Source organism: Alicyclobacillus sacchari, assembly GCF_004366795.1.
Classification (GTDB): Bacteria; Bacillota; Bacilli; order Alicyclobacillales; family Alicyclobacillaceae; genus Alicyclobacillus; species Alicyclobacillus sacchari.
This window is the reverse complement of record NZ_SORF01000004.1, coordinates 114125-171795: the sequence shown is the minus strand read 5'-3', so window position 1 is coordinate 171795 and position 57671 is coordinate 114125. Positions and strand designations below refer to the sequence as shown.

The following is a 57671-nucleotide window of genomic DNA, read 5'->3' as shown; positions in this document are numbered from 1 at the left end:
TTTTGGCGGTCAAGAGCGCACGCACGCCAGTCGGCCATGACGTCGCCAATTCGCGCACGGTTTCCGTAGCAGCCGAAGATGCGACGGTGGAGGCGATGTTCCAGCAAGCAGGGGTCATCCGCGTCGATACGTTGCAAGAGCTATTCGACGTGGCGGTGCTTCTGCGCGCGGGTCCGATCCGCGCCGGCCGACGAGTGGCGGTCGTGACGAATACTGCCGGCGGTGCCGTGATGACTGTGGATAGGTTGGTGCGCGAGGGACTTGAGTTTGTCGGGCCGGTGATTAACATCGGCTTCGAAACGTTAGCGGAGAGCTACCGAATTGTGTTGCCGCAAGTTTTACGCGATCCGGCGATCGACGCGGTCATCGTTTTGTTTACGCCGGTTGGACCATCGAACGAAGAGGCTGTGCGAGTTGCGATCTCGGCGGCACTCTGTGAAGTCGCGAACGATCCACCGACGCCAGGTGTGCGCCACCCGTATGAAAAACCTGTCGTTGCGAACTTCTTGACCACGGGCGACTACCGAGTACGCTGTCTCGAAGTCGATCCTGAGCGCGAAATTCCGATTTACCCATTTCCGGAGCAAGCGGTACGGGCGTTGGCGAAGGTCATTGCGTATCACGAATACCGGGACAAGGACCCCGGTGTGGTGCCAGAACTTGACCGTATTCATACCGAAAAGTCACGAGATGTCATTTTGGCAAGCACACCTATGGGTATGGGAGACGAGCCGTCATTCGCGCTGGCATGGCCCGCATTGTCTGATGCCCTGGCGGCGATTGGGCTGCAGGCTGCGTCGGAGCCGGACGAGCGGGCAGAAGAATATGCCGCGTTTCATGTGACGATAGAGACCGATCCGCTTTTTGGTCCGCTCCTGCGTTTACACTTGTCTTCCGAGGAACGGGGTGTCGCCGTGTTGCGTCGAACAGTGACGCAGACCTTGCCCGCCGTGCGTCTGATCCCGCTCACAGATGCGGATGCGCGTGGGATCTGGAGCGAGGCCGAGGTCAACAGTGGTTCAGCAAGCATGGAGCCACATCGCGACACGGTTCTTGATGCGGTGCTTCGCATGTCGCAGTGGGGCGAGGAAGTACCCGAAGTCATACGAGCGGATTTGTACTTCGCGGTCGACCGCGGCAAAGCGATCTGTGTCGCTGGTCATGTGGAAGTTGCCCGTCCGAACGGGTAACATAGGATGACAGAAAACGAGTGGAGGCGTGGTATATGGAACATCGCAAACTGATCATCCTGGGCACGGGCCCGGCTGGGTATACTGCGGCGATTTATACCGCACGAGCGAACTTGGAGCCGCTCGTTTTTGAAGGTGAAGAGCCGGGTGGCCAGTTGACGTTGACGACAGAAGTGGAAAATTTCCCGGGGTTCGCCGATGGCGTCATGGGACCTGAATTGATGGAGTCAATGAAGAAACAGGCTGAAAAGTTCGGTGCTGTCTTTGCGCGCGGTAAAGCGACCTCCGTCGATTTGTCGAAGCGGCCTTTTACCATCACCGTTGATAAGGAGCGCGTCTATACGGCTGACGCGTTGATTATCGCCACGGGTGCGTCGGCGAAGATGCTGGGTATCGAGGGAGAGAGCGAGCTGATTGGCCGTGGCGTGTCAACTTGCGCGACGTGCGATGGATTCTTCTTCCGAAACAAACGCGTGATCGTCGTGGGCGGCGGCGATTCAGCGATGGAAGAGGCGACGTTCCTGACGAAATTCGCTTCGGAGGTTACCATTGTCCACAGGCGCAATGAGTTGCGGGCATCCAAAGTGATGCAGGAACGCGCTCGGGCGAACAAAAAAATTCGTTTTGTGATGAACGCGACGTCAGACAAGGTTCTCTCCGACGGCAACAAAGTAACCGGCTTAGAAGTCGTGGACAACGAGACGGGAGAGCGTAAACAACTTGAAGCCGACGGCGTTTTTGTCGCCATTGGGCACAGGCCGAATACCGAGTTTCTCGGTGGTCAGTTGGAACTGGATGCGGTGGGTTACGTTGTGACGAAGGGGAATACATCGGAAACGTCTGTCGCCGGCGTGTTCGCGTGCGGGGATGTGATGGATTCTCGTTATCGGCAAGCCATTACGGCGGCTGGATCCGGCTGTAAAGCAGCGATGGACGCTGAAAAATTCTTGGAAGGCCAGGCTGTGGAAGACTGGTCGGTTACACTGAATGTATAACACATACGACCTGTGAGCTCGCCCTCGGGCGAGCTTTTTGTTTTTCTGCGATCTGTGAGGTTTGCATGGTTGTAATGGCACTCGCGCATACTTTACCCGAAGCACCCATCAACCAAAAAGGGAGTTGACGTTTGGCATGCACATGAACCAATCGTTTGGCGCAGGCCAGAACAACGTTATGGGGCAAGGGTTTAACACACTGCGCCAATTCGGCACGCATCCGCAAGAGGTGCAAAGCCACATTCAACAAGATTTGCATCCGGGCTATTCCTACGCGTCTTCGCCTATGCATGCCGGGGCTACCAATCCGCAGATCGTGCAACAACATATCGCGCAGGATCTCGGGTACGCACAACCGTCTTACGGATATGCTCCGCAAGCGCCGACGGGCAGCACACTGAGCCAATTTGGCAGCAACCCGCAGATGGTCCGCCAGCACATCCAACAAGATTTGCACGGTTATGGTTACGGCACCATGAATCAAGCGCAACCTATGGGCGTGACGCATCAGGTGATGCAAAGTGTTCCCGCACAGATCCATAGCCAATCGTTTGGCTACGGTTATGCTCAGCATCCGGCTGCGCATAGCACACTTGGCCAGTTTGGCTCCAACCCACAGATGGTTCAACAGCACATCCAACAAGATTTGCACAATCAAGTCGGTGTCATGACAAGTCAACAAGCAGGCGCCTTCCACGGTGCCAACTATCCGGCTGCGCAGGGGGCTGTGGGCACTTTCGGACAATTCGGCACGAATCCGCAAGTCGTCCGTCAGCACATCGCGCAAGATCTTGGCTACTATCAATAATTCAAGCCCCACATCGGTTACAAGAGTGTGAACAGTGGCCGTTCCATCTTTTCAGGTGGAGCGGCCAGTTTTTTTACGCGACGCGGTTATGGCACAATAGCGCAGAGACGTACTGATTGCCATTGCTCAGCATGGGTCAGCCGGATGGAGGAGCGCATATGCCAAGCGTATTGACATGGACCATCACCGAACTGATGGGCAAGTTGCGATCTCGCGCATTGTCTGCGGCTGAGATCGTCACGGCTCATCTGGAGCAAATTGCGGCACACAACGTGGAAGGAAAGGGCATTCGCGCCGTGATCGAAGTCAACGCGGAAGCCCTGCTGCTGGCCGAGGCGCTCGATCGCGAGGCCGCCAAGGGATATTGGCGCGGACCGTTGCATGGAATCCCGATTCTCGTCAAGGACAACCTCGACACGGCAGACACCATGCAAACGACCGCGGGGTCAATTGCACTTTCTGGCCATCGCGCCAAGGAGGATGCAACGGTTGTGCGCAGATTGCGTGAGCAAGGGGCCATCATCATCGGCAAGGCAAATCTGACGGAGTGGGCGAACTTCCTGAGTGATCGCATGCCCAATGGTTATTCCTCGCGCGGGGGTCAGACGCAAAATCCGTACGGACCTGGAGTGTTCGATGTCGGCGGCTCGAGTGCGGGATCAGGTGCTGGGGTGGCGGCAGGGTTTGCCCCAGCCGCGATTGGGACGGAAACCAGTGGCTCGATTCTCAGTCCGGCAAGCAGTAACAGCCTTGTCGGTGTTAAGCCGACGGTTGGACTGGTTAGCCGCCGTGGCATCATTCCCATTGCCATGAGTCAAGACACAGCCGGGCCGATGACGCGCAGCGTGGCGGACGCGGCGCTTTTGCTCGCTGTCATGGCCGGAGCGGACGCGAGGGATGTTGCAACACTAGGCGTCCATATCCCTTCGCACGCCCAATGGTCGAACCTCAGTCAGGGGGCGCTTCGGGGCGCGCGCATTGGCGTGCCGCGCGATTACGACAACGAGTTAGAAGACGATGAACAGATCGTGTATCGTAAGGCCTTGGCCGATCTCGAACGGCTGGGTGGAACCCTTGTCGAATGTGCGTTGCCGACTGCGTTTGCAGGCGGGATCGACGTGCTGATCGAGGAATTCCCGGTCGCGCTCAACGCGTATCTAGCCTCCGTGGAGCCGTGGCTGCCGGTTCATTCGCTGGCCGATGTGATGGCCTTCAACTCCCGCCACGCGGACAAGGCGTTGCGCTATGGCCAAGCCATCTTTGAAATGGCAGCCGCCCGTGCCGGGGACAGGCTCGCCGATGGTTCGTACATTCGCGCGCGCTTGGCCGATCTCCACACGGCAAGGACAAACGGCATCGACAAGGCATGCGCCGATCATGGGCTCGATGCCATTGCGTTTGCGAACAACCTCGGTGCTGCAATTGCTGCCAAAGCAGGCTATCCGTCCATCACGATACCTGCAGGTTATACGAATGCCGGAAAACCTGTCGGCCTCACGCTGACGTCAGGGGCATTCTCGGAGCGGAAACTTTTCGAGCTTGCCTACGATTTTGAGCAGGCCACGTCCCATCGGCGGCCGCCCGTCTTTACGGAATAAGGAGGAGTTTGCATGGGTTTCGCGATCGCGGGAGCTGTATTCGCATTTCTGTCTGTCGCCATCGGGGCCTTCGGCGCCCATGTGATGGCGGATCGGATGTCGGCGGAGATGCTGAACGTGTATCATACGGGAGATCAGTATCAAATGTATCACGCCTTGGCATTGCTTGCCGTTGGCGTGTTGTTGCACCTTGGTATCGGTGGCCGCGCCATGCACTGGGCCGGCTGGCTGTTCGCCATCGGCATCATTCTATTCTCCGGCAGCCTGTACGTATTAAGTATCAGCGGCGTCAAGGCTTTCGGCGCGATCACGCCGATTGGCGGGCTCTGTTTTCTTGCCGGTTGGATTTGCATGATCGTTGGATTTGTGCGCTGATCGCCAAAGGTGCCAGGCGACTCCCGTCAGGCAAATGGCACCGCCAAGTCCTGTTGTTAAGCCGACAGGTTGGCCAAGCAGACTGGCTGCAAGCAGCGTGGCGACAATCGGTTCACCGACGACAGTCATGGCGATGGTGGTTGGTGGCAGGCGGTTGAGCAACAGGTTGAACAGGCCATGGCCAAGAACGGTGGAGACGCATGCCAAAAGCGCAAACATGATCCAGTTATGCAGGGAGTAGGGCGCAAAACGAACGCCCGTGACCGTGTTGACCAAGGCCAGAACGCCGCCTGCGATGGCAAAGACGATGCTGTTATACAGCCACGGCGACAGGGTTTTGCGCGCGCGGCTGCCGACAAGCACATAGGCCGACACGGCTATGGTGCCGAGCAGGGACAAGCTATCGCCGGCTATGTTGTTCCCTTGATGCCCGGCGTCCGCGACTGCGACTATGCATGCGCCGACTATCGCGATCGCCATCGCAAGGACATCGGCTCGTTCGATCCGGGAGCGCAAGCATATCCATTCGCCCACCATGACAAACAGTGGCTCGAGGGCAAGCATGATGAGTGACGAGGCGACGCTCGTCTCCTTGAGCGATTGAATCCAGAATAAAAAGTGCAGGCCCAAGCAGAGGCCGCTTACGGCGAGCCAAGCTGCTGATTGCCACGATAGATGGACGACTTGTGAGCGTTCGCGCCAAGCAAGTGGCAGGATGACCACCGTCGCCATCAGCAGCCGGTACATGCCGATGACGCTCGCTGGCGCGTCGGACCACTCGATGAAGATGGCGGAGAGGGAAATGGCGATGAGGCCACAGGCGAGTATAGACAACGTCCAGAACTTCACTATCGATTCGATCCCCTCTCATGGAGTGTGACGGCTGTGGGCATCTAATACAACGGCCTTGATCAAGAATTCTTGACGTCCGTCCGTGCACTCTGTACATTTTGTCTATCGTTTGTTCTCGTTGGGCGAGAAGGGAGTGCTTCCATATTGAAAATTGAATCAAAGCTCGCGCAAATCGGCAATCGCAAGGATCCGGTAACAGGCGCGATTTCACCGCCCATTCACCAATCGACGACGTACGCTCACCCGGCGCTCGGCCAAAGCACCGGTTTCGACTATACACGTACCCTGAACCCTACGCGTAAAATTGTCGAGGATGCGATTGCGGAACTGGAGTCGGGCGTCCGAGGGTTTGCGTTCGCTTCCGGAATGGCGGCTGTTCATGCCGTGTTTTCCCTGCTGACTCCGTCGGATCACGTCATTGTCTCCAGTGATCTCTACGGCGGCACGTACCGCGTGCTTGAACAGATTCTCAAGCCCATCGGCATTACGGCTACGTATGTGCACACGGGCGATCTCGCTGCTGTCGAGGCGGCTGCAACGCCGAACACGAAAGCGATTTTTATCGAGACGCCGACCAATCCAACGATGCAAATCACGGATCTTGCGGCTTGTAGCAGCCTTGCGAAGGCCCGTGGCTGGCTGTGCATTGTCGACAATACATTTATGACGCCGTATTTTCAACGGCCGATTGAATGGGGAGCCGACATCGTCGTCCACTCGGCGACGAAGTTTCTGGGAGGGCATAACGACGTCTTGGCTGGTCTCGTCGTGGCAAAGTCCGAAGACGTGGCGGAGCGGCTATATTTTATCCAAAATTCTATCGGAGCTGTACTGTCGCCACACGATTCCTGGCTGCTTGTGCGCGGCATGAAGACCTTGGCCTTGCGAATGGAGCGTTCCGCCATGAATGCGAACGCGATCGCGGCCTGGCTGGACGCGCGCGACGATATTGCGAGGGTGTATTTCCCAGGCCTCGATCATCACCCAGGTAAGGCCACCTGCGCGAAACAGGCGAGCGGTTTTGGGGGAATGGTTTCATTCGAAGTCGTTGATGCGCGCATGGTTCCTTACGTGTTAGAACATCTGAAAGTCATCACATTTGCCGAAAGCCTCGGCGGGGTCGAGTCGCTCATGACCTACCCGACGCGGCAGACACATGCGGATATACCGGAAGCGATTCGCAACGCTGTGGGCGTTACCGATAAATTGCTGCGGCTGTCTGTGGGCATTGAACACATCGGGGATTTGATCGACGACTTGAGCGGTGCGCTCGAGTGGGCGACGGAACAAGTATTTGCGCGTGGCAGGCGGGGATAACCTCGTCTGCTTTTTCATGTACTCTCATGCGGACAGACATAAAGGCTCTACAAAACACGTATAGGACTCCATATCGGTCATTTCGCCTACGGATTGAAGTGCAACGCCGTATGTTACGGATCGCAATGGCGAACATGCGGGATACCCCTATCTTATCTGCACTTGTAGAGGGGATGAATTGAATGAGCACCGGAACGACGAAGAATGGCTTCGAGAAACCACCTGAAGCTGCCCAAACCGAGCAAAACGGTGCTGCACAACATCGGATGGATCTCGGCCAAACTCGCCTTGGCCCTTCGTTCCGCTATGACCTGCGTTCACCCGACATGGCCAAGTTGGATCGATTTATTGTCGAGAATCCCATTCGCGACTGGTCGGTGGTCACGTGGAAGGACGTTGGTCGGCCTTTTCGCGTAGAGAATTATGCGAGCGGAAAGCGGGTGTGGGAGGAGCAGAATGGGGATCGAATGCCGATTCAGACATCTTGGGAAATGTTTAACCGTTCTTTTCACAGTTGGTTCGTCAAAGATGTGCCGCATGAACAAAGGCGAATGGTTGGACAATTTGCTCGTGCCATCTTAGGCTTTCGGGGCGCAGAGATAGGAAGTCTCCTGGGGGATCTGCAACAAATCGCTTTGTGGAACACAGCCCATCGCCTAACGGATACGATTTGGGATCCACGCGGCAAGCGTGCGCTGTTTCGGGGACTTGATGTGAATCGACCGCGGATTCTGTTCTTGGGCGCTGCCGAAGGTTATGAAGCCATGCAGCTATTCGCCATGTACCCCGGCGGCGAAGCTGTACTCGTCGACTACGATGCGTTCTGCCAAACTCATCGGTTTGGGGAGTTTCCCGAGGATTATCCGTTTCTCGGCGTCAATCCGAAGACCGGCAGTCCATGTGCATGGTATAAGGGAGACATGAACCTCGCGTATCTGGTGTCGGATATTCGGCAATTACCGTTTCGCCATGAGTTTGACATCGTCATCAGTGTGGGTTTGCTTGAACACTTTCCAGACGAATACAAACCCGAATGTCTCGAATGGCATCGCAAGTTTCTCAAACCGGGTGGTTACGCGATTCTCACGACGCCGCACCATAGTTGGAAGACGAGGCTGTTTTATCACATCATGGGCGAGGCCATGAACTACACGTATCGCGAGTTAATGTCTGTCCAACAGATGGGTTTGTACATGTATGAAAACGGATTCAACATTCTTCGCCACGGCTATATCAAGACACATAACGGCGTGATTGCGCGGGCGAGATAGCACGTGTGACTTGCTTTAGGATTGCCCTTGGTTCGCAGGCATAAAGGTTCGAAGCGGATGCCCGATGTTGGTCATCAATTCGTCGAGCAATCCCAAGGGCAGTCCCACCACGTTGTAGTAGTCACCTGTTATCGCCTGCACCAACAGGCTTCCGTACCCCTGAATCGCGTACGATCCGGCCTTATCCAACGGTTCGCCGGTCGCAACGTACCACTGCATCCAGTTTTCATCGCGCGATCGCATGGTGACAGTGGTATGTGCAAACTCGACCATCGACCGTTCACCGGCACGAACACAGACGCCTGTATACACGTCGTGTGTCTTGCCGGCGAGGGAGAGGAGCGTTTGCAGGGCTTCCTGTCTGGATGCAGGCTTGCCGACGATGCGGCCATCCATTACAACGACTGTATCTGCCGCAACGATGACTTCGTCGGCCTTCTGTCTCTGCAGCCAAACCGCGTTTGCCTTGCGCCGGGCCAACTGTTTCACCGCATCCGGTGCCGCTGTGCCTGGTGCGATTGCCTCGTCGACTCGACTGACCACCACGTCGAACTCCACGCCGAGCATGGCGAGCAATTGACGGCGGCGGGGCGATCCAGACGCCAGGATCAGGGTCGGGTGAGTGTCTGCCATCAGATGATGCCTCCGTTTCGAAAACCTTCCGTGTTTTATGGTCGCGAGTTCGGGAAACCTGAGAACGCGATCGACTTGCAAAGGAGGCGTTACTCATGCCATCGCGACGAAAGTCGATTGGGCGCGGCGATGAAGCGTCTGGGCCAGTCATGAGCGCCGAGGCGAGCGCGGCCATGCGCCGTGGCGCCCGGTTGGACGAGGAGCACCGATACGGAAACCCGGCGAACGGCAAGTACGCGCGCAAGCTCGGCGGTGAATATGGAGCATCCGTGCAGGACGAGCAAATCTAGTGGTTTTGACTCGCACAACGCCCCATTGTGTCTTGGGCTATGAGTCGGCGCCGGCGGTCGTGTCGGCGCTGACTGGTGCCTGCGCGGAACGCACCTGAAAGGCGGCTGATTTTCCCGCCAGACGCCCGGTTGAAAACGCCACGGTAATGTTGTATCCCCCTGTATGTGCGTGTACATCCATCACTTCTCCGGCAAAAAACAAGCCACGACACAATTTTGACTGCATGGTCTTTGGATCGATCTCTTTTACACTTACGCCGCCACCCGTGACGGTGGCCTTCTCGAGTGGCAAGGTCCCTGTCACGTGAACCGGACATCGTTTGATAGTCTGCCCAAGTTTGTTCATCTGCACGCGTGTCAGGTGAGCCAACTGCAGGTCGCGTGGCACGCGCGCAACGTCGGCGATATAAGCAGCCAATCGTTCCGGAAAGGCGAGCTCGAGCTCTGTTCCCATGGCTCGCCGCGGATGTCGGGCGCGATCGTCCTGCAAGCTTTGCAACCATTCATCTTGCGTTGTAGTGGGCAACAGGTCGATGGTTGCCTGCAGGTCGATGTTCGGATCGCGCCTTTTGGCGGTTGAAACGTAGTGACTGCAACGGAGTGCCGCGGGACCGCTCAGGCCGAAGTGGGTGAACAACAAATCCCCACTCTCGGTTGTCAGGCGCTTGCCCTTGCCCGTCCAGATGCTGATTTCAATTCCATACAGGGACAGCCCCTGCAGCTTTCGCGAGACAATCCATGGCTCATCTGAGCGGAGGGGCACTTCCGTAGGATAGGGATCGACGATGTGATGTCCAACGGATTTTGCCCATGCGTAGGCGTCACCGGTGCTTCCCGTTTGGGGCACGCTGCACCCGCCAGTAGCGATCACGGCAGCCGACGCAGTGAGGGTTTGCCCTCGAGCCAAACGAATGCCTGAGAATTGCCCGTCCTTGGCCAGTATGCGGGAAACGGGAGTATCCAAAAGCACTTCGACCCCTAGGGAATACATACGATCCACCACCGCCTTCACGACAGTTTTTGCGTCGTTTGAGACGGGAAAGACACGGCCTCGATCTTCTTCTTTCAACCCAATTCCAAGTTGTTCAAAAAAGTGCATAATGTCCTGATTGGAAAACTGACTTAGTGCCGAGTATAGAAACTTCGCGTTGCCTGGTATGTTTTCCATCAATTCGGGCAATGGTTTGGCATTGGTGACGTTGCAGCGGCCGCCGCCAGAGATGGCGAGCTTGCGGCCGAGCCGATTCCCCTTTTCGATGAGCATGACACGGGCACCATATTCGCGCGCTGAAATGGCGGCCATCAGTCCTGCCGGGCCGCCGCCAATCACGATGACGTCGTACATGCGAAATCCTCCGGTATCATGAGTCATTCCAGTGTAGGGAATGATGATGCCGACCGCAAGCCCTAGTGTCATTTGCAGGTGGATGATTTAACCCATCACGAGCATCATCGCACTGAAGCCAATGAGCAGCGCGGCGGCGCCACTCCACCAGGATAAACGTTCCAGTCGGGCGAGAAAGGCAGCGGAGAATAAAGCGACAAAGACAGGTTCGGATGCGGCAAGGATAGCAACGGTCGATACGGAGGCGTGATCGGCGGCCAAAAAGAACAAAAAGACACCTGTGGCGGAACACCAACCGGCGACAGCGAGCCAGATGTTCAGGTGTTGGCCGTACCATTGTAAAAGTGGCCACAAAGTACCACGGCAAAGCAGCCATATGGCGTACATCGAGGTGGCTGCACACAGATCGATGGCAGCCGCGGGAAGCGGTGACAGACCCGTCTGCACGCTCAATTGCCGAAAGACGTGGCCGACACCTTGAATACATGCCGCTGCCACGCCAATGGCGGCAGCACTGTGAAACGCAAACCGGGATGTGCGCTGTTTGCGCATTCGGCTTTCGATGACGAGCAATAGAATGGAACCAAAGACACCGCAAAGTCCAAGACCATCGTCGAATGACGGATCTTCGCCAAGCGCGAGTGCCGCAACGGACATGGTTGCCACAGGACTGATGCCCTTGAGCACAACGCCGCGTACGGCGCCAAGTTGGTGGACAGCGCGATAAAGCAGCATGCGCCCTGTAAACGTGCCAAGGATGCCGGAACAAGTTGCCCACAGCACGGACACAAGCTGGTTGGATTTCGGTTCAAACAGGCTGCCGCCGAGCATGGCTTCCACGGCTGTGACACCGGTGAGCGATACAGAGCTCATGATGAGAATCGGAAGCAGCCCATAGTCAGGAGGAGATGATTCAGCCTGACCTTTGCGCAAAAAGCAGTAAGATAACGCGTAGCAGATTGCGCTGCCAAGAGCGGCCAAGAAGCCCATGCGCGCTCACCTCCGTCGTTCTGGACAAACCATGTGTATTCGAAACTTGCGTGAAGTAGAAGATCAGTCACATTTGGCGATTCTTCGCCTCCTTGTTACAATGTGAGAGCGGCTATCAAGTGTTTAGTGAAGCTGCAGGAGTCCTGACTTGGGAAAGGAGTCATACAAGTGGACGCATTTCGTTTTTACAATCCGACCACGCTGTACTACGGCAAGGGTCAAATAGAGAAGCACCTGGCGGATGAAGTTACAAAAATCGGTAAACGAGTGCTTTTGCTTTACGGCGGTGGAAGCATTAAGCGCAATGGTCTTTACGATAAGGTCGTCAGTATCCTTCAAAACGCGGGTGTACGTCTTTTTGAATTGTCAGGGGTTGAGCCCAATCCGCGCTTATCCACTGTACATAAAGGCATAGACATTTGTCGTGAGAACAACGTCGACCTGATTTTGGCGGTTGGCGGAGGATCCGTTCTCGACTGTGGCAAAGCCATCGCGATGGGCGTCAAGTATGATGGCGATGTGTGGGACATTTATCAGCGCAAGGGGAAAGCCACCGGCGCACTGCCGCTCGGCACCATTTTGACGCTTGCCGCAACTGGTTCAGAAATGAACTCTGGCGGTGTCATTACCAACTGGGAAACGAAAGAAAAACTGGGCGGCGGTTCGCCGTACACGTTCCCGGTCTTTTCCTTCTGCGATCCGGAGAACACATACACGGTTCCTCGGGATCAGACGGTCTATGGTATCTGCGACATGCTCGCCCATTGCTTTGAACATTACTTCCACCCAACGCGTCATACGCCGTTACAGCAGCACTTGATTGAAGCCGTTATGCGAACCATTGTCGAACATGCAAAAACGGCCGTGGAAAATCCGAATGACTACGATGCTCGTGAGACGATGATGTATTGCAGCACAATGGCCCTGAACGGAATGATCTCCATGGGTATCAGAGGAGACTGGGCATGTCACGCAATTGAACACGAGATCAGCGCCATTTATGACATCCCGCACGGCGGTGGGTTGGCGATTGTCTTCCCGCATTGGATGGAGCACGTGAAAAGCGCGAATCCAAGCCGTTTTGCATCGCTGGCCAAACATGTCTTTGGCGTTGATGGCGGTGGCAAGACGGACGCGGAGCTAGCCGATATCGCGATCGCGCAGGTCCGCGCGTTCTATCAGTCGATCGGCGCCCCGCAGCGCTTGGCCGACTACGAAATTGGCGATGAGCAGTTGGAGCGGATGGCAAGCCAGGCGGTTCGCTTTGGCGAGATCGGAAACTTCAAGAAGCTTGGCAAGGATGACGTGTATCAAATCTTGAAGTCGGCCCTGTAAGCTGGAATCAACATGTGGGCGCCTTCTTTTTGGGGGCGCCCGTCTTTGTTCAATGGGCACCAGTGTGGTCTGTAGGATGTAAGCGTTGGACGTGGCACTTGCGATCCGAAACGTTTTCGGGTACGATATGGGCAATCGCAAGGGATATTGAGAGAACTTCATCCTGAACTATTTCGTGGAATCATTGAAAACGTTTCAGTTGATTGGGGAAAGGGGAATCCGCCATGACCGTCACCATTCGCGACGTGGCAAGGGCTGCCGGTGTTTCGATTACGACAGTTTCCCGAGCATTGAACGGTGGCGATGACGTGGGGGAGGAGACTCGTCGGCGTGTGCTTGAGGTCGCAAAAAAACTGAACTATCGTCCAAGTCATGTCGCACGCAGCCTGGTCTTGCAAAAAAGTCGTAACATCGGGTTGCTCGTGTCAGATTTTAATCGCGGTGGTCACCACTTTATGTACGATGTGCTGGTGGGTGTCCACGACAAACTCGCTGAGTACGGTTATGACGTGACATTGGTGAGTACCAACACCGCTCGCCAACAACTCATCAGTTATGTTGATTTTTGCCGCGAGCGCAGCTTGGAAGGTGTTGTCGTTATGGGCATCCGTTTGGATGACCCGTACGTCGAAGAGGTTGTCGAATCAACACTGCCGAGCGTCGTGATCGATCTGCCGCTCTTAAGCCGGCATTGTGGCTATGTGATGACGGACAACGTCAACGGTGTGCGCTACGCGATTCGGCATTTGGCGAATACGGGGCGTCAGCACATTGGGTTTATCAATGGGTATTCCCAGGCGGCGGTCAGCATTGAGCGGTTACGGGGATTTGAAACCGCCATGCGGGGCTGTGGCATGCCGTATAGCCGTGATTCCATCCTTCATGCCGATTTCACGATAGAAGGTGGCGCCAAGGCGCTTGCTGAGCTTTTGGAGAGATGTCCTGAAACGGATGCGGTGTTTTTTGCCAGCGATTTGATGGCCATAGGTGGCATTCAGCACTGCAAGGCATGCGGAATTCGCATTCCAGATGACCTTGCGATTATTGGTTTCGACAATATTGAATTGGGCAAATTCGTAACTCCAGCATTGACGACTGTGGCTCAGCCGCGCTATGCGATGGGCGCTGATGCTGCTGACATGCTGGTGCGCATGCTTCAGGACGATGAGCAGCCTTCCGGAATCTTGTTGCCACCGGAACTGGTTGTTCGGGAGAGCGCATAGCCAAGCCCAAGGCTGGCTGACTGGGAGAGGAGAAAAAAGAGCATGAATTTTCATGTCATTAAGGAAGACGATCTATTTTACCTATCAGATGTACAAGGTATGTCTGCGCGTGAGTCCGAAAACGTTTCGGGAAGCGGTTTGTTTACGCGTGACACGCGTCTATTGTCACGCTTGAACTGGGTGACCAAACCGGATTCCCTCGTGATGCTCGAGAGCGAGTCGAAGGAAGGGTATGAATACCATTATTTGTATACCAATCGACCTCCAGTCCAGGCTGGCGACATACCGCGAGAGAGTATCCTGGTTACGCGCTCACAAACTGTGGACGGTCATGTCTTCAAGGAAAGCGGTATCATCCACAATTACTCGGGTTCACCCATCGAAATGGCGATATCGTATGAGATCGACGCCGATTTTGCCGACATGTTTGAAGTCAGGGGCTTCGCAGCTCCGTTTGAACGGGAAGTGCATGTCGATGTGCAAGGGAACGTTTGCAGCTACAGTTATACTGCACGGGATGGCAGAAAGATGAAGACGGATGTAGAGATCCTCGCAGGGGATTTTGTATGTTCATGGACACCTCTTCGCGATACAGCCATGCAGTGCGAGTTTACGCTATGCGTACCCGCTCATGGGCACGTGGTATGGGCGCTTGTGGCTCGGCCATCCATAGACGATACAAGTCGGGCGAATAGTCAGTCCTTTAGCTCCGAAAACGTTTCCGGGAGTAAAGGAGTGCATCTCGATGTGCACCGTTCGTACGAAGAATGGTTCTCGCGAATGCCACGCGTAGCGGGTGATGATAGGTTCGCGGCCTGGTATACACAGGGACTTAAGGACATTCGCATGCTCTTGACCGACTTCGGATATGGGCGATTCCTCGTGGCAGGCGTCCCTTGGTATGCGGTGCCGTTCGGGCGTGACAGTTTGATTGCGGCCCGCCAGATGATGATGGCAGCTCCGGATATCGCGCGTGGAACGCTTGCTACTCTGGCTCATTTTCAGGGCAAGGAGGTTAATCCTAGGCGCGATGAACAACCCGGGAAAATCCTGCACGAATTGCGCGACGGAGAATTGAGTCGCACGGATGTGCTTCCCTTCAGCCCTTACTTCGGGAGCATTGACTCGACACCACTTTTTCTCGTGGTGCTCGCCGATTATTTCCAGTGGTCGGGCGATCGCGCGTTTGTCCGTGAGATGCTTCCTGCTGTGAAGCGCGCCTTCGAGTGGATCGAGCACTATGGCGATCGCGATGGTGACGGCTTTGTTGAATATTGGTGTGAATCTGACGGAGGAATTGCCAATCAGGGTTGGAAGGACTCGGGAGACTCTGTGATGGACGTGCATGGTCAGCTTGCCACCGGACCCATTGCGCTCGCCGAGGTCCAAGCCTACGTTCATAAGGCGTATACCAACTGGGCCCGGATTTTTGACTTATTTGGCGACGACGCGGAGTCGATCCGCTGTTTCAACCGTGCTCACGAATTGCAACAGGCGTTTCTCCACCACTTCTATGACCCTGGGAAGAATTTGCTAGCGCTTGCGCTGGATGGCGGCAAGAAACCTTTGCTCGTTGCTTCATCCAATATGGGGCAGGTGCTTTGGAGCGATATCCTACCGCTTGAGATCGGCATGTCCATTGCAAAGCGCATGTTGGAGCCTGATTTATTCAGCGGGTATGGGATAAGAACACTTTCTGCCGAGGAAGTCAGCTACAACCCGCTGAGTTACCACAATGGTTCTGTTTGGCCGCATGATACGAGTCTGATCCTTGCTGGTATGCAAAAGTATGGTGGTTGGGCACTCGCGGAACCGATCGTCAGCGGCCTTCTCATGGCGCAGGATGGTTTTGCACAGCGTCGCTTGCCGGAACTATTCTGTGGGTTTGCCATCGACGAGGTCGAGAAACCGGTGCCGTACCCCGTGTCGTGCTCGCCGCAAGCCTGGGCTGCAGCGGTTCCGGTGTTCGTGTTGGAGCAAATGTTAGGGATGGAGCCGGATGCACCATCGGGGCGGATGACCCTTCATCCGCATCTGCCAAGGGAAATCGATCGTTTGACGATTGAAGACATCTGCGTGGGTCAGGGCAAGTTCAGTGTCACCCTGTATCGAGCAGATGATGAGGTGCAAGCGTCGGTCCTGGCGAATACCACAGGTCTGACCATTGATGTACTCACTTCCATGAAGGGAGTGATGTCAAAAGCCTGAATCAATGGGCAGCCAAGAAACGGATGTTTGATTGGTTTGATGCTAAACGCAAGGGCGATTTCAATCGGTGGGGTCAAAACCAAGTTTAGGAGGAATGGGAGTATGAAGACAAAAGTGGCTGGCTTGGCCTGCATGGCACTGGTCGGCATCGGCGCTGTCACCGGCTGTGGTGCTCCATCGCAATCCAGTAATATCGGCAACCCCTCAACTTCGGCACCTGTCCATCTTACTCTCGGCATGTGGGCATCGAGCCCAGCGGAAAAGACGCTGGTACAGAACCAGGTTGCAGCATTTGAGAAACAGAATCCAAATATCAAGGTGAGTATTCAGGTTATAACCGGAAATTATCTACAGGCCTTGCAGCCGATGCTCGCCGCACACAACGCACCGGACATTTTCTATGTCGATTCGTCGTATGCGCCAACGCTCGAAGCGTCGGGGGCTATCATGCCGTTGGACAGTTACGTGAAACAGAACCATGTTGACTTATCTGATTTTCGATCCAACCTGTTGAAGGCATTTACGTGGAAGGGTCACATTTACGGTATCCCAAAAGATATGAACACAATGGCCCTTGAGTATAATCCGGCGTTACTTGCAAAGGCAGGTATCAAGTCTCCTCCAAAAACATGGAGTGAATTTGACCAAGACGCTATCAAATTGAAGGCCAAGGGCATTGTCCCGTTGGATATGCCGATCGACGTCGCTCGCTACTATCCATTCATCGCTGATATGGGTGGCAGCTACTACAATGAAGCCAAAGATCAAGCTACGTTCACGAATAAGGCCAATGATGCTGGACTGACATGGTTCATGAAGGAGATGGAAGAGAAAAACTTCGTGACTCCGCAGGATCAAGGCGGTTCGTGGGCCGGGATTCCGTTTGCACAAGGAAAGGCCGCGATGGCTTTGGAAGGGGCATGGTTGGTGCCCTCCATGCAACAGACCGCTCCGAATTTGAAGTACGGGATTGCAGATTTCCCGTCTCTGAATGGGAAGGACGCCAACATGCTCTTTACGGTAGCGTACGAAATGTCGCGCACAACACAACATCCGGCCGAAGCAGCCAAGCTCTTGTTCTTTATGACCGGCAAACAAGCGCTGAAGATGACAGCCGACTCCGGACTAGCCATCCCATCGCGAACGAGCGAGCAGGGCGAATTCCTGAAAAAATATCCTTCATACAAGGGATTCGTCGATGGACTCAAAGGTGCTATTCCTTACCAGTTTGGCACCCTTGGACAGAACTTCCTAGACGCAATTAACAATGCAACACAACAAGGCATTCTCCAAAAGGAGTCAGCGGCGCAGGTCCTGAGCCAAGCCCAGCAAACGCTCAACTCGCAGATGAACGATTGATCCACCGCTGTATTTCCACCCGGGTGCGCGCTCCTTGGCGCACCCTTGGTGGCTTGGCAGATGAACTTAAGCAAAGGAGGAAGTGCATTTGGCCGTTTCGGTACAGCCAAGTCGCGTATGGCGTTATCGCTGGCGAAGGAGCGATGTCGATCAGGCTTTGGCGGGATATCTATTCATTCTACCTGCACTTGTCGAACTGTTTGTTTTTTTACTTGGGCCCATCGTGTATGCATTTGTCGTGAGTTTCAAGCATTTTTCCTACCTTGATCCGCTGGATGCACATTTCATCGGATTGACAAATTACATTCACTTGTTTCAAGACCCTGTCTTCCTAAGGGCGCTCTGGAACACAACCGTATACGCGTTGGTTGTAGTTCCGGTGCAGACGGCTTTAGCCCTGTTCCTTGCGGTCGTAGTCAATCGCATTCGCGGCAAGACCGTGTTTCGGGTGATCTACTACCTGCCATCCATTACGTCGACTGTCGGGGTCGCCGTTATCTTCGGTTTTCTCTTTCAACCCAATGGATTGCTCAATCGTCTGTTGTTTCTCACGTTGCATATTCAAGGGCCGGATTACTTTAACAGCCCGGTGTTCGCCCTTCCGGCCATCATGGTCGTAGCCATTTGGACGACAGCAGGACAGTTCATGATCATCTATCTAGCAGCATTGCAAGATATACCGACTGAGCTGTACGAAGCGGCCGCAATCGACGGCGCACAAGGCTGGCAAACACTGCTGAGTGTAACCGTGCCCATGCTCAAGCGGACTACATTTCTCGTCATGGTTCTTGGGATGATTGGGGCATTTCAGGTCTTCGACCTAGTGTATGTCATCTCAGGCAATAGTTCACTGCCGCAGCAGGATACAATGACAGTGGTTCTCGACTTGTTTGAAAAGGGATTCCGCACGATGCAAATGGGCTATGCATCGGCGATGGGATTCGTGTTGTTCGCCATCATCTTGTTGCTGACACTCATTCAACAGCTGTTCTTAGGACGGGAGGATTCCTAACGATGGCCATCCATGAGCGCGGTACAAAGTGGAGACGGGCGCGTATTGGACTGTACGTGGTGGCCACTGCCTATGCGCTAGTTTCCCTATTGCCGTTTATCTGGTCCCTGTATACATCTCTCAAACCAACCTCGGAAGTATTTCAGTTGCTTGTCCCGTGGCATACCCTTACCGTATCGAGCTATGCTTCGATCCTGCACGACTTTCCGTTTGCAAGATGGTTCGTGAACAGCCTGGTTGTCGCGGTCATCGTGACGGTGGGCAATCTCGTGGTCAACACCTTTGCCGGATACGCCTTTGCGCGGTTGAAGTTTCCATTACGTGGTTTTCTGTTTTACCTGTTTCTTGGGATTATGATGATTCCCGGCCAAGTTGTACTCGTTCCCATCTACATCATCCTGGTGAACTTGGGGTGGATCAACTCCTATGCTGGATTGACCATTCCGTTTCTACTCAGTTCAACAATGGTATTTCTCTCGCGTCAATTTTTCCTCGGAATACCTAAGGAATTGGAAGAAGCTGCACGGATCGACGGCGTAGGTCACTGGGGGATGTTCTTTCGCATCATGCTGCCTTTGTCAAAACCACTATTAGCGGCCCAAACCATCTTGACATTCCAGGGCAACTGGAACTCATTTTTGTGGCCTTTGCTGATTGGACAAACGACTTCCATGTATACACTTCCGGTAGGATTAAATTCGTTCTATGGGCAGTATAACGCGTACTGGAACAGTGTGATGGCGGGGATGCTATTGCTTACAGTGCCCATGATGATCATCTTTGTCATCTTCCAGCGGCAGTTCGTTCAAGGGGTCGCGAGCGCTGGGTTGAAGGGATGAGCCTGTCTCGATCGCACATGACGAAACGGCATACTCGGAGGACAGCATGAAACGTGAATGGTGGAAAGAAGTCGTTGTATATCAGGTCTATTGGCGCAGTTTCAAGGACACGAACGGCGACGGCATTGGAGATTTGGGCGGCGTGATCGAAAAACTCGATTATTTGGCCGATCTTGGCGTTGGTGTCATCTGGCTAAACCCAGTGTATGATTCGCCGGATCGTGATAATGGATACGACATATCCGATTACTACAAAATCATGCCAAAGGCAGGGAGCATGGAACAATGGGAAAGGCTGCTTCATGAAGTTCACTCTCGCGGGATGAAGCTCATCATGGATTTGGTCGTCAATCATACATCCAATCTTCACCCGTGGTTTCTGGAGTCCCGTTCTTCGCGCCACAATCCCAAGCGCGACTGGTATATTTGGCGCGATGGGAAGGATGGAGCGCCTCCAAATAACTGGCGTTCATACTTTACCCCATCGGCCTGGGAATGGGACGAAGTGACCGGTCAATATTATTTTCACTCGTTTGCAACAGAGCAACCCGATTTAAACTGGGCAAACACGGACGTGCGCAACGCGATATATGACATGATGAAGTTTTGGTTAGACAAAGGGATTGACGGTTTTCGGATGGATGCCATTAATCTTCTTGCCAAACCTGCGCTGTTCTCAGATGCAGACAACCCGTCCGATATCAGTTATCTCGCCAACAATCCGGGTATCCACGAATATTTGCGGGAGATGCATGATCGCGTTCTGAAGCATTATGACGTCATGACGGTGGGTGAAATCCCGTTCGTCACGCCTGAGGAGGGGCTGAAGTACGTCGGGCAGGATCGGGGCGAACTGCATACGTTGTTCCATTTTCAAGTCTGTGACGAGATGCCAGGGTGGGACATGCTGCGCTTCAAGTCCATTCAAAAACGCTGGCATGAGGTGTTTTACGGGCGGGGTTGGAACTCTCAATTTTTAAACAATCATGATCATACACGCCAGGTTACACGATATGGTGATGATGACGAATACCGAGTGGAATCCGCCAAGTTGTTGGCAACCATGATCCACACCTTACCGGGCATTCCGTATGTGTATCAAGGCGAAGAAATCGGGATGACGGGTGTCCACTTTCCGTCCATCGAGGATTATCGGGACATCGCGCTGATGAATCGATACGGCGAGGAAGTGAAAAAAGGGCGTAGCCCAGAGGCAGTTCTCGCTGAGCTTGCACCGCTTGCACGCGATAACTCGCGCACGCCCATGCAATGGGACGATTCGCCGAATGCAGGTTTTACGAAAGGCGAGCCATGGATTAAGGTCAATCCGAATTACGTGGAAATCAATACGAAACGCGATCGAGAACGACCGGATTCCATTTTTGCTTATTATCAGAAGTTAATCTCACTGAGACGCCAAAATCCAATCATGATTTACGGCGATTATGTGGACTTGTCCGATGGGGACGAAGCGCTTTACGTATATACGAGGAAATGGGAGGATGAAGTGTGGCTCATCATCCTGAATCATGCGCAGACGCGGACATCGTTTCACGTGCCGGAGTTATTCGCGGGACAAACAGCTCGGCTCATCATCGCAAACTATTCGGACGTTGCACGCGACGGGCTGTCCGACACATGCTTGCGGCCATATGAGGCCCGCGTGTATGCTTTGTGTGACGTGCAGAGTTAAGCTGTTCATGCAATATATCAACGGGGGACCCTTGTATGGGTCCCCCGTCTGGTTATACGTAGTACGTATGGTTTTACGCCTGTTGTTCTTCGCGAACGAAGTTGCGCAGAACCGTCTGCAAAATACCGCCGTTGCGGTAGTATTCGACTTCGATATCGCTGTCGAGACGGACGTTCGCCTTAAATGTGAAGGAAGAACCGTCTTCGCGCTCTACTTTGACGTCGACCGTCGAACGTGGTTGCAGGTCGTTGCTGAGACCAAGGATGCTAAACGTTTCGCGGCCCGTTAGACCTAGGCTCTCCGCGCTCTCACCGGCTTGGAACTCGAGCGGCAGAACACCCATGCCGACCAAGTTACTGCGGTGAATACGTTCAAAGCTCTCCGCGATCACGGCGCGTACGCCAAGCAGATACGTACCTTTTGCCGCCCAGTCACGAGACGAACCCGTACCGTACTCTTTGCCTGCGATCACGACGAGCGACTGGCCATTCTGCTGATACTGCATGGCGGCATCGTAAATCGGCATCACTTCGTTGGTTGGGAAGTACGTCGTATAACCGCCTTCCGTGCCCGGTGCCACACGGTTGCGGATACGGATGTTGGCAAACGTACCCCGCATCATAACCTCATGGTTGCCGCGGCGAGACCCATACGAGTTGAAGTCGTACGGCTCGACGCCGTGACTCTTCAGATATTGTCCAGCAGGGCTGCTTTGCGCGATGCTGCCAGCCGGCGAGATGTGGTCGGTTGTGACCGAATCGCCAAGGTAGGCGAGTACACGCGCTCCGCGAATCTCTTCGATGTCTGGAACATCCGGCGTGAGCCCGACAAAGAACGGCGGTTCTTGGATGTAGGTCGATTGCTCATCCCACACATAGAGGTCTCCGTCCGGTGTGTCCAAAGCATTCCAGCGATCATTGTTCGTGAATACACTCTCGTATTCCTTGCGGAACAGCTCGGGGCTGATGACCTTGCGAATGGTCTCCTGTACCTCTTCGTTGGTCGGCCAGATGTCCTTCAGATATACATCGTTGCCATCTTTGTCCTTGCCAAGCGGCTCTTTGGTCAAGTCGATATCGACTGTACCAGCGAGCGCATATGCGACAACCAACGGCGGCGAGGCCAAGTAGTTCGCACGCACCAACGAGTGAATGCGCCCTTCAAAGTTGCGGTTGCCCGAAAGCACGGCCGAGACCAGCAAGTCGTTCTCCTGAATTGCCTTACTGACTTCATCGGGCAGCGGACCGCTGTTTCCGATACAGGTCGTGCATCCATAACCGACGACATCAAACCCGAGTTCAGCAAGCGGTTTGAGCAATCCGGCCTTCTCAAGATAGTCCGTGACGACGCGTGAACCAGGTGCGAGCGACGTCTTGACATAGCGAGGGGTCGTCAAGCCTTTCTCTGCGGCCTTCTTAGCGACCAAGCCAGCGCCAATCATGACAGATGGGTTCGAGGTGTTGGTACAGCTGGTGATGGCTGCAATGACGAGTGCGCCTTGGTGCAATTCTGCGCTGGCGCCGTCTTCATACTGAACCGTGGCGGTCTTATCGATCGCGTCGGCAACACCAAAGCCGCCCTCAGTCACGGGCTTAACCAGACCGTTTTCGAATGTTTTCTTCATGTCGGCCAAGAGGATTTTATCCTGCGGACGCTTCGGACCTGCCAAAGAAGGCTGAACGTCGCCCAAGTCGAGCTGCAGGGTATCCGTGAAAACGGGGTCCACCATATCGTCCGTGCGGAACATGCCTTGCGCCTTGGCGTATGCCTCGACAAGGGCGATGAGGGACTCGTCGCGGCCTGTGCTGCGCATATACTCGAGCGTTTCCTGATCAATGGGGAAGAAGCCCATCGTCGCGCCGTATTCTGGGCCCATGTTGGCAATGGTCGCGCGATCCGCCAAGCTGATATTCGACAGTCCAGCTCCGTAGAACTCGACGAATTTACCGACGACGCCCTTCTTGCGCAGCATGTTGACGACTGTGAGGGCGAGATCGGTCGCTGTTGCGCCTTCTGGCAACTTACCGGTGAGCTTGAAGCCGATGACTTCCGGCTGCAACAGATACAGCGGCTGGCCGAGCATGCAAGCTTCCGCTTCGATGCCACCAACACCCCAGCCAAGCACGCCAATGCCGTTGATCATCGTCGTGTGCGAATCGGTGCCAACCAAGCTGTCTGGGAAGACAACTTGCTCGCCGTCGACCGTACGCTCCTGTACGACGCGGGCCAGGTATTCGAGGTTGACCTGGTGCACAATGCCCATTCCCGGCGGGACGGCGCGGAAGTTGTCAAACGCCTTTTGCGCCCAACGAAGGAATTTGTAGCGCTCTTCGTTGCGCTCAAACTCGCGGCTGATGTTGAATTCGAGAGCTTCGCGCGAGCCGAATGCATCGACTTGCACCGAGTGGTCGATCACGAGATCGACCGGGATCAACGGATTGATACGGTCCGGATTGCCGCCGAGCCGATGCATAGCAGAACGCAGGGCAGCGAGGTCGACGACGACAGGGACACCGGTGAAGTCCTGCAACAAAATGCGCGCAGGTTTAAATGGAACGTCTGTTTTCTCAGGGCTTTCGGCGTTCCAATTGGCCAACTGGCGAACGTGATCTTCCGTGATCACGCGGCCGTCGTATTGACGCAGTACGGCTTCTAGCAAAATTTTAATAGAGATAGGTAGGCGGGAAATATCTGCAACGCCCTGGTCCGCAAGTGCGCCCAGGCGGTAATAGGTGTACGACTTTCCGCCGACCTGCAGGGTTTGCTTCGAATCGAAAAGATTCTTCGCTCCCATTTGACTCACTCCTTTTCAACCTTGCTTCTGTCTCCATTGTGCGGCGCGCGCGTGCAGATGTCGAACCTTCATCCAAATTGCCGATAGGGATATCGAGATCATTCCGGCAAGGTCGGATCGCTGCAAGCGTTCGCATGAGACGAACCTTCTGTCACTCTACTACCAATTGGAATGTCATGCAAGACAGTGGGAACCAGTCGTGGAAACGTTACGGCTTCGGTCACTGCTGCAAGGCATGATATTCCATATGGCGCGGCGGCAATGGGCCAAAGTATTGATACAGGTGTGTCTCGATCCGCCCGTTATACAGTTTGCGCCGTTTGTCCGCCTGCTTGCCGTACAACCGTTCAAATTGCGGATGCGATGTCAGCAAAAAGATCGACCAGGTGTCCAGCTTGCGAAATGCTTTACCGAGATCGCGATAGAGCGATTCGGCCTCCTGCACCTCCATGAGCCGCTCACCATAGGGAGGATTGCTGACGATCACGCCGTAATCGCGATCGACCTTGAAGCGCCGGGCATCTGCTTGCTCGACGCGGACGACGTCGTCCACTTCTGCATAACGAAGATGGCGTCGGCACAGTTCAAGGACTTCGGGGTCGTTGTCGGATGCGACGATATCGAGATCGACGTTGCGGCGGGCAGCCTCTGCCTCGGCGCGGGCTTTCGCGAAGACCTCTTCGCCGACGAACGTCCAATCTTCGGCATCAAATGAACGCAACAGCCCTGGCGCAATCCGCCGCCCGTACAGCGCTGCCTCGATGGCAATCGTACCCGATCCGCACAGCGGATCGCGAAACGGGCGATGTGCATCCCAGCGGCTCAGGAGAACCATTGCGGCCGCCAGTGTTTCGCGCAGCGGCGCGATCGCGTTGAGCAGTCTGTAGCCCCGCCGATGCAGGCCGCTGCCACTGGTGTCGAGGCGGATCGTTGCCACGTCCTTGAGTAGCGAGACTTCGACCCGGACCGGCACGCCCGTTTCGGGTAAGGTTGCCTGCCCGTACTTGTTCTGCAAGCTGTCCACGATAGCCCGTTTGACGATACTTTGACACGCGGGCACGCTGTGTAATGCGCTTTTGACGGATCGCCCGACGACAGGTATGTTGGCGTCAACCGGGAGTAACTCAGGCCAATCGATGGCGCGGGTGCCCTGGTACAGATCTTCAAAGGTGTCTGCCTGAAACGATGCAAGCTCGATAAACACGCGTTCGGCCGTACGCAGCCAGAGATTGGCCCGCGCCACGGCCATCGCGTCACCGCGAAAGCGAATTAGGCCGTTTTCACTTCGCGTTTCGTATCCCAAGTTTTGAAGTTCGCGTGCCGTTAAGGCCTCCAGTCCAAATGCGCAGGTTGCGACGAGTTCAAATTCCATCCGCCAATCGACTCCCTATCCCTATGTCAAATCGAGGCATGCATGAAGCGCACGAAAAAGGCCTTTTCCCCGATTGCGCTGGCAGGTCCAGTGCCTGTCCAGCAGAGCGCCGGGAAAAAGGCCTCCTGTGAAGGCTGCCAAGGGATCTTCAAATATCTTTGGCAGTAACCTTCATTGACATTCTACATTGGTTCGTCTTCACCGGTTGAGCAGCAGAACAATCATCGACGCCAGCGAAAAACACGCGCTGATGAGGTAGACGACGGTGACCGTCTGCACCTGTGAGAGACCTGATCGGAGAAGCCAGTGGTGCACGTGATTTTGATCCGGCTTGTATACAGGCTTGCCAGCGCGTGCCCGAACCAATACGACGCGCACAGCATCGAAGATGGGAACGCCGAGCGCGAGAATCGGCACGCCGATAGAAATGACGGTCGCCGACTTAAACGCGCCAACCGATGCAATGGCTGCGAGCAGGTATCCGAGCACGGTCGATCCGGCGTCACCCATGATGATTCGTGCAGGGTAGAAGTTATGGCGCAAGAAGCCGACCGCTGCACCTGCCACCGCGATCGCAAACCAAGCCGATGCGTGATCGCCCTTGATGAGCGCGATGAAAAACAGCGTCGTCGCCGAAATCGCCGCAATGCCTGCGGCAAGTCCATCGACGCCGTCGAGAAAGTTGAACACATTGGTCACACCGACAATCCACAGCACCGTCAACAATACCGACAGCACAGTGGGGATGCCGACAAAATGGTGTCCGCCAAACGGCGATGTAAAACCTTGAATGCCACCGCCAAACAGTGGAACCAGCAGTGCGGCTAAAATCTGAATGACGAATCGGATGGAGACTGAAAAATCTTTGCCTCGGGTTTTGAAATAGTCGTCCAACAGGCCGATTCCAAATAGCATCGCCGCACCGATGACCACGCCGACGTAAGGTGTTTGCAGCCAGTCTTTCCAGGCGAAGCCTAAGAAGAACGCGGCGAGAACGCCGGCAAAAAGGGCGGCGCCGCCAAGCAGTGGCAGCGGATCGCGGTGAATCTTGCGCTCGTTGGGCAAATCGACAAATTTCAACCGAATGGCAACTTTTCGCATGTGTGGCGCCAACGCAAACGCGATGAGAAACGCAGTGACGCCTGAAAGCCAAAGCGGCATACTGTCCTCTCCTTCGAGTGACATTCACGGCAATTATACTAAACCATCGCCCATCCGGCTATACTGCTGTCAGTGTGTGTCTGTGCTAGAAGTATGTCGGTTGCATGACAATTCGCCCATCGCCGTTGTATTTCTGCCCGACCTCTGCAAACATAATCGTTGTGTGAACTAGGCGGACATTCGATCCGCTTCGACAAGGAAGTGAAGTGGATGCAAGCCAACGGGGTCGTGTACGAGGATCCGTCAAACGGTCTGGAATCGGCGAAAGCGACGTTGCGCGATTACATTTCCATTATGAAGTGGGGCATCACCATTGCGAACTTGATGGCAACATTCGCTGGTATGTGGGTCGCATCCGGCGGCCACCCAGGCCTCGCACCGTTGCTTTTAACACTTGTGGGCACCGCGCTCGTCGTCGCTGGCGGCGCCGCGCTAAACAACTTTTACGATCGCGACATCGACCAACACATGATGCGCACCAAGAATCGCGCCGTGGCACAAGGCAAGGTCTCTCCAGGCGCCGCGTTGGCCATTGGCTTGTCGATGAGCATCGTCGGTCTCGCCATCCTGCTCTTATTCGTCAATTGGCAATCGGCTGCTTGTGCGTTTGTGGGACTCTTTGTGTATTCGTATCTTTACACCGTTTGGTTCAAGCGCCATACCACGTTGAATACGGTGCTAGGCGGCGTGTCGGGCGCCATGCCTCCACTGATTGGCTGGGCTGCAGGCAGCGGCGGATCGATCTCCTTGGCAGGTTGGTGTTTGTTCTTCACGTTCTTTCTCTGGCAGCCGCCGCACTTTTTGCCGTTGGCCATGAAGAAGACAGAGGACTATCGCGCTGCAGGTATTCCGATGCTGCCGGTCGTTCGGGGGTTTCGCGAAACAAAGCGGCAGATTGTACTGTACACCGCGGCTATGGTTCCAGTATCGCTGATGATGACACCACTCGGTGCAGAAGGCTGGATTTATTTTGTCGTCATGGCCGTACTCGGAATCTGGTTCTTGTACCTTGGGGTAAAGGGTTTGTATATCAAACCGGAACGCGATCTCGATTGGGCAAACCATGTGTTTCGCTTCTCACTTATCTATTTGACCGCCTTGTGTGTCGTATGTGTACTATCGGTCTCCATTTTGTAAAATAGACAAGCTTGTGCGAAGGCTGCTCCCAATGTCGCGGGGTAGCCTTTTTTTTGATGAGGCAGAGGTGCATGATGGTAGCGTAAGGGTGCGTCAAAAGCAGGTGGCGTGAGACCGCGCCGCAATGGAGGTCATGTATAGTGAAAACGCATGCAGCTGTACTGTACGAGATGGGATTGCCGACACCTTATGCGACAAGCCAGCCGCTGCGCATCGAAACGCTCGATCTCGATGCCCCAGGCCCTGGTGAAGTGCTTGTACGTGTGCGCGCGGCCGGACTATGCCATTCGGATCTGTCCGTAATCAACGGTTCTCGCCCGCGTCCATTGCCGATGGCGCTTGGGCATGAGGCCGCTGGTGAGATTGTCGAGGTAGGGCCAGGGGTCCACGATGTGGTTCCTGGAGATCATGTCGTGTGTGCTTTTGTTCCAAGTTGTGGCCACTGCCTTCCGTGCCAGGAAGGACGCCCGGCCTTATGTGAACCGGGTGCAGCCGCGAATGCAGCGGGTACGCTGCTGTCCGGGGCACGGCGTCTACATCTTGGAGATCGCGATATCCACCATCATCTCGGTGTTTCCGGATTTAGTGAATACGCCGTGATCGCCCGCAATTCGCTTGTAAAGGTCGATCCGGATATACCGTTTGAACAAGTGGCTATTTTCGGATGTGCAGTCATGACGGGGGTGGGAGCCGTCGTCAACACGGCACGCGTTGCGGTTGGTTCCAGCGTGGCCGTGGTTGGACTCGGCGGCGTTGGATTGAGTGCGCTACTAGGCGCGGTTGTCGCGGGGGCACGACGGGTTGTCGCAGTCGATGTCAATCCGAGTAAATTGGAGTTTGCTTCCAAGCTTGGGGCCACCGACATCTTCGACGCGCGCGATCCCGACGTTGTATCTCTTGTCAAAGCTGCGACGGATGGTGGGGTGGACTTTGCATTTGAGACGGCTGGGGCAGTGCCTGCTATGCAGACAGCGTACGCCGTGACTCGCCGGGGCGGTACGACGGTGACCACAGGACTTCCGGATCCGAGTCACCTTTTTGCCTTTCCGCAAGTCACGCTCACCGCTGAAGAGCGCACCATTAAGGGATCCTACGTGGGGAGTTGCATTCCGGCTCGCGACATACCACGGTTCCTGGAGCTTTTTAAGCAAGGCAAGCTGCCGGTGGATCAGTTGTTGACAGACCGTATGAAGCTCCATCAAATCAATGAGGGTTTTGATCGACTCAGCCGCGGCGATGCCGCAAGGTTGGTCATCTTACTGTAAACGGTCTTGACATGCGTCACACCCGGTAAGCCATGGTTTTTGGGTCTGCTGATCCCCTGCGCGCGGTTGAACGATGTTCGGAATTTCGTTAAGATCGCTAGTGGGAGTTTAGATAATGACAGGGAGACGAGAGACATGTATCGTCGCGAAGAGACGAAACCGGTGCGCGTCGGCGACGTAGTCATCGGCGGGAATCATCAAGTCATCATTCAAAGCATGACGACGACGAAAACTGCCGACGTCAAAGCGACGGTGGAGCAAATTCATCGGTTGGAGGACGCCGGCTGCCAGGTTGTCAGGGTCACTGTCAACACGCGCGATGCTGCGGAAGCCATTCAAGAGATTAAGCGGCAGATTCACATTCCGCTCGTCGCCGATATCCATTTTGATCACCGTCTCGCCCTTGAAGCTATTCGCAACGGCATCGACAAGGTGCGGATCAATCCGGGGAACATCGGTAAGCGCGAGAAGGTCGAAGAAGTCGTCAAAGCTTGCAAAGAGCGAGGGATTCCGATTCGGATCGGTGTAAACGCCGGATCGCTCGAAAAGCACATCCTCGAAAAGTACGGTTATCCGACGCCGCAGGGGATGTTGGAAAGTGCAGAGCATCATGTGAAAATCCTCGAGGATCTGGACTTTGACGACATCATCATCTCGATGAAAGCCTCTGATGTTCCCATGGCGATTGAGGCTTATCGGCTGGCCGCCGAGCGCTTCCATTACCCCTTGCACCTGGGCATTACGGAATCGGGTACGCTGTTTGGCGGTACGATTAAGAGTGCGGCGGGGCTTGGGACGTTGTTGAGTATGGGCATTGGCAACACGATGCGCGTATCGCTCTCGGCCGATCCAGTCGAAGAGATCAAGGTGGCGCGCGAGTTGCTCAAGACGTTCCACATCGTGTCAGACGCGGTGACCATCGTGTCGTGCCCAACCTGTGGACGGATTGACATCGATCTCATCAGCATTGCAAACGAGATTGAGGATTACGTGCAAAATATTCGCGCACCCATAAAGGTTTCGGTGCTCGGCTGTGCTGTCAATGGACCGGGCGAGGCGCGCGAAGCGGACATTGGCATCGCCGGTGCACGCGGAGAAGGGTTGTTGTTCCGCAAAGGAGAAGTGGTGCGCAAAATTCCTGAAGCCGAACTGGTGGCGGAATTGAAGAAGGAAATTGACATCATGGCCAAGCGGTACGCCGAGACGGGTTCGATTGATTGATTCGGCTTGAGTCGCGAACATGTTCATCCATTGCCCTCCCAACGCATTCGGAACTGGGAGGGCAATTGCTATATTTTTTGAAGAAAGAAGGTTTGTCCACAGCTTCTGATTCGGAGAATCAGTTTTTTACGGTTCAAAGGGAATCGATTGCTGTGACCCATTGCATTGATTGCTGAAGCCCATTGTCCGGACTCAACTGACATGGGTGTTCCGGAGGCGGCCGTTTGTAGCTGAAGCGGCCGCCTCATTCCTAAGCTCGATGGCCGGCAACCATTCTCTTCTCCACCATTACCAGTACTTCGACTTATCTGTGTGATGATGCATCATGTGCTTATGCTCGTTGGCATCCTCGTAATGCTTCGATGGAATGCGCAGCACCTGACCCGGATAAATCATGTTTGGGTTCTTGATGCCGTTGGCCCGGATGATGGCGGAAACCGTTGTGTCGTATTTCACGGCGATGTTGCCAAGCGTGTCTCCGCGCTGCACGATGTATTTGACCACTGATCCAATCCCTCCTTGTACCGTCCGGTGAGATACCTTATGCGGCTTGTGACACGTCTGCAGCGGATGCTTGCCCAAGCTGATGGCTTGCAAATCGCAACCGTCTCCTATATGCTTTCTTTAGCACATTAGCGAAGTAAAGCATCAGCCGTGGCATGCGAGTGACGATGCATGCGTGGCTGTGCAGCAGGACAGATGGAGATGGCGTGGTGAGTCAGAGTGGCAAATGATTGGTTCATCAGTGGGACAGGTTCAGCAACCTTGTCGGCAGTGCAAGGTTTTGCTGAGCGGCCACCGGGAATGCAGGATGGTTATCCCGACTTTGCAAAGAGAAGGCGGGATGTCGAGTCCCGACTCCTGTCTTTTTTTGAGGAAGCAGGCTGCGAGCCGGTCACAAGCGGCTTATTTGAATATGTCGATACACTTTTGCGAGCGAGATCGAGTGAAGCTGCGCGCGACTGGATTCAATTGTTTGACGGCGGAGGCAATGCCATCGCCTTGCGTCCCGAAATGACACCTTCCATCGCGCGCATGGCGGCACCACGGGTGGCAGGCGGTCGCGTCCCCATTCGCTGGTGCTACTGCGAGCGCGTATACCGCCGCACGAGCGATCCCGCTTCACTGTCGTGGGCGAGTGGCAAAGCAGCCGAATCGACACAGGTCGGCGTCGAATGGATTGGCGAGCCTGCGAGTGTGGCGATCGACGCGGCATTGCTGAAATGGTTGCACGAGGCCGCCATTCGCACGGGCATCGGCGAGCACAAAATTGTCGTAAGCCATGCGCATTTTGTGCCAAAGCTGTTGCAGGCACTCGGTTTCCCATACGACATCAGCCTACAGCTCTTACAGTGTTTGACGACAGGGGACTATGTCTTGTTTCGACAAACGGTCGATCGCGCTGGTTCAGGTTGCGATGATATTCTGTCACGACTGTTGCGTTGGTCGCCAGAACGCGCAGGCGTGCGCAATGGTGTGTTGGATCGCGATAAGTCGGCGGCAGAGCTAAACGACTTGCTCAATGCGGCGCCGAATCGTCAAGCGGCGGATGAAGTTGTGAAGGCGTGGCAGGACCTGTGTGACCTCGCGGACGCGCTTGCCGCCGCTGGCTTGGCGCAACACTGTACAACATTCGACCTCACGTTGCACCGCGATATGGATTATTACACGGGCATTGTCTTTGAGGCGTTTGCACACGGCGTTGGTGCACCGATTGCCCTTGGAGGGCGCTATGATGAACTGCTTGCCCAGTTTGGTGCACCAGCGGCGGCCATTGGCTTCACGTTCGAGGTTGAACGCGTGTTGGCTGTGCTCGAGGCAACAGCCAAAAGTGGGAGGGGTGCGTGATGCTCACCGTTGCATTGGCCAAAGGAAGAACGGCGGAAGATGCTCTGCCATTGTGGCGTGAAGCTGGCGTTCCACTCCCGGAAGATATGGACGAAAGCCGTGCCCTCGTCTTCGAAGTGCCCTGGGACGGACATCCGCCCTTGCGCTATCTGCTCGCGAAGCCGGCCGATGTGCCGACATACGTGGCGTACGGCGTCGCCGACATCGGGATCGTCGGCAAAGACGTCTTGCTTGAGCAGGATAAGGAAATGTACGAATTGCTCGATCTCGGCGTTGCCCGCTGCCGGCTGTGCGTCGCGGGGCTTGAGCGCGATCGCGCGAGCCAACCGCGCCGGGTGGCGACCAAGTATCCCAAACTTGCGGATCGATATTTCCGTATGCTTGGGCATTCGGTCGAGATCGTACCGCTTTCCGGTTCCATCGAACTGGCAAGCGTGATTGGCTTGACAGATCGCATCTTCGATCTCGTGCAGACGGGCGCGACGCTCGCCGCCAACGGCTTGGTGGTGTTTGATGAAGTCTCGGACATTTCGGCGCGGTTGGTGGCGAATCGCTCCAGTTACCGTATGAAGCACGACGATATGTTGGCGATGGTGAATCGTCTGCAGGTGGCGATTGAACAGCGAGGGGGACGGGCGAATGCGGTTGGGCGTGATTGAACGTAACGAATTTTCCTGGCAGCGGCGGGCTTCAGAAAACGAAGAGGCCTTGCGACAGGTGGCGATCATCGTCCATGACGTGCGCGATCGCGGCGATGCTGCCGTGGCCGAGTGGACGGCCAAGTTGGACAAGCAGACGGGGGTATCGTTGCGCGTACCGCGCGAAGCGCTGCAGGCTGCGTTCGATGCGTTGACGCCAGGTCTGCAGGAGGCGCTGGCGTTGGCGGCGGATCGGATTCGACGGTATCACGAGGCGCAGTGGCCGGAGGACTTCACGTTGTACGGTGACGATGGCGAGCAGTTGGGCCTCGTTTGGCGACCGCTTCGACGTGTCGGCGTGTACGCGCCGGGCGGCCGTGGGGCGTATCCATCCACCGTGCTGATGGACGTCATTCCGGCACAAGTTGCAGGCGTCTCCGAAATTGCCCTTGTATCGCCGCCTGGACCGTCTGGTCTGCCACATCCACAGGTGTTGGCAGCGGCACATCTGCTTGGTGTCGACGAAGTTTACGCAGTAGGTGGCGCACAAGCGGTGGCGGCTTTGGCGTACGGGACTCAGACCATTTCACGCGTAGACAAAATTGTGGGTCCTGGCAATCTTTATGTTGCGTTGGCCAAGCGTTTGGTCATGGGCGACGTCGGGATCGATTCCATCGCCGGTCCCAGCGAGGTGCTTATTATCGCCGACGACGGCGCGAATCCCCGCTACATTGCGGCTGACATGTTGGCCCAAGCGGAACATGATCCGGAGGCCGGAGCGCTGTGCTTAAGCCCGTCGATCGCGCTGCTTGAACGCGTGGCAGACGAGCTTGAACGACAGCTGGTCGACCTGCCGCGCGCCGAGATCGCAACAGAAGCCTTACGACGTTGGGGAGCGTTAGTGCACGTCGAATCCCTGCGTGAGGCGACAGATCTTTGCAACCAATTGGCGCCCGAGCACGTGGAACTGTTGGTGGAGCAGCCTGAGGAACTGCTGCCTTCCATTCATTTCGCGGGGGCTGTCTTTCTTGGGGAAGCGACACCGGAGCCTGTTGGCGACTATTTTGCTGGCAGCAATCACGTCTTGCCGACCCACGGCAGCGCACGCTATGCCAGTGGATTGGGCACGCATGATTTTCTGAGGCGCATGAGCGTGGTCGCCTATAGCAGGCAAACGCTCGCCAAACACGCAGGTCACATCGTCGCGCTGGCCGAAGCAGAAGGCTTAACGGCTCATGCGCGCTCCATTCTCATCCGACAGGAGGCTGAATCGCATGGCCGCTGAAGCCGCCCGCACATACAGCGCGCAAGTCGAGCGCGAGACAGGCGAGACCAAGATCGATCTTGCGCTCAATCTGCATGGTACAGGTCGCGTGGCGCTCGCTTTTCCAGTGCCCTTTTTGCGCCATATGCTGCACTTGTTCGCCGCCCACGGCTCGTTCGATCTCGCCATCACGGCCGATGGCGATGTCGACGTCGACGACCATCATCTCGTCGAGGACATCGGCCTTTGTCTCGGCCGCGCGATCGCGATGGCACTCGGTGATAAGCGCGGCATTCGCCGCTACGGAGAGCGGCATACACCCATGGATGAAACGTTGGCGCGGGCCGTGATCGATCTGTCGGGACGACCGGCGTTCGTCTTGCAGGCCGCATTCACCGACACGCGCATCGGCACATTTCCTACCGAATTGGTGGCCGAGTTTTTCAAATCGGTCGCCAACGAGGGCCGCATGGCCCTGCATCTGGCGGTTCTGTATGGCGAAAACAATCATCACATGGTGGAAGCATTGTTTAAGGCATTTGGTGCAGCGCTGCGCGAAGCTGTCTCGCTGACAGGCGGAGGCGTGAATAGCACCAAGGGGGTGCTCGAATGATCGTTGTGCTCGATCCGGGCATTGGCAATTTGCACAGTGTCCTTGGCGGGCTTCGGAGAGTAGGACGAGAGGGTGTCGTGATCTCCGATGACAAGGCGTGGGATCATGTGTGTGGAAACGCGGACTCGCCGGTGCAGGGCGTCATTCTGCCGGGAGTCGGTGCGTTCGGCGATGCCATGGCACAGTTGCGCGCGTCCGGATTGGTCTCTGTTGTCGAGCAGGTTGTGGCTTTGCGCATTCCTTTGCTTGGCATTTGTGTCGGCATGCAACTCTTGTTCACGGTGTCGTCGGAACACGGCGAACATCGAGGTTTGGACCTGCTGCCTGGTCGGGTTGTCCGGTTTCCTGAAACGGCCAAAGTGCCGCATATGGGTTGGAACGACTTGACGAGTGTGCGCAGCGCTGACCCGCTGATGCAAGACGTTGCGGTTGGGGATTTCGTCTATTTTGTCCACTCGTATTACGTCCAGGTTGACGAGGCAAAGGACGTGATTGCAGCCGCCTCCTACGGTGGGGTTCAGGTGCCTGCTGTGGTCGGACGAGAACTCATCTACGGTACACAGTTTCACCCGGAAAAGAGTGGCGAGGTCGGCGAAACCATCCTGCGCAATTTTGTCCGTATGACCGAAGCCAAGAAGACGGGGGTGTCATCGTGATGCAAAGCCACGAGTTTGTCCTCTTGCCGGCCATTGACATACTTGGGGGCCGCTGTGTCCGATTGTATCAAGGCGACTATGCCCAGCGCACGGAGTACAGCGACCATCCTGCTGCCATGGCACAGCGGTGGTGTGAAGCGGGAGCCCGCTGTTTGCACGTTGTCGATCTCGATGGTGCCAAAGATGGCGAGAGTATCAATGCGGCGACGGTCGAAGAGGTCGTGCGGACGGCGCGATCGTATGGTGCGTCGGTTCAGGTTGGCGGTGGCATCCGGAATCGCGACGCCATTGCCCGTTGGCTGGACATGGGGGTCGAGCGCGTGGTGCTCGGCACTGTGTCGCGGGACATTGAGCAGATGGCCCAGTTCGCCTCCGAGTTTGGTGGTCGGCGGATTGTCGCCGGTCTTGACGGTCGGGGAGGCAAATTGGCCGTGACCGGTTGGCTTGAGCAAACCAATACTTCGGTTGTCGAGCTCGCGCACAATCTCGCCAAAGTCGGTGTTGTATACGCCTTGGTCACCGATGTTGAACGGGACGGAACGGGAATGGGCGCCAATCTTCAACTGGCACAGTCGGTTCAAGAAGCTGGGCTCTGGACTTTTGCCAGCGGCGGCATCAGCGGCCATGATGACATCTTGGCGGCCAAGTCGGCTGGGCTTGCTGGCGCCGTCGTCGGCAAGGCGCTATATGACGGCAAGGTCGACTTGCGTCTTGCTCTTGTGCAAGTCGCGGCGAAAGGAGATGGGGTTTGATGTTGACCAAACGCATCATCCCGTGCTTTGACGTGCTTGATGGGCGTGTGGTCAAACACGTCGGTTTCCTCAACAATCGCCGTGACGCGGGCGATCCGGTGGAGCTTGCGCAGATTTACTGTGCCGCCGGGGCGGACGAGCTCGTGTTGCTCGACATCTCGGCGTCGAGCGAAGGCCGGTTGGCGACGCGCAAGGTCGTGGAAGAAGTCGCTGCGAAAGTCAACATCCCATTGACGGTCGGCGGTGGCGTTTCTTCCGTCGACGATGTGCGATCGCTGCTTTTATCGGGTGCAGACAAGGTATCGATGAACACAGGCGCGTTTCGCAACCCTGATCTGATTGAAGAGTCGGCGCATCGCTTCGGCGAACAGTGTGTCGTCGTCGCGATCGACGCCAACCTGAATGCACAGACCGGACGCTATGAGGTGATGTTGCAAGGCGGCAAAGTTGGCACCGGCACCGACGCCGTCGAGTGGGCCAAACGTGCAGCCAGCCTTGGCGCGGGGGAGGTCTTATTGACAAGCTTTCGCCAGGACGGTACACGGGCAGGGTATGACCTGGAGTTGACGCGCGCCATTGCGGGCTCTATCCATATTCCGGTCATCGCCAGTGGTGGCGCGGGGGCAAAGGAACACTTCTACGACGTGTTGACCGAGGGTCTGGCCGATGCGGCATTGGCGGCGAGCGTGTTCCACTTTGCCGAGACGAGCGTTCGCGATGTGAAGTCCTATCTGCGCGAGAGAGGGGTGCCTATACGATGGGTGGAATAAAGTCCGAGATCGATTTAGCTGCGGTTCGCTATGACACAGCGACAGGGCTAGTTCCAGTCGTGGTGCAGGACACCGAGACGCGCGACGTGCTCATGCTGGCATACGCGAATCGTGAGGCGCTCAAACGAACCATTGCCACGGGCTACGCGTGGTTTTGGAGCCGATCCCGCCAAGAATATTGGCGAAAGGGAGCGTCCTCTGGAAATCTCCAAGAAGTTGTGGAACTCCGCCTTGATTGCGATGGTGACACCGTGTTGTATCTCGTTCATCCACTTGGGCCAGCTTGCCACACGGGCGAAGAGACGTGTTTTTATCGGCGATTGACGCATGGTGGTGCCCAGATGGCGGATCGTGAGGCTAGACAGCGGGATACGGGGCGGGATCGCCATGCAGCTTCCGTTGTGAAGGATGGGGCAGATCCTGTGACGGCGCAGCCTCCGTTGAATCCGGGCATGGAAGGGAGCATCGGGCGGAGCGACTGGACGGCACTCGATGCCCTTTGGCGGACGATTGACGCACGCTACCAGGAGCGTCCGCAGGGAAGTTATACGACCTATCTGTTCGAGCACGGTGCGATGCGCATCGGAAAAAAAGTGGGCGAAGAGGCGACGGAGGCAGCGCTTGCGGCTCTCGCGCACGAAAGCGGCCGCGGTGATCGGGCAGAGTTAGCGGCTGAATCGGCTGACTTGTTGTATCATCTGATGGTGCTCTGGCGCCATGCAGGACTCTCACCAGCTGATGTGTTGGCCGTCTTGTCCGCTCGGGCTTAGAGCCCGAGCGTTTTCATGTTGACTTCCGGATAGCGAGTCCCTGCAGCTGCCCCTTTCGGCGCGATCTCGTCGATGCTAGCGAGATCGGCGGCGGTCAGATCCACGCGCAGTGCTCCGATATTGTCCTCCAGGTATTTACGGCGCTTGGTTCCGGGAATCGGAATGATGTCCTCTCCCTGTGCCAGTAACCACGCAATGGCCAACTGGGCAGGCGTGCAGCCCTTTTCTTTGGCCATATCGCGGATTTTCGCCACGAGTTGCAAATTTTTCTCGAAGTTGTCGCCTTGAAAGCGCGGCGAATTGCGACGGTAGTCGTCTTCGGGCAGATCTTCAAAGCGCTTGATTTCGCCCGTCAAGAAACCGCGTCCGAGCGGGCTATAGGCCACAAATCCGATTCCGAGTTCGCGTACTGCAGGCAGGATGTCGTCTTCCACATCTCGGCTCCACAGTGAATACTCCGTTTGCAGAGCCGTGATCGGGTGAACTTTGTGTGCTCGACGGATGGTCTGCGCCCCTGCCTCGGACAAACCGAGGTAGCGAACCTTCCCGGCTTTCACGAGTTCGGCCATTGCGCCGACCGTTTCTTCGATTGGGACAGAGGGATCGACGCGATGCTGGTAGTACAGGTCGATGTAATCGAGCCCCAGGCGTTGCAAACTCTTGTCGCACGCTTCTTTGACATACTCCGGCCGCCCGTTGATGCCGAGAAATGTGCCATCGGCTGCCCGCACGTTGCCGAACTTCGTCGCGATCACGACCTGATCCCGATAGGGTCGAAGCGCTTTTCCGACCAGTCGCTCGTTTTCTCCGACGCCATACATATCAGCGGTATCGAAAAAGTTGATCCCGAGTTCGATGGCGCGCTCGATGGTGCGAATCGATTCATTATCATCCCGGTTGCTGTAAAAGTCGGACATACCCATGCAGCCAAGTCCGATGGCCGAAACAGTAAGCCCTTGTGCGCCCAGTTTGCGCATGTGCATGATAAGACCTCCCTAGCCGATCCCAGGAAGGGATCGCGATCACAGAGCCCATTATCAAATACGCGAAGACAAAAGGCAAAGAATGCTTGAACATTCTTCATATCTTGGGACGTAATGCACTTCCTACATCAGGGCAATCGCCATTGTCTTGGACGTTCCATTTGTGCATTGGATGTCTCATGGAGGTGTATGCCGTGGTTGTCATCCTGCGCCAAATGGTAACCGGGAGTGCCGAAATCGTCGTTACGGCTGGAAGTAGTTCTGACGACCAAGTGGTCATTGCGGACTTTCTCGGCATGACGGTTGGTGATGTCATCCGCAAGCTGGAACGCCAAGGCTACGCGCTGGCGTTTGTGACGGAACACTATCTCGTGTTGCAAAAGCACGCCCGCCGCGAGAGAAGAGCACGTCAAGCGAAACCGACGCTGTTCCCGATGTCGTGAATCAACTTCCGCATGCAACCTTATCCTCAAATCTCTATGCAAATTTCCAGTTGGCAACGACCGGCCGAAGTCGTAGCATAGGCTACGGAGAGATGGAGGCCGGTCGTTGCGTATGCCTAAGTGGTTTTTGTTTACATTGTTAGTGCTTGCGAATTTCATTTGGTCTGGTAGTTTTACGGCAACGAGTATCGCAGCTGAGTCGATTGCACCAACTCTCATCGTGATGACGCGCATGGTTGTCGGTGGCATGCTGCTCTCGCCGGCCCTATTTATCCGTCCACGGAATGGCAGTGAATGGAATCTGTTGAAGGCCGTACGCATTGCCCTTCTCGGCTTACTCGGTTTCACACTGCCTGTGACGATGGAAACCATCGGGATTCACATATCGTCGCCGGCATTGGGAGCGGTTTCAATCGCGCTCGAACCTTTATTAACCTTGTTGGTGTCGTCGATCGTATTTCACACTCGCCTCGGTCTCCGCAGATGGTTCGCCATGGCACTTGCGGGCGTCGGTGCGTGGATCGTGGCGGGTTGCCCGCGTCCAGGGGTATCCGGTTATCTCGCAGGCGATTTACTCATGCTTGGCGCTGTCGTATGTTACGCCGTCTACAACGCGGTATCGGGCCGTTTGACCGCTGACGTCCCCGCGACAGGGGCGACGTCGATCATGCTTCTCGCGGGCGGTGTGGGATGTGTCCCGCTGTTTCTGCTGAACGGACATCCATGGCCGCATCACGTTTCGCCTGCGAGCTTTTGGAGCCTCGTCTTTTTGGCCGTATTCGCAACCGCCGGCGCATATCTCGTATGGATTGTCGTCCTGCAAGATCACGACGTGGCCAGCGCGGCGATTACGCTCTACCTACAGCCCGTATTTGGCGTTCTCCTGGCGATCGCGATCGTACACGAGCGACCCTCCGTGTATTTCTACGCTGGCGGTGTGATGATTCTGCTTGCCCTTTTCCTCGGCCAGCACAGGCCGCGGGATGCGTCTCGTGGTTAGATGCCGCTTGCATACTCTGTCTGCTGGCTTTGGAGTACGCTTGCGAAACTTGCCGCAATTCGTCATGATAAAGGATGTTAAACTGCATATCTCCTTCGGGGCAGGGTGAGGCCGCAAGGCCAATTCCCGATCGGTGGTGATCCGACAGAGCTTCGGCAAGTCCACGAGCCATCTAGGCACGAACTGGTGAGAATCCAGTACCGACGGTATAGTCCGGATGAAAGAAGGAATGGAACCAAGTGGACTTGGCATGCTTGCGTCTTGTGCTTGGTTCGTTACGTATTTCATCATGGTTTGTAAGCGCCCCTTATGTCGCGAGGGGGCGCTGTTGTTGTTTGTAGGGGGTGTTTTCTCTGCACGAGGACGAGCGCTTTATGCGATACGCACTTGCGGTCGCCAACCTTGGCGGTGCGCAAACGTCGCCCAATCCTCGCGTCGGGGCTGTCGTCGTGCGAGACGGCGAGATCGTCGGACAAGGAGCTCATTTGAAACCGGGCGATCCGCACGCAGAGGTGTACGCTTTGCGGATGGCGGGCGAAAAAGCGCAAGGTGCCACGATCTACGTCACGCTCGAACCATGTAACCATCACGGTCGCACGCCTCCCTGCAGTGGGGCCATATTGGCTAGTGGCATTCAGCGTGTCGTTGTCGCCGTGCTCGACACGGATCCGCGGACGGCTGGAGGCGGCGTTGCCCGCCTTCGCGATAACGGGATCGACGTGACAGTCGGCGTCTTGGAGGACGAGGCCCGCGCGCTCAATCGAGCTTTCTTTCACCGCGTGCGATTCGGCAGACCGTTGATCGTCTACAAGGCTGCGCTCACCTTAAGCGGTCACGTCGCCGCCAACACAGGTCATAGCCAGTATGTCACGGGTACGCTTGCACGTGAGGATGTCCAGCGCTTGCGCATGGAGCACCCTGGGATTGCGGTCGGCATCGGGACCGTGTTGGCAGATGATCCGCAGTTGACCGTCCGCGACCTGGGTACGGGACAAGTCGCTGATTGGCAGCCTTTGCGCGTGATTTTCGACTCGCGACTGCGATTGCCCTTGTCGGCGCGCGTGCTTTCACAGCGTGGGAAATTGGTGATCATGACGACCCATTCTGCATTTGCACAGTCAGCCCGTGTCGACGAACTGAAGGCGGCCGGGCAAGTCGAGGTGCTGCCTGTCAGCGAGGAAGCGGGGCGCATTTCATTGGTGGCCGCGTTACGAGAATTGGCGGCTCTTGGGCTCAACTCGGTGCTTTGTGAAGGTGGCCCGACACTCGCCGCAGCGCTGTTGCGCGAGCGGCTGATCGATGAAGTGTGTTTGTACCTTGCACCGAAACTGCTCACGAATGGGTTGCCGCCGTTTCTCGGCGGCAAGACGCAGTCCATGGCTGAGGCAATTGCCCTTGACGACGTGGCAATTCGGCAAGTTGGCGACGACATCTGTGTCACGGGCCGTGTGAAGTATCGACTGTGAGGGGGTGTGAACATGTTCACAGGGTTGGTCGAAGAACTGGCAAGCGTCGTTCGTGTCGATGGGAATACGCATGGAGCCCTGTTTGAACTTGCCGCCGACAAAATTATGAGTGATATGCAGCTTGGCGACAGCATTGCCGTGAACGGCGTCTGCCTCACAGTTGAGCGGATGCATGGACAGCACTTCTTTGTCTCGGCCGTGCCCGAGACTTTGCGCCGATCCAATCTAGGTCATCTGCAAGCCGGAGATGTGGTCCACGTCGAACGAGCGATGCCCGCGAATGGCCGTTTTGGTGGGCATATTGTCTCAGGCCACATCGATGGCACTGGGCACGTGCGCGAGGTTCGTCACGATGGCATTGCACGGGTATTTTCGATTGAGGTCGATCCCTCGCTTATCCGCTACATGGTCGACAAGGGTTCGGTCTGTGTCGATGGCGTGAGCCTTACCATCATGCGCGTCGCGGGTAACGCGTTTTCGGTTTCCATCATCCCACATACGCGCGGTGTCACCCGTTTTGGCAGTTTGCGCCCCGGCGAAATGGTGAACATCGAGTGCGATATCGTCGCAAAGTATGTCGAGCGCCTGTTGGGGCAAGGTGCTGCAGAGGGCACTGAGCCATCTGGCACGTCCAGAGGAATTACTTTGGACATGCTTGCCAAGCATGGGTTCGCTTGATTAGACAGCATAGCGGGGTGAACACATTGGATTCGATTGAAGCTGCTATTGCGGATTTGCGCGAGGGCAAGGTCGTGATCGTCGTCGATGACGAAGATCGCGAAAACGAGGGCGATTTTGTCGCGCTCGGCAGCAAGGCCACGCCGGAGGTCGTCAATTTTATGATCACACACGGCCGTGGATTGCTCTGCGTGCCTGTGACATCTGAGCGAGCAAAGCGCCTGGGCTTTGCGCAGATGATTGAGCGCAATACCGATCACTTTGGCACCGCCTTCACGGTCTCGGTCGATGCGGCCAGCACGCACACTGGCATTTCAGCCTACGAGCGCGCGGAGACCATTGCGGCTATCGTCGCAGAGTCGTCTACGCCGGAGCACTTTCGCAGGCCGGGTCACATGTTTCCGCTGGTCGCGAAATCAGGTGGTGTACTGCGGCGCGCCGGACACACGGAAGCTGCTGTCGATCTCGCTCGCCTCGCAGGCGAACCCGAGGTTGGTGTCATCTGTGAAATTTTGAACGAAGACGGTACCATGGCGCGGTTGCCACAGCTTGAAGATGTGGCGCGCCGATTTGGTCTCAAGCTGATCAGCGTCGCTGACCTGATTGCGTATCGCAAACGCTCAGAGAAGCTGGTGAGCCGCCAGGCGGAGGCGAAATTGCCGACTGCGTACGGCGTTTTCCAAGCGGTGGTGTATACCAATGAGGTCGACGATAAGGAGCATATCGCACTTGTTTGCGGCGATGTGACGGACGGCGAGCCTACGCTGGTCAGGGTACATTCGGAGTGCTTGACCGGGGACGCCTTCGGCTCGCTTCGTTGCGACTGTGGGCCCCAATTGCACGCCGCATTGCGGCAAATCTCGGAAGCTGGTAAGGGTGTGTTGTTGTATCTGCGACAGGAGGGTCGCGGGATCGGTTTGCTTAACAAAATCCGTGCCTATGCACTGCAAGACGAGGGTGCGGACACGGTGGAAGCGAATCACCGACTTGGCTTTCCCGACGATCTTCGCGATTACGGCATTGGTGCTCAAATTTTGCGCGATCTCGGCGTCCGCAAAATGCGGTTGCTGACGAACAACGTGCGAAAACTTCGGGGCATTGCCGGACACGGACTTGAAGTGGTTGAGCGCGTGCCGTTGCAGGTGGATCGCAACCCGCACAACGAGATGTACCTGCGAACCAAGCGGGACAAGTTGGGGCATTTATTGGATCTGCCGTGATCGTAGACAAATTGGGTTGTTGACAACTGATTTACGAAAAGGATTCGAATCGAGGAGTGGACGAATTGCGTACGTACGAAGCACAATTGGTGGCGTCGAATCAACGTGTGGGCATTGTTGTTTCAAGGTTTAACGAGTTTATCACAAGCAAGCTGTTGGCGGGTGCCCTTGACGCGCTCAATCGCCATGGTTTACCGGAGGACAAGGTCGAGGTCGCTTGGGTGCCGGGAGCGTTTGAGATCCCTTATGCGGCCAAGTGGATGGCGAAAAGCGGCCGCTTTGATGTCGTGATCGCGTTGGGTGCGGTGATCCGTGGATCGACGCCGCACTTCGATTATGTCGCGGCCGAGGTGGCGAAGGGCGTCGCTCAACTTTCCATGAATACTGATACGCCGGTGATTTTTGGGGTTTTGACGACGGATACCATCGAGCAAGCGATCGAGCGCGCTGGTACCAAAGCGGGCAACAAAGGCTGGGATGCAGCAGTCAGCGCCATCGAGATGGCAAACTTGCGAGGCATGTTACAAGGCTGACAGATCAGGAGATGAGCAGCCGTGGCAGAACAGCGCATCGCGGCTTATGGGGCGTGGATATCGCCTTTAACAGCTGACAAAGTCGTGCAGGCGGCGACGGGATTGAGTAGTCCCAAATGGGATGGCGAACATCTGTATTGGCTCGAAAGCCGACCACATGAAGCGGGACGCGTGGCCATTGTAAAGCGGCTGCCGGATGGTCGCGAAATAGACTGTCTGCCGGTCCCATATAACGCTCGGTCTCGCGTCCACGAGTACGGTGGCGGTGCTTATGCCGTCAAGGACCATATTATCTATTTTGTGAACTTTTCGGATCAACGTATTTATCGCGTGCGCTTTGCCGACGACGCGCCATTGCCGCCAGAGCCTTTGACGGAGCCGTCTGCACGACGTTATGGGGATTTATCGATTGCTGATGACCATATCTTTTGCGTCGTGGAAGATCATGGGGCAGCGGGTGAGCCAGCCAACAGTTTGGCGGCGGTTCGCCTTACCGATGGCACCGTGCTAGGGGTCGCATCCGGACACGACTTTTACGCGTATCCACGGCTGTCTCCGGATGGTACAAGGTTGTCTTACATCGCCTGGGATCATCCGAATATGCCGTGGAACGGGACATATTTGTATGTGGCTGAGTGGGACGGAGACAAGGCTGCGAATGCGCAGTGCATCGCCGGAGGGCGGGACGAATCGATCTTTCAGCCCGAATGGAGTCCTGGCGGCGAACTGCTTTATGTATCAGATACGACCAATTGGTGGAATGTGTACGTTTGGAATGCTGGCGACGTACGTGCCGTTGCGCCAAGACAGGCAGAGTTTGGGCGCCCACTGTGGCAGCTTGGGGCTTCGACGTATGCGTTGATCGACGCTTCGCACATCTTAGCCACGTATGTCGAGAGCGGGTATGGGCGACTGTGCGAAATCGACCTGGATACGGGTGCCGTGAGCAACCTTGATACGGCTTTCTCGGCTTTCGACGACTTGTCTGCGGACGGACAGGGCGCCGTGTACGCTGTCGTCAGATCAACCACGCGTCCGGCCGTGATTGCGAAGGTGCAGTGCGGACGCGTTGAGGTTGTCAAGGCAGGGCAAGCTGCAGCTCTGGACGATGGGTGGATTGCAGAACCGGAGGCGATTGCGTTCCCCACGACGGGGGGTGAGCAGGCGTACGGGTTTTATTACCCGCCGACCAATCCGGAGTGCACTGCACCCGCTGGCGAGCGGCCGCCGCTTTTGGTCATGTCGCATGGCGGACCGACCAGCGCCGCGCGCCCCATTTACAATCTGCAGATTCAGTACTGGACGACGCGTGGCTTTGCGGTGCTCGATGTCAACTACGGCGGCAGCACGGGCTATGGCCGCAAATATCGCGAACGCCTGAATGGTCGTTGGGGCATCGTCGATCTCGACGATTGCTGCCACGGTGCCTTGTACCTAGCAGAACGTGGCGATGTCGATGGCGACCGACTGTGCATCACGGGGGGCAGCGCAGGTGGGTACACGACGCTGGCGGTGCTCGCGTTTCGCGACGTGTTTCGCGCCGGTGCGAGCCACTACGGTATCAGCGATCTCGCTTTGCTCGCGCAGGAGACACACAAGTTTGAATCGCGGTACATCGAACAACTGGTGGGCCGCTATCCAGAAGATGAGGCGATATTTCAGGCGCGATCGCCCTTGCAACACGTGGACCAGTTCTCGTGCCCGGTGATTTTCTTTCAGGGTGCAGAAGACAAAGTTGTTCCGCCAAATCAAGCGGAGTTGATGGTGGAGGCCCTGAAGAACAAAGGCGTTCCGGTTGCGTACTTACTGTTTCCTGGTGAAGGGCATGGATTTCGCATGGCGGAGAATGCGAAGCGCGCCTTGGAAGCGCAGTTGTTCTTTTTCGGTGCCATGTTTCACTTTACGCCGGCAGATCCGATCGAGCCAGTTGTGATCGAGAACTGGTCGCAGTGAATGTCGAACCAGGCGTTTGCCCGTTGCACGGCCGTTCGCCTTGGCGACGACTTTTGCATACGGCGGGCGACGCACAGGCTTGTCCTTGGCTTGTCGGTTTATTAGGTGCATGTTACACTAGCCTATGACAAAATGAATACCGTGATTAGGGGACTAGGGGTGCCGACATTGGCTGAGAGGTGACAGAGTCACCAACCCTTTCGGACTCGACCTGGGTAATACCAGCGTGAGGAAGTGCCCGCCGTCGATACGCTGTCAGCGCCCTTTTCACCTGCCGTGGAAAGGGCGTTGTTTTGCGTGCGAACAGGTTCTCCCGAAGGTCGTCCTGTCACGGAAGTGAAGGGAGATGCGAGTTTTGCTTGCCAAATGGAAATTGCGTGAGGTCATCTTGATGGTCGTGCTCGCCATTGTCTGTGGAGGATTGTATCGCGTGTGGGACGTGATCAACGCACTCGTCCCGACGACTGCCTATGCGTTGCAGGCGGCGATGACGGGGTTTTGGATGATTGCAGGTGTTCTCGTTCCATACATTATCCGCCGACCTGTTGCCGCCTTGATCGCAGAGTTGGTCGCAGCGGCGGTAGAATTGTTGCTGGGTGGACAATTTGGCCTTGGTACCATGGAATCCGGCTTGATTCAGGGGATTGGCTCAGAAATCGCGTTCCTGATCTTTGCGTATCGCGTGTTTAACCTGTCATCCTGTATGCTTTCCGGAACACTCGCCTCGTTGGCCTACTTGTTTCAGTGGTACTTCCAATATGGGGGCAAGGCGCTGGATACCGGCACCATGTTGCTTTCGATTATCATTTCTCTTGTCAGCGGCGCGATTCTCGGTGGTTGGTTGCCGAAGTTGATGGGGGATGCCCTGAAGCGCACGGGCGCTGTCCGCAATTACGCCATCGCCAAGGACGGGCGGGCGATGCCACAATGAGCCAGCCACTGCCTGTTCAAGGCGAATCGCCGCTCATATCGGTGCGCGATCTCGCAGTGACATACGATGGGGAAGCCAATCCGAGCGTGCGCGGGTGCACGTTTTCCGTTCGCAGAGGCGAGTGCGTATTGCTCGCAGGGCCGAGCGGCAGCGGTAAAAGCACGCTTGCGATGGCTCTCGCCGGGATCATCCCCCGTTCTATCGAAGGCGTGGTGAGCGGCGAGTGTTGGTTGGCCCCATCTGTCGCGAAACCGGGGAAAATCGGCTATGTCTTTCAAGATCCGGAAGCTCAGTTCTGTATGCACCATGTCGACGACGAAATTGCGTTTGGGCTCGAGAATTTGCAAGTTTCGCGCGATGAAATGCCGGAACGGATCGCCCAGGCGCTTGCCGCCGTGCATTTGGACGTCCATCCGCACGCAGCGCATGCGCGATTTTCTGGTGGCATGAAGCAAAAACTTGCCATTGCTTGTGCGCTTGCCATGGAGAGCGAATTGTTCATCTTCGATGAACCGACGGCAAATCTCGATCCGGCTTCCACTCGCATGGTCTTCTCCATGATTTCCGAATTGCGCAAACAAGGAAAGACGCTTCTCGTTATTGAGCATAAGTATGAAGCGTTATTGCCCGTTGTCGATCGCGTGATCGCACTGGGTCAAAACGGGGAGCAGGAAGGCGTTTTTTCCACGGATGAATGGTGCAGACGCACCCGGCATGAGCGCAAGGTGCGGATGCAGCAAGAAATCCCGCCAGCACCCGCCGCGCCGACGGGTGAGGCAGCGTTGGAACTCTGCGATTTGTCACTAACGTACGGCGGTACGAAGGTCTGGGCAGGAATTGATGCGCAAGTCGGCCGCGGCGAGTGGATCGCGATCGTCGGACCGAATGGCGCGGGCAAGTCTTCGCTGCTCGAGACGATGGCGGGCTTACGGCGCCCAACGCAGGGAACCGTGAGATTTTCTGGCAAGCCCGTTACCAGCATGTCGGCGCGCGAACGCTACTCGCACATTGCTTACGGCTTTCAAAATCCAGAATATCAATTTTTGTATGAGCAGGTGGCGGACGAGATGGCGGGCCGCGTGCTCGGCGATGATATGCCAGAGGACGTGCTGGATGCACTTGCGGCGTTCGGTCTGGCCGAACACGCGCATGCTTCGCCGTATGCCTTGAGCCAAGGGCAAAAGCGCCGTTTGTCCGTTGCTGTGATGATGCGAACGGACGCGGATGTCTGGCTCTTCGACGAGCCGACATATGGCCAGGATCCGGCTTCTGAAGCGCAAATCTTAAACAGGTTGTTGCAGTTGCAGGCAAGCGGAAAGAGCATTGTCACCGTCACGCACGACATGGAGTTGGTTCAGAAGTATGCCACGCGTGTTTGGGTGCTCGCCGAGGGCGAGCTGTTATACGATGGGGCGGTCTCTGAACTGCTCGAGCGCCAGGACATCCTGCAACGAGCACATCTATTGGACGACATACTGCCTGTTACAGATGAAGGGCCAGAGTCATCAGCAGATTTCGCGCTGGAAGAGGTGAGGGGGTCGTTGCAGCATGTTCCCCTGCAACCCTCATTACAAAGAAGGTCGCCGATTGGCAAGTGGCATCCCGATGTGAAGGCGTTGACTTTACTCGTAACCGCCGTTGTTTGCATGTGTTGTTGGTCATTTGATCAAGTGGGGCGGCTATGGGTGCTGGTGCTCGTTCTGGCTTTTGCGCTGGGGTGGTGTCAACCCGGGAAGATGATGAAGCGCCTATCGCCACTTGTCATCGTGTATGTGATTTATCTGTGGGCGTTCGCGGCGAATGCGGCCACGCCATCGGGATATCGGTATGTGCATTGGCTGTGGTTCCACATCAGTTGGTATGGTCTGAACCAAGGCTTGCTTGTCGTATTGCGGACGTTTGCAACCGTGATCTTGGCCTACATGCTGCTGGTGACGACGGACGGTACCGATTTTATGGTCGGACTTAGCCAGTCGTTGCGGATCGTGCCGACGATGTCGTATGGCATGATGGCCGGTATGGGATTTCTCGGCCGCTTTGGGCACGACATCGAGACGTTCCGTATGGCACGCCGCGTGCGAGGGCGCGAAGGTTGGTGGATCGTGCGTCCGGTCACGTATGCACTGCCGTTGCTCAGTCAATCCGTTCGCATCAGCGAGCGGCTTGCCATCGCTATGGAGGCGCGCGGTTTTCATGGCGATCCCGCCAATCGATGGAATGGACGTACCTATTACCGGCACGTTGCGCTGCGAACCCGGGACATTGCCGCAGGGGGGGTAACCGTCGCGATCGCGCTGGTGCTTTGGTTGGTTTGACGGTTGATTTCAGCATGCGAGAGATGGGGCAGCGTGGATGACACGGTGCCCCGTCAACATGTAAGGCTGCCAGACGCGTTACGCCGATTGACTTGCGTGGAGCGGTCGCTCAATCGGGAATGTGCTTCTGGACAAAGCCCCCGATTTCTGCAATCGCAACATCGGCTTCTGGCATGGGGAAACTTTGAAACACATGCCACATTTCATCCCAGATATGCAAGGTTACATCCACGCCGGCAGCTTCTGCTTTTTCGGCAAAACGCGTCGAGTCGTCGAGTAAACACTCGTGATCGCCCACATGAATGAGGAGCGGAGGTAGGCCGTGCAGATCGGCGTATAGCGGCGATGCGAGTGGGTGTGTGAGGGTTTCTTCAGATGTGTACAGCGCTGGAGCTTTGCGGATGCTGTCGGGATCAAGCCAAGGGTCGTAGGATGCACGTGTCGTCATCGACTCACCCGTACCTGCGAGATCGGTCCAGGGAGACAGAAGGACAGCACATGCGGGGAGTTCAATGTTTGCGTCGCGCAGAGACAAGAGTGTCGCGGCGGTCAGACCACCACCCGCCGAGTCGCCCGCGATGGCGATGGACGCGGGAGTGTATTCACCGCCGTGTATGAGTTCCTTGTACACGCCAACTGCGTCTTCCACGGCAGCCGGAAAAGGATCCTCTGGTGCCAGTCGATATTCGATCAACAGGACGCGAGCCTTCGCGGCTCGCGCAAGTCGCCAGCACAGACTTCTGTGTGACTCACAGCTTCCCATATAGTAGGCGCCACCGTGAAGGTAGAGGATGACCCGCGCGCTTGCAACCTGTTTCACCTCGATCCATTCTCCATGCACCCCTGCCATGGTTGTTGGAGTGACGATCACGTACGAACGCTGGGGCATACATCTTACGGACGAGATGTACTGCACATCTTGTTGTATGGCCCGAACGTCACTAGAAGGGACAAGTTAACAAGTGAATCGGGTGCAGAAAAAGCCCGGCTAGGTTCGCGGGGCTTTTTCTTCATGGGTTCGTAAGAACGCGAGCGATGGACCGTGGGTAGCGGCAAGCGAGAAGTCACAGAATTGAGGAGTTTGGGGTTTGACGGTTACGACGAAGTCAGTACTATGTCATTCAGTCAGACAGAAGCAGACCTTCTGTCTCCATCGCTTCAGCACGTTGCACAAATAGCCGCGTGGCAGACCATCCAACCTAGAGTAGGGGCAGTTTTGTATGCGGTTTCACGATGCTGACAGCGGCATTTGTAGAATCAGGTTGGTATGCCAACGCACATTCTGGGTGTTACGGACGCAAGTTTTCGACTTACTGATGCTTACCGCTCGTTGTGTTAGCGCCGGACTATAATTGACCCGGGGTCGCCGGAATGAAAATGACCCACCCCAGTTGAATATCTCTCTTCAAACCTTGACCGGGTGATGAAGGGAGAGTAACCATGCTGAAGGGTGGATCACTAATGAGCGTACAAGATTTGTTGATGCAAGGGAATAGTCTGAGGGGAATTTCCAGACAAACAGGATTTTCGCGTAATACGATTCGAAAGTACGTCCGCAATGGGATGACTTTGCAAGCTCAACCTCGCCCAACACGGGGTTCGAAACTCGATGCATACAAACCAGTGATTGACGCATGGATGGCAGCTGGATTGTTTAATTGCGAAGTCATTTTTCAGCGACTTCGGACACAGGGCTACTCTGGTGGGATGACGCTTATTAAAGATTACGTGCACCCTTTCCGTCCGCCGAAGCGACAGAAAGCAACTCCCCGATATGAGACGAAGCCTGGTGAGCAGGCCCAACTCGACTGGGGTATCTGCGAGTACATTGATGAACACGGCGCTCATAGAAAAATACCCGTGTTTGTGATGATCCTTGGTCACTCCCGCTCGACGTATATTGAGTTCACGCGTCGCTGCGACATACATAGCTTCCTGCGTTGCTTTACACATGCGCTTGAGCACTTTGGTGGTGTCCCGAAGATTGCGCTGACCGACAGGATGAAGACGGTCGTGCTTGGCACCAACGATGACCGCAGTCCCATATGGCACCCTGCTTTTCAGGACCTTGCGCTAGCAGTTGGACTGACACCAAAGCTTTGCAGAGCACGCAGACCTCAGACCAAAGGCAAAGTGGAACGGGCGGTTCGATATGTGAAGGAGAACTTCTGGGTCGCTCGCCAGTTCACTGACCTTGCAGATCTCAACCGCCAAGCACTCGCCTGGTGTCATGAGATCGATCAGCGAATTCACGGTACCACAGGAGAGCGTCCATGTGACCTGTTGCATCAGGAGCAGCTACGTCCCCTGCCGTCTCCAGAAAAACTCGCGAAATTCCTCCGCGAGGAGCGCAAGGTAAGCATGGATGGCTACGTAAGTTTTGATGGGGTTCTTTACGGAGTGCCCTGGCAGTACAGTGGCCGCACGGTCACGGTACGCCAACTCGGAGAACAAATTGAAGTCTGGTCCGAAGGCACGAGGATCGCGGTGCATGAAAAGTCGCCTCGATTCAATGGCGTTATGAGACTGAAGGGGCAATACGCCGGACTCAGCACGGCACAAGGCGCGACAGGGCCATTGCCTGTAGCTCGCCAGGTTCCCGTGGAGGCCGTGGACCAGCGCCCGCTCTCCGTGTATGCCGCTCTCGCGGAGGTGGGCGCATGATTGAGCTGGAGAAAGCACACGCACAACTCGAAGAACTCAAACTTGGTGCCGCCTCAGCCATTCTAGACAGCCGATTACAGGTAGCAACCGAAAAGAATCTAACGTACGTCGGATTTCTAACGGACCTCCTTGGCGCAGAACTGGAGGAGCGCCACAAGAGAAACGTTGAGACGAAGGCGAGACTGTCCAAGCTTCCGTATCGCAAGACGTTGGAGGAGTTTGACTTCTCCTTCCAACCAAGCATCGACGAGAAACTTGTCCGCGAATTTGCAACGTTAGCCTTTGTACACCAAACAACGAACCTGGTGTTTCTTGGGCCGCCAGGCGTTGGCAAAAGTCACTTGGCCGTGGCACTGGTTATGGAAGCTATCTCACAAGGGCTCTCCGCGTACTTCGTCACGGTAACGAATCTGGTAAACGACCTGCGCAAAGCGTATCACGACGGGCGGCTCGACACACGCATGAGGAAATACCTACACCCAAAGCTGTTGTTGATTGACGAGGTTGGATATCTGCCACTGGACCCAATTGGAGCGAACCTACTGTTCCAATTGATTAACGCCAGGTACGAGCGGGGCAGCATTATCCTAACGAGCAACAAAGGCGTTGGGGAATGGGACGAATTGTTCGGGGACGCAGTGCTGGCCACGGCTGTGCTCGACCGCCTGCTACACCATGCGCACATCCTGAACATCCGTGGACAAAGCTACCGACTGAAGGACAAGATGAAGGCTGGCGTATACACGGCGCCAGCTGAACCAAACGCTTCCTGATTCAAGCTGCTGGGTGGGTCAAAATTAAGTCGGCGATCTGGGTCAATTTTAACCCGACGTTGACAGTTGTAATCGTCAGCTACCCGTGTGGCTATGCAATACACAAATTTGCCGCGATTATTGCACCTTTCACTTTCCGTACATACCCAGCGTCGAATCTACCGCGGCGATTTATAGTCTTTTCAAGGTGAAGACGTCGGCGAGGTTACTTAGACAGTTGAGAACTACTTTCTTCATCCGCACTTAACGGGACTGGCGTGAGTGTCAACTGTAATTGTAAAATTGCAGATGTATAGGAGTTTGTAGAAATTTGGATTTTGGACCTTCCTTTCGGAAGAGTAATGAAACTATCGAGTACTGAGTCGGGTGTACCTCCAGAAGTATTCCCTGCTGGCGGAAATGTAATAGGGAGCTGTGGATGGCCATTTACATCAACACTTTGGGTAGTAGTGGCTCCAGTTGCATTTTTGTATCGCAGGTACAGTCCATATGTGCCTGCACGGGGAACATTGACGTAAAATACCGAATGTCCCTGCTCCTGCAGGGGAGAATAGTTCAAGCGGTTTGGCTTTTCTCCGGAGGGCAAAGGTATAGCGGTGTTCAGGGACATTGGCGTTCCAAAGTTAGGGGTTCCGTTACGGTTCCAGGTAAATGGTTGTGCCCGGATAGTTCTATCCCAGCCAGAGTCGTAGTATCGAGCCGCATTGTAAATCATCCAGTACTGCTTTCCATCCTCACTCGTAACAAAAGATGCCCGTCCGGGCCCGTAAACACCGTTAGCACTTGTGAATACGGGACGTGGGGACTTTACCCAAGCCTTCGGTTGAAGAGGGTCGTTCCCAGTTAACTTGAGCATACCAAGACAATATGAGTTCGTCCAACTGGCATTGGCCGAGTATATGACGAACACGTGCCCATTATGCTGGAGGACAACCGGACCCTCATTGATCGGTGCAATGCTTGTTTCCCAGGAGTATGTTGGCGATGAAATCATCACCCCACTCCCGCTTACTTGTGTGGGGGAACTCATTGGAGCGATATATAGGCACTGAATTTGATTCTTTGCGTCTTCCCAACCAGACCATAAAAGATATAGATGTCCTCGAAGCGTTAGAATAGTTGGATCAATCATCCACTGACTGTTCAAACTATTGATGTTACCAGCGAATTTGTATGGACCCCACGGACTATCGGATACACTTTGTAACACGTAGTCGCGGTGCGTTTTGTTACTTCCATTTTTATCAGCCGAGAAATAAACGTACCATCTGTGGTACAAATGGTAGATTTCAGGGGACCATATATCTTGGAAGTTAGACCGTGCCCCACTAGGCGACCATACAGTTTTCTGAAGTCCGGTAGCTATATTCGTAATCGAGTTCGATGACCAGAGGGTTATGTTGTCACCAGTGGTTGCTGTTAAGTAATACTTGGCATCCCATTTAATCATCCACGGGTCCGCGTTTTCATTCATAATGGGATTATAAAATGAAGAAGCCACTTGGCCCGTATGCAAACTGAGAACTTTAGAGGTTGCGCTTGATGTTTCAATTGCAACAATAGCGAGCGAAATGGATGTTGCCAAGGTCATAAGTTTGAGAGGTATCATACGGATCCCTCCTATAATGGTTCTTGAAGTGTGCTGACAAGGACTAAGAAATCTGTAAGCCATCGGTTCTCTGGAAACAATGATCAGGAGCATGATGACGAACAAGCGTTGTACATAACCACAAACGCAGAGACATGAGGTAAGCATATACGCAACTCGAGGAGACCTACTTCAATTAGGGATGAAAGTCTCCTCGAGAATGTCTCAATCACTTAAGAATCTTAGGCTTTGTCGAATGTTGGAATACCACGTCCCTCGGTGATAGAACGAATAATTTCGATGGGGACCTTTGGCTTTCTGTCGAAGGTCAGTAGGCCGTTAATTTCTTGTTCTACATCGGTTAATTGGGTATAACAAAACCCTTGAATAACTGGCGAGTCCCACATCGCTTGAATGACCTCGTAATAGCGTCGGATAAAGTCGTCGTCGTCGCTAGCGAATGAGTATCCCCAGCCATTCCACTCACCTTTCCGATATGAGATTCCACCCATCTCGGTGATTAAGATCGGCTCTCCGGTATTTTTGTACCCAGGTGCATAGATAAGCCGTCCACCTGGCGTCGCGGAAAGAGAAGACTCTCGCGAGGAATACCGAACCTTCAATATATCGCCTTGACTTTCGTAATCATGAATAGTGCATACGTCAGAGTGGGTGTGTTCCCATCCATCGTTTGATATGACAAGTCGTGATTGGTCGAGTGATTTGGTGAGGTAGTAGAGCGAATTCAAAAAAGCTCGTTGCCTAGCATCACTAAGCATATTGGGAACACCCCAGCTTTCGTTTAAGGGTACCCACGCAATAATACAGGGATGGTTGAAGTCTCTAATAATCGCCTCTTGCCACTCAGCTGTCAGCCTTCTAATACTCAGTTCAGAATACTCATACGAATTTGCCATTTCTCCCCAAACTACTAAACCGAGTTTATCGCACCAATACAGATAACGCGGATCCTCTATTTTTTGATGCTTCCGGGCCCCGTTGAAGCCAAGTGACTTAATCAACTCGACATCTTTTCGGATTGCTTCATCACTTGGTGGTGTAAGATTTCCGTCCGGGAAATACCCTTGGTCAAGGACCATTCGGAGGAAGTAAGGCCGATTATTAAGGAAGAGAACGCCGTTCTCTATGCATACTTTACGTAACCCAAAGTAGCCGCTGACTGTATCTAAAACCTTTCCATCGACCAAAAGGCGATACGTGATGTCATATAGGTTAGGATGCTCGGGTGCCCAAACGTGAGTTGGCTCATTTGAATCCTTATTGACGTAAACCCGTAGCTTGAACCTATCGTGCAATACATCGCTCCGCATAGTTGAAACCACTTTGCCCATAAACGTCACTATGGTTTCGAATTCCAATTTTGTAGTAGGGTCATCGCGGTAGCCCTCTATGTGAACGGTCAAATCCAAAGCGGCTTGATCTAAGTCCGGTAGGTGCTTGACGTCTGCGATGTATGTTCGCGGAACCGCTTCTACCCATACACTTTGCCATATTCCAGTAGTTCTTGTATAAAAGATACTTGCAGAATCCTTCTCCCAATACTGCTTACCGCGGGGCAATGACAAGTCTAAACTGAAATCCTGTGCCCTTAACACCAAATTGTTATCGTGAGAAACCACAAATTCAGTTATGTCAAAAGTAAACGGTGTATGGCCACCTGCATGCTGACCTACATATCTGCCATTGAGCCAGACATCAGCTTGATAATCCACTGCGCCAAAGTGAAGAAGAATGCGCTTCTCCTCCCACCCAGATGGGACAGAAAAAGTTCTCTGATACCAAACGACATCGTGAAAATCTAAGTCCTTAATGCCGCTAAGTTCACTTTGATATGCGAATGGTACGACGATCTCGTTGGGTAATTCATGATTGTAATACCATTCTTCACTTAATCCGCAGTCTTTATCATCAAAATCAAATTTCCAAATGCCGTTTAAGCTAAAAAAACAGTCCCTTTGAAATTGTGGATTTGGATGTTCTGATCTCGGTAAAACGGTTTCAAAGCCTGTGGAGATCGGATTTAGAGTATCGGAACTCCCATTCATGCAATTCACTCCTCAATGTCCTACCGTATACGTTGTGTCGAAAGCAGGTTCGTCATCACTAAGTGCGGCAAATATCGTTTGTTGCAGAAATTATAGTAACAAATGCAGAAATGTCTGTCAATCGGAACTTGGCATCCATGGACGTCGGTTAACGGTATACAGAGAAGATGCCTTTACATACAAACCATAAGGCTCAGTTTATCAGCTTTAACGAACAATAGATGGGTTCCATAAAGCTTAGTTCGCAATCGCTATCAATATTGTTTGCAGGTTCTCAGTTGACTTCTAAGAGTGTAAATGATATCTTGAAGACGTTTTCAAAACGAAATATACCGTTACATTTGAATTTTATCGAGGTTATGCCTAAATGACACTTGAAATCAATTCGTCCATTGATGCTCGATCGTCCAGGGTTTTGAAAATGTCGTTTTCTAACTGCCTTGGTATTGCAAAGGCGCTGTCGACTCAATTGAGAATTGACATGTATAAGGCGCTTATGATCAATCCGATGAACGTGGCCGAAATTGCTGAGCTGTTTGAACTGCCTATTTCTACAGCTGCATCCAATATTAACATTCTAGAGGATGCTGGGTTGATAGTGACTGAACTGGTTCCAGGAACGCGTGGGCGCCAGAAGATGTGCGCTGCGATCGTGTCTGCGGTGGTGATTGAGGCGGATGTTAAACCGGCTTCCTTGGCTGGAGAAAGCTTTATCGAAATTCCGATGCCTATAGGTAACTTTACACGCTTCTCTGTCGCGCCAACTTGCGGTCTTGTAAGTGAAACGTCAATTATTGGCGAGCTTGACGATCCCGCTTCGTTCTACGAACCGACCCGAACGAGTGCGCAGTTGGTTTGGTTTCACAAGGGTTACTTGGAGTACGAATTTCCCAATAGAGTTCCACGGCACGCGAGGATCTCAAGTATCGAGTTGACTATGGAAGTTTGTTCGGAAGCACCGCTTCACAATCCAAATTGGCCTTCCGACGTCACCGTATGGATCAATGACGTGGAGATTGGTACATGGACTAGTCCGGGAGATTTTGGGGGGGAACGTGGGTTTTTAACGCCCGACTGGTGGCCATCGCATCAGACGCAATATGGTCTTCTGAAAACATGGAAAGTAACTGATGAGGGTACTTTCTTAGATGGTCGAAATGTTTCGAGTGTATCACTTAAAGATTGTTGGGTTGACTCCAATCATGGGATATCAGTCCGTGTCGGTGTGAAGGACGATGCAGCGAACGTTGGTGGGATTAACCTGTTTGGTAGGGGGTTTGGCAATTACCAAACGGACATTGTAATGCGACTGGGGTATAAAAATATTTAATTGTTCTTTAAAGGAGGGATGCCAGGCAGAAGGCGGCCATTCGGGTTAATGCTCCGTAGTGTCTAATTAGCGTGCGCGTAGATGAAGTCCGAATCTCTAATTTTGATGAATAGGGAGATGTGCGAAGGTGAGAA

51 protein-coding genes and 2 riboswitches (2 of these 53 running past the window's edge) are annotated in these 57671 nt (G+C 54.9%); of the genes, 39 read left to right on the top strand and 12 right to left on the bottom strand.

What is annotated here, in order from left to right:
* The 5 genes from C7445_RS05790 to C7445_RS05770 form a co-directional block, all read left to right on the top strand.
* Positions 1–1190: the 3' portion of a CoA-binding protein gene (locus C7445_RS05790; RefSeq protein WP_134159103.1), read on the top strand. 712 nt of this gene lie to the left of the window's left edge; the window shows 1190 of its 1902 coding nt (coding positions 713–1902); its start codon lies beyond the left edge, outside the window; the stop codon is at positions 1188–1190.
* 35 nt (positions 1191–1225) lie between these two features.
* On the top strand, positions 1226–2185 hold the full coding sequence (gene trxB / locus C7445_RS05785; RefSeq protein WP_134159102.1) for a thioredoxin-disulfide reductase: 960 nt from the start codon (positions 1226–1228) through the stop codon (positions 2183–2185).
* Between the two features lie 136 nt (positions 2186–2321).
* Positions 2322–2993: a hypothetical protein gene (locus tag C7445_RS05780; RefSeq protein ID WP_134159101.1), complete on the top strand. Its 672-nt coding sequence runs from the start codon at positions 2322–2324 to the stop codon at positions 2991–2993.
* A 158-nt stretch (positions 2994–3151) separates the two neighbouring features.
* Complete coding sequence (locus C7445_RS05775) at positions 3152–4591, top strand: amidase family protein (protein WP_134159100.1); 1440 nt, start codon at positions 3152–3154, stop codon at positions 4589–4591.
* A 12-nt stretch (positions 4592–4603) separates the two neighbouring features.
* Entirely contained in the window at positions 4604–4966 is a 363-nt protein-coding gene (locus C7445_RS05770; protein WP_134159099.1) for a DUF423 domain-containing protein, read from the top strand.
* Here the strand turns inward: C7445_RS05770 and C7445_RS05765 are convergent.
* Positions 4865–5815: a DMT family transporter gene (locus tag C7445_RS05765; protein WP_134159098.1), complete on the bottom strand. Its 951-nt coding sequence runs from the start codon at positions 5813–5815 to the stop codon at positions 4865–4867. The genes C7445_RS05770 and C7445_RS05765 overlap by 102 nt on opposite strands.
* 147 nt (positions 5816–5962) lie before the next feature.
* Between C7445_RS05765 and C7445_RS05760 the strand changes: the two genes are divergently transcribed.
* Together C7445_RS05760 and C7445_RS05755 are read left to right on the top strand one after the other, a co-directional pair.
* Positions 5963–7135, top strand: coding sequence for an aminotransferase class I/II-fold pyridoxal phosphate-dependent enzyme (locus C7445_RS05760; RefSeq protein ID WP_134159097.1), 1173 nt, complete (start codon positions 5963–5965; stop codon positions 7133–7135).
* 266 nt (positions 7136–7401) lie between these two features.
* Positions 7402–8406, top strand: coding sequence for a class I SAM-dependent methyltransferase (locus C7445_RS05755; protein WP_424922989.1), 1005 nt, complete (start codon positions 7402–7404; stop codon positions 8404–8406).
* 15 nt (positions 8407–8421) lie between these two features.
* Here C7445_RS05755 and C7445_RS05750 read toward each other — a convergent pair whose 3' ends face one another.
* Entirely contained in the window at positions 8422–9039 is a 618-nt protein-coding gene (locus C7445_RS05750; protein ID WP_134159095.1) for a Maf family protein, read from the bottom strand.
* Between the two features lie 95 nt (positions 9040–9134).
* Between C7445_RS05750 and C7445_RS05745 the strand changes: the two genes are divergently transcribed.
* Positions 9135–9329: a hypothetical protein gene (locus C7445_RS05745; protein WP_134159094.1), complete on the top strand. Its 195-nt coding sequence runs from the start codon at positions 9135–9137 to the stop codon at positions 9327–9329.
* Positions 9330–9366: 37 nt separating this feature from the next.
* On the opposite strand, the gene C7445_RS05740 is transcribed toward C7445_RS05745, so the two are convergent.
* Positions 9367–10674 (bottom strand): BaiN/RdsA family NAD(P)/FAD-dependent oxidoreductase, encoded by a 1308-nt coding sequence (locus tag C7445_RS05740; protein ID WP_134159093.1) that lies wholly within the window; start codon positions 10672–10674, stop codon positions 9367–9369.
* 87 nt (positions 10675–10761) lie between these two features.
* Complete coding sequence (locus C7445_RS05735; protein WP_134159092.1) at positions 10762–11664, bottom strand: DMT family transporter; 903 nt, start codon at positions 11662–11664, stop codon at positions 10762–10764.
* A 168-nt stretch (positions 11665–11832) separates the two neighbouring features.
* Between C7445_RS05735 and C7445_RS05730 the strand changes: the two genes are divergently transcribed.
* The 7 genes from C7445_RS05730 to C7445_RS05700 all read left to right on the top strand — a co-directional run bounded on the left by C7445_RS05730 (position 11833) and on the right by C7445_RS05700 (position 21333).
* Complete coding sequence (locus C7445_RS05730; protein ID WP_134159091.1) at positions 11833–12999, top strand: iron-containing alcohol dehydrogenase; 1167 nt, start codon at positions 11833–11835, stop codon at positions 12997–12999.
* A gap of 224 nt (positions 13000–13223) precedes the next feature.
* The gene (locus C7445_RS05725; RefSeq protein ID WP_134159090.1) at positions 13224–14222 is read left to right on the top strand and encodes a LacI family DNA-binding transcriptional regulator; all 999 of its coding nucleotides are present in this window, start codon (positions 13224–13226) and stop codon (positions 14220–14222) included.
* Between the two features lie 42 nt (positions 14223–14264).
* Positions 14265–16430, top strand: a complete 2166-nt coding sequence (locus C7445_RS05720; RefSeq protein WP_134159089.1) for an amylo-alpha-1,6-glucosidase — start codon at positions 14265–14267, stop codon at positions 16428–16430.
* 102 nt (positions 16431–16532) lie between these two features.
* Entirely contained in the window at positions 16533–17789 is a 1257-nt protein-coding gene (locus tag C7445_RS05715) for an ABC transporter substrate-binding protein (protein WP_134159088.1), read from the top strand.
* 88 nt (positions 17790–17877) lie between these two features.
* Complete coding sequence (locus tag C7445_RS05710; protein WP_134159087.1) at positions 17878–18801, top strand: carbohydrate ABC transporter permease; 924 nt, start codon at positions 17878–17880, stop codon at positions 18799–18801.
* 2 nt (positions 18802–18803) lie between these two features.
* On the top strand, positions 18804–19640 hold the full coding sequence (locus tag C7445_RS05705; protein ID WP_134159086.1) for a carbohydrate ABC transporter permease: 837 nt from the start codon (positions 18804–18806) through the stop codon (positions 19638–19640).
* 46 nt (positions 19641–19686) lie between these two features.
* Positions 19687–21333, top strand: a complete 1647-nt coding sequence (locus C7445_RS05700) for a glycoside hydrolase family 13 protein (RefSeq protein WP_134159085.1) — start codon at positions 19687–19689, stop codon at positions 21331–21333.
* 73 nt (positions 21334–21406) lie between these two features.
* Here the strand turns inward: C7445_RS05700 and acnA are convergent, their stop codons facing one another.
* The 3 genes from acnA to C7445_RS05685 form a co-directional block, all read right to left on the bottom strand.
* On the bottom strand, positions 21407–24127 hold the full coding sequence (acnA, locus tag C7445_RS05695; protein ID WP_134159084.1) for an aconitate hydratase AcnA: 2721 nt from the start codon (positions 24125–24127) through the stop codon (positions 21407–21409).
* A 220-nt stretch (positions 24128–24347) separates the two neighbouring features.
* Positions 24348–25499 carry a THUMP domain-containing class I SAM-dependent RNA methyltransferase gene (locus tag C7445_RS05690; protein WP_134159083.1) on the bottom strand — a complete coding sequence of 384 codons (1152 nt, stop codon included), beginning with the start codon at positions 25497–25499 and terminating at the stop codon, positions 24348–24350.
* 198 nt (positions 25500–25697) lie between these two features.
* Positions 25698–26660, bottom strand: a complete 963-nt coding sequence (locus C7445_RS05685) for a glycosyltransferase family 4 protein (protein WP_134159082.1) — start codon at positions 26658–26660, stop codon at positions 25698–25700.
* 210 nt (positions 26661–26870) lie between these two features.
* On the opposite strand from C7445_RS05685, the gene cyoE reads away from it, so the two are divergent.
* The 3 genes from cyoE to ispG all read left to right on the top strand — a co-directional run bounded on the left by cyoE (position 26871) and on the right by ispG (position 30283).
* Positions 26871–27797 carry a heme o synthase gene (cyoE, locus tag C7445_RS05680; protein ID WP_134159081.1) on the top strand — a complete coding sequence of 309 codons (927 nt, stop codon included), beginning with the start codon at positions 26871–26873 and terminating at the stop codon, positions 27795–27797.
* Positions 27798–27937: 140 nt separating this feature from the next.
* Positions 27938–29062, top strand: a complete 1125-nt coding sequence (locus C7445_RS05675; protein WP_134159080.1) for a zinc-dependent alcohol dehydrogenase family protein — start codon at positions 27938–27940, stop codon at positions 29060–29062.
* 135 nt (positions 29063–29197) lie between these two features.
* Complete coding sequence (ispG, locus tag C7445_RS05670; RefSeq protein WP_134159079.1) at positions 29198–30283, top strand: flavodoxin-dependent (E)-4-hydroxy-3-methylbut-2-enyl-diphosphate synthase; 1086 nt, start codon at positions 29198–29200, stop codon at positions 30281–30283.
* A 288-nt stretch (positions 30284–30571) separates the two neighbouring features.
* Here the strand turns inward: ispG and C7445_RS05665 are convergent, their stop codons facing one another.
* A complete protein-coding gene (locus C7445_RS05665; RefSeq protein ID WP_243834983.1) occupies positions 30572–30880 on the bottom strand; it encodes a LysM peptidoglycan-binding domain-containing protein in 309 nt (102 codons plus the stop codon).
* A 126-nt stretch (positions 30881–31006) separates the two neighbouring features.
* Between C7445_RS05665 and C7445_RS05660 the strand changes: the two genes are divergently transcribed.
* Genes C7445_RS05660 through hisI form a run of 8 tightly spaced genes read left to right on the top strand, consistent with a single transcriptional unit; the run spans position 31007 to position 37594 of the window.
* Entirely contained in the window at positions 31007–32131 is a 1125-nt protein-coding gene (locus C7445_RS05660; RefSeq protein WP_134159078.1) for an ATP phosphoribosyltransferase regulatory subunit, read from the top strand.
* Entirely contained in the window at positions 32131–32790 is a 660-nt protein-coding gene (gene hisG, locus C7445_RS05655) for an ATP phosphoribosyltransferase (RefSeq protein ID WP_134159077.1), read from the top strand. The genes C7445_RS05660 and hisG overlap by 1 nt, the downstream gene beginning before the upstream one ends.
* Positions 32771–34054, top strand: a complete 1284-nt coding sequence (hisD, locus tag C7445_RS05650; protein WP_134159076.1) for a histidinol dehydrogenase — start codon at positions 32771–32773, stop codon at positions 34052–34054. The genes hisG and hisD overlap by 20 nt, the downstream gene beginning before the upstream one ends.
* Positions 34044–34646: an imidazoleglycerol-phosphate dehydratase HisB gene (gene hisB, locus C7445_RS05645; protein WP_134159075.1), complete on the top strand. Its 603-nt coding sequence runs from the start codon at positions 34044–34046 to the stop codon at positions 34644–34646. Before hisD ends, hisB begins: the two co-directional genes overlap by 11 nt.
* Positions 34643–35302 carry an imidazole glycerol phosphate synthase subunit HisH gene (gene hisH, locus C7445_RS05640; RefSeq protein ID WP_134159074.1) on the top strand — a complete coding sequence of 220 codons (660 nt, stop codon included), beginning with the start codon at positions 34643–34645 and terminating at the stop codon, positions 35300–35302. The genes hisB and hisH overlap by 4 nt, the downstream gene beginning before the upstream one ends.
* Complete coding sequence (gene hisA, locus C7445_RS05635; protein WP_134159206.1) at positions 35302–36054, top strand: 1-(5-phosphoribosyl)-5-[(5-phosphoribosylamino)methylideneamino]imidazole-4-carboxamide isomerase; 753 nt, start codon at positions 35302–35304, stop codon at positions 36052–36054. Before hisH ends, hisA begins: the two co-directional genes overlap by 1 nt.
* Complete coding sequence (gene hisF, locus C7445_RS05630; RefSeq protein ID WP_134159073.1) at positions 36054–36824, top strand: imidazole glycerol phosphate synthase subunit HisF; 771 nt, start codon at positions 36054–36056, stop codon at positions 36822–36824. The genes hisA and hisF overlap by 1 nt, the downstream gene beginning before the upstream one ends.
* The gene (gene hisI / locus C7445_RS05625) at positions 36812–37594 is read left to right on the top strand and encodes a phosphoribosyl-AMP cyclohydrolase (protein WP_134159072.1); all 783 of its coding nucleotides are present in this window, start codon (positions 36812–36814) and stop codon (positions 37592–37594) included. The genes hisF and hisI overlap by 13 nt, the downstream gene beginning before the upstream one ends.
* Here the strand turns inward: hisI and C7445_RS05620 are convergent.
* Positions 37591–38577, bottom strand: a complete 987-nt coding sequence (locus C7445_RS05620; protein WP_134159071.1) for an aldo/keto reductase — start codon at positions 38575–38577, stop codon at positions 37591–37593. The genes hisI and C7445_RS05620 overlap by 4 nt on opposite strands.
* A gap of 194 nt (positions 38578–38771) precedes the next feature.
* Between C7445_RS05620 and C7445_RS05615 the strand changes: the two genes are divergently transcribed.
* The 9 genes from C7445_RS05615 to C7445_RS05575 all read left to right on the top strand — a co-directional run bounded on the left by C7445_RS05615 (position 38772) and on the right by C7445_RS05575 (position 49116).
* A complete protein-coding gene (locus C7445_RS05615) occupies positions 38772–39020 on the top strand; it encodes a hypothetical protein (protein WP_243834982.1) in 249 nt (82 codons plus the stop codon).
* A gap of 112 nt (positions 39021–39132) precedes the next feature.
* Positions 39133–40020, top strand: a complete 888-nt coding sequence (locus C7445_RS05610; protein WP_134159070.1) for a DMT family transporter — start codon at positions 39133–39135, stop codon at positions 40018–40020.
* Between the two features lie 87 nt (positions 40021–40107).
* A riboswitch (FMN riboswitch) is annotated at positions 40108–40253 on the top strand.
* A 141-nt stretch (positions 40254–40394) separates the two neighbouring features.
* Positions 40395–41486, top strand: a complete 1092-nt coding sequence (gene ribD / locus C7445_RS05605) for a bifunctional diaminohydroxyphosphoribosylaminopyrimidine deaminase/5-amino-6-(5-phosphoribosylamino)uracil reductase RibD (RefSeq protein ID WP_243834981.1) — start codon at positions 40395–40397, stop codon at positions 41484–41486.
* A gap of 12 nt (positions 41487–41498) precedes the next feature.
* Positions 41499–42164, top strand: coding sequence for a riboflavin synthase (locus C7445_RS05600; RefSeq protein ID WP_134159069.1), 666 nt, complete (start codon positions 41499–41501; stop codon positions 42162–42164).
* A 26-nt stretch (positions 42165–42190) separates the two neighbouring features.
* Positions 42191–43384: a bifunctional 3,4-dihydroxy-2-butanone-4-phosphate synthase/GTP cyclohydrolase II gene (locus tag C7445_RS05595; protein WP_134159068.1), complete on the top strand. Its 1194-nt coding sequence runs from the start codon at positions 42191–42193 to the stop codon at positions 43382–43384.
* A gap of 65 nt (positions 43385–43449) precedes the next feature.
* Positions 43450–43917, top strand: a complete 468-nt coding sequence (gene ribH / locus C7445_RS05590) for a 6,7-dimethyl-8-ribityllumazine synthase (protein ID WP_134159067.1) — start codon at positions 43450–43452, stop codon at positions 43915–43917.
* A gap of 21 nt (positions 43918–43938) precedes the next feature.
* On the top strand, positions 43939–45870 hold the full coding sequence (locus C7445_RS05585) for a S9 family peptidase (protein WP_134159066.1): 1932 nt from the start codon (positions 43939–43941) through the stop codon (positions 45868–45870).
* A 145-nt stretch (positions 45871–46015) separates the two neighbouring features.
* A riboswitch (TPP riboswitch) is annotated at positions 46016–46120 on the top strand.
* Positions 46121–46216: 96 nt separating this feature from the next.
* Complete coding sequence (locus tag C7445_RS05580) at positions 46217–46801, top strand: ECF transporter S component (protein WP_134159065.1); 585 nt, start codon at positions 46217–46219, stop codon at positions 46799–46801.
* A complete protein-coding gene (locus C7445_RS05575; protein WP_134159064.1) occupies positions 46798–49116 on the top strand; it encodes an ATP-binding cassette domain-containing protein in 2319 nt (772 codons plus the stop codon). Before C7445_RS05580 ends, C7445_RS05575 begins: the two co-directional genes overlap by 4 nt.
* A gap of 109 nt (positions 49117–49225) precedes the next feature.
* On the opposite strand, the gene C7445_RS05570 is transcribed toward C7445_RS05575, so the two are convergent.
* The gene (locus tag C7445_RS05570; protein WP_166669013.1) at positions 49226–50005 is read right to left on the bottom strand and encodes an alpha/beta hydrolase; all 780 of its coding nucleotides are present in this window, start codon (positions 50003–50005) and stop codon (positions 49226–49228) included.
* A 551-nt stretch (positions 50006–50556) separates the two neighbouring features.
* On the opposite strand from C7445_RS05570, the gene istA reads away from it, so the two are divergent.
* Positions 50557–51780: an IS21 family transposase gene (gene istA / locus C7445_RS05565; protein WP_134159062.1), complete on the top strand. Its 1224-nt coding sequence runs from the start codon at positions 50557–50559 to the stop codon at positions 51778–51780.
* Entirely contained in the window at positions 51777–52553 is a 777-nt protein-coding gene (gene istB, locus C7445_RS05560) for an IS21-like element helper ATPase IstB (protein WP_134159061.1), read from the top strand. Before istA ends, istB begins: the two co-directional genes overlap by 4 nt.
* A 205-nt stretch (positions 52554–52758) precedes the next feature.
* Here the strand turns inward: istB and C7445_RS14965 are convergent, their stop codons facing one another.
* Together C7445_RS14965 and C7445_RS05550 are read right to left on the bottom strand one after the other, a co-directional pair.
* Positions 52759–54027, bottom strand: coding sequence for a family 43 glycosylhydrolase (locus C7445_RS14965; RefSeq protein WP_424922988.1), 1269 nt, complete (start codon positions 54025–54027; stop codon positions 52759–52761).
* Between the two features lie 356 nt (positions 54028–54383).
* The gene (locus C7445_RS05550; RefSeq protein ID WP_134159059.1) at positions 54384–56207 is read right to left on the bottom strand and encodes a glycoside hydrolase family 2 protein; all 1824 of its coding nucleotides are present in this window, start codon (positions 56205–56207) and stop codon (positions 54384–54386) included.
* 367 nt (positions 56208–56574) lie between these two features.
* On the opposite strand from C7445_RS05550, the gene C7445_RS05545 reads away from it, so the two are divergent.
* Together C7445_RS05545 and C7445_RS05540 are read left to right on the top strand one after the other, a co-directional pair.
* The gene (locus tag C7445_RS05545) at positions 56575–57537 is read left to right on the top strand and encodes an ArsR/SmtB family transcription factor (protein ID WP_134159058.1); all 963 of its coding nucleotides are present in this window, start codon (positions 56575–56577) and stop codon (positions 57535–57537) included.
* A gap of 127 nt (positions 57538–57664) precedes the next feature.
* Positions 57665–57671, top strand: the 5' end (the start) of a protein-coding gene (locus C7445_RS05540; RefSeq protein ID WP_134159057.1) for an extracellular solute-binding protein. The gene runs 1265 nt beyond the window's last position; 7 of the gene's 1272 nt are visible here — the first part of the coding sequence; the start codon lies at positions 57665–57667; its stop codon lies off the right edge, out of view.

Excerpts from the sequence above, each read along its gene's own strand:
- C7445_RS05685 (WP_134159082.1), bottom strand. The coding sequence starts at position 26,660 with ATGCCGCTTTGGCTTTCAGGCGTCACTGCGTTTCTCATCGCGTTTGCG.
- C7445_RS05735 (WP_134159092.1), bottom strand. The coding sequence starts at position 11,664 with ATGGGCTTCTTGGCCGCTCTTGGCAGCGCAATCTGCTACGCGTTATCT.
- hisG (WP_134159077.1), top strand. The coding sequence starts at position 32,131 with ATGCTCACCGTTGCATTGGCCAAAGGAAGAACGGCGGAAGATGCTCTG.
- C7445_RS05690 (WP_134159083.1), bottom strand. The coding sequence starts at position 25,499 with ATGGAATTTGAACTCGTCGCAACCTGCGCATTTGGACTGGAGGCCTTA.
- acnA (WP_134159084.1), bottom strand. The coding sequence starts at position 24,127 with ATGGGAGCGAAGAATCTTTTCGATTCGAAGCAAACCCTGCAGGTCGGC.
- hisA (WP_134159206.1), top strand. The coding sequence starts at position 35,302 with ATGCAAAGCCACGAGTTTGTCCTCTTGCCGGCCATTGACATACTTGGG.
- trxB (WP_134159102.1), top strand. The coding sequence starts at position 1,226 with ATGGAACATCGCAAACTGATCATCCTGGGCACGGGCCCGGCTGGGTAT.
- C7445_RS05610 (WP_134159070.1), top strand. The coding sequence starts at position 39,133 with ATGCCTAAGTGGTTTTTGTTTACATTGTTAGTGCTTGCGAATTTCATT.
- C7445_RS05770 (WP_134159099.1), top strand. The coding sequence starts at position 4,604 with ATGGGTTTCGCGATCGCGGGAGCTGTATTCGCATTTCTGTCTGTCGCC.
- C7445_RS05600 (WP_134159069.1), top strand. The coding sequence starts at position 41,499 with ATGTTCACAGGGTTGGTCGAAGAACTGGCAAGCGTCGTTCGTGTCGAT.
- istA (WP_134159062.1), top strand. The coding sequence starts at position 50,557 with ATGCTGAAGGGTGGATCACTAATGAGCGTACAAGATTTGTTGATGCAA.
- C7445_RS05575 (WP_134159064.1), top strand. The coding sequence starts at position 46,798 with ATGAGCCAGCCACTGCCTGTTCAAGGCGAATCGCCGCTCATATCGGTG.
- C7445_RS05580 (WP_134159065.1), top strand. The coding sequence starts at position 46,217 with ATGCGAGTTTTGCTTGCCAAATGGAAATTGCGTGAGGTCATCTTGATG.
- hisF (WP_134159073.1), top strand. The coding sequence starts at position 36,054 with ATGTTGACCAAACGCATCATCCCGTGCTTTGACGTGCTTGATGGGCGT.
- C7445_RS14965 (WP_424922988.1), bottom strand. The coding sequence starts at position 54,027 with ATGAATGAAAACGCGGACCCGTGGATGATTAAATGGGATGCCAAGTAT.
- C7445_RS05545 (WP_134159058.1), top strand. The coding sequence starts at position 56,575 with ATGACACTTGAAATCAATTCGTCCATTGATGCTCGATCGTCCAGGGTT.
- C7445_RS05775 (WP_134159100.1), top strand. The coding sequence starts at position 3,152 with ATGCCAAGCGTATTGACATGGACCATCACCGAACTGATGGGCAAGTTG.
- C7445_RS05715 (WP_134159088.1), top strand. The coding sequence starts at position 16,533 with ATGAAGACAAAAGTGGCTGGCTTGGCCTGCATGGCACTGGTCGGCATC.
- C7445_RS05705 (WP_134159086.1), top strand. The coding sequence starts at position 18,804 with ATGGCCATCCATGAGCGCGGTACAAAGTGGAGACGGGCGCGTATTGGA.
- C7445_RS05720 (WP_134159089.1), top strand. The coding sequence starts at position 14,265 with ATGAATTTTCATGTCATTAAGGAAGACGATCTATTTTACCTATCAGAT.
- C7445_RS05725 (WP_134159090.1), top strand. The coding sequence starts at position 13,224 with ATGACCGTCACCATTCGCGACGTGGCAAGGGCTGCCGGTGTTTCGATT.
- C7445_RS05745 (WP_134159094.1), top strand. The coding sequence starts at position 9,135 with ATGCCATCGCGACGAAAGTCGATTGGGCGCGGCGATGAAGCGTCTGGG.
- istB (WP_134159061.1), top strand. The coding sequence starts at position 51,777 with ATGATTGAGCTGGAGAAAGCACACGCACAACTCGAAGAACTCAAACTT.
- C7445_RS05570 (WP_166669013.1), bottom strand. The coding sequence starts at position 50,005 with ATGCCCCAGCGTTCGTACGTGATCGTCACTCCAACAACCATGGCAGGG.
- hisD (WP_134159076.1), top strand. The coding sequence starts at position 32,771 with ATGCGGTTGGGCGTGATTGAACGTAACGAATTTTCCTGGCAGCGGCGG.
- C7445_RS05740 (WP_134159093.1), bottom strand. The coding sequence starts at position 10,674 with ATGTACGACGTCATCGTGATTGGCGGCGGCCCGGCAGGACTGATGGCC.
- C7445_RS05780 (WP_134159101.1), top strand. The coding sequence starts at position 2,322 with ATGCACATGAACCAATCGTTTGGCGCAGGCCAGAACAACGTTATGGGG.
- ribD (WP_243834981.1), top strand. The coding sequence starts at position 40,395 with ATGCGATACGCACTTGCGGTCGCCAACCTTGGCGGTGCGCAAACGTCG.
- C7445_RS05620 (WP_134159071.1), bottom strand. The coding sequence starts at position 38,577 with ATGCACATGCGCAAACTGGGCGCACAAGGGCTTACTGTTTCGGCCATC.
- C7445_RS05550 (WP_134159059.1), bottom strand. The coding sequence starts at position 56,207 with ATGAATGGGAGTTCCGATACTCTAAATCCGATCTCCACAGGCTTTGAA.
- ispG (WP_134159079.1), top strand. The coding sequence starts at position 29,198 with ATGTATCGTCGCGAAGAGACGAAACCGGTGCGCGTCGGCGACGTAGTC.
- cyoE (WP_134159081.1), top strand. The coding sequence starts at position 26,871 with ATGCAAGCCAACGGGGTCGTGTACGAGGATCCGTCAAACGGTCTGGAA.
- hisI (WP_134159072.1), top strand. The coding sequence starts at position 36,812 with ATGGGTGGAATAAAGTCCGAGATCGATTTAGCTGCGGTTCGCTATGAC.
- C7445_RS05755 (WP_424922989.1), top strand. The coding sequence starts at position 7,402 with ATGGATCTCGGCCAAACTCGCCTTGGCCCTTCGTTCCGCTATGACCTG.
- C7445_RS05750 (WP_134159095.1), bottom strand. The coding sequence starts at position 9,039 with ATGGCAGACACTCACCCGACCCTGATCCTGGCGTCTGGATCGCCCCGC.
- hisB (WP_134159075.1), top strand. The coding sequence starts at position 34,044 with ATGGCCGCTGAAGCCGCCCGCACATACAGCGCGCAAGTCGAGCGCGAG.
- hisH (WP_134159074.1), top strand. The coding sequence starts at position 34,643 with ATGATCGTTGTGCTCGATCCGGGCATTGGCAATTTGCACAGTGTCCTT.
- C7445_RS05700 (WP_134159085.1), top strand. The coding sequence starts at position 19,687 with ATGAAACGTGAATGGTGGAAAGAAGTCGTTGTATATCAGGTCTATTGG.